This is a genomic window from Myxococcus dinghuensis (assembly GCF_024198235.1).
Taxonomy (GTDB): Bacteria; Myxococcota; Myxococcia; order Myxococcales; family Myxococcaceae; genus Myxococcus; species Myxococcus dinghuensis.
In genome coordinates, this window is sequence record NZ_JAKCFB010000005.1 from 281921 (window position 1) to 338262 (window position 56342).

Annotated in this window: 49 protein-coding genes (1 of these 49 cut by a window edge); 28 read left to right on the plus strand and 21 right to left on the minus strand. The window is 71.7% G+C overall.

The features are described from left to right. Window positions 1-65 precede the first annotated feature (65 nt). From LZ198_RS10170 to LZ198_RS10190, 5 genes are all read left to right on the plus strand, one after another. The gene (locus LZ198_RS10170) at window positions 66-464 is read left to right on the plus strand and encodes a BlaI/MecI/CopY family transcriptional regulator (RefSeq protein ID WP_253971705.1); all 399 of its coding nucleotides are present in this window, start codon (window positions 66-68) and stop codon (window positions 462-464) included. Then, window positions 461-2473: a M56 family metallopeptidase gene (locus tag LZ198_RS10175; RefSeq protein ID WP_253971706.1), complete on the plus strand. Its 2013-nt coding sequence runs from the start codon at window positions 461-463 to the stop codon at window positions 2471-2473. Before LZ198_RS10170 ends, LZ198_RS10175 begins: the two co-directional genes overlap by 4 nt. A 111-nt stretch (window positions 2474-2584) precedes the next feature. After that, window positions 2585-3751 carry a 4-hydroxy-3-methylbut-2-enyl diphosphate reductase gene (locus LZ198_RS10180; RefSeq protein ID WP_253971707.1) on the plus strand — a complete coding sequence of 389 codons (1167 nt, stop codon included), beginning with the start codon at window positions 2585-2587 and terminating at the stop codon, window positions 3749-3751. Between the two features lie 85 nt (window positions 3752-3836). Continuing rightward, window positions 3837-6416: a carbohydrate binding family 9 domain-containing protein gene (locus LZ198_RS10185; protein ID WP_253971708.1), complete on the plus strand. Its 2580-nt coding sequence runs from the start codon at window positions 3837-3839 to the stop codon at window positions 6414-6416. A 219-nt stretch (window positions 6417-6635) separates the two neighbouring features. Continuing rightward, window positions 6636-7088, plus strand: coding sequence for a fibril protein (locus tag LZ198_RS10190; protein ID WP_253971709.1), 453 nt, complete (start codon window positions 6636-6638; stop codon window positions 7086-7088). 21 nt (window positions 7089-7109) lie between these two features. On the opposite strand, the gene LZ198_RS10195 is transcribed toward LZ198_RS10190, so the two are convergent. Next, window positions 7110-8888: a DUF885 domain-containing protein gene (locus LZ198_RS10195; protein ID WP_253971710.1), complete on the minus strand. Its 1779-nt coding sequence runs from the start codon at window positions 8886-8888 to the stop codon at window positions 7110-7112. A gap of 171 nt (window positions 8889-9059) precedes the next feature. On the opposite strand from LZ198_RS10195, the gene LZ198_RS10200 reads away from it, so the two are divergent. The 9 genes from LZ198_RS10200 to LZ198_RS10240 all read left to right on the plus strand — a co-directional run bounded on the left by LZ198_RS10200 (window position 9060) and on the right by LZ198_RS10240 (window position 21320). Next, window positions 9060-10625, plus strand: a complete 1566-nt coding sequence (locus LZ198_RS10200; protein ID WP_253971711.1) for a TolB-like translocation protein — start codon at window positions 9060-9062, stop codon at window positions 10623-10625. A 377-nt stretch (window positions 10626-11002) separates the two neighbouring features. After that, window positions 11003-13711, plus strand: coding sequence for an AsmA family protein (locus LZ198_RS10205; protein ID WP_253971712.1), 2709 nt, complete (start codon window positions 11003-11005; stop codon window positions 13709-13711). 113 nt (window positions 13712-13824) lie between these two features. Beyond that, the gene (locus LZ198_RS10210) at window positions 13825-14418 is read left to right on the plus strand and encodes an imm11 family protein (RefSeq protein WP_253971713.1); all 594 of its coding nucleotides are present in this window, start codon (window positions 13825-13827) and stop codon (window positions 14416-14418) included. A 130-nt stretch (window positions 14419-14548) separates the two neighbouring features. After that, on the plus strand, window positions 14549-15820 hold the full coding sequence (locus tag LZ198_RS10215) for an NAD(P)/FAD-dependent oxidoreductase (RefSeq protein WP_253971714.1): 1272 nt from the start codon (window positions 14549-14551) through the stop codon (window positions 15818-15820). Window positions 15821-15863: 43 nt separating this feature from the next. Then, on the plus strand, window positions 15864-17159 hold the full coding sequence (locus LZ198_RS10220; RefSeq protein ID WP_253971715.1) for a sigma-54 interaction domain-containing protein: 1296 nt from the start codon (window positions 15864-15866) through the stop codon (window positions 17157-17159). Window positions 17160-17321: 162 nt separating this feature from the next. After that, a complete protein-coding gene (locus LZ198_RS10225; protein WP_253971716.1) occupies window positions 17322-18023 on the plus strand; it encodes an MBL fold metallo-hydrolase in 702 nt (233 codons plus the stop codon). 74 nt (window positions 18024-18097) lie between these two features. After that, the gene (locus tag LZ198_RS10230; protein WP_253971717.1) at window positions 18098-18697 is read left to right on the plus strand and encodes a rhodanese-like domain-containing protein; all 600 of its coding nucleotides are present in this window, start codon (window positions 18098-18100) and stop codon (window positions 18695-18697) included. Next, window positions 18694-19584, plus strand: coding sequence for a sulfite exporter TauE/SafE family protein (locus tag LZ198_RS10235; protein ID WP_253971718.1), 891 nt, complete (start codon window positions 18694-18696; stop codon window positions 19582-19584). Before LZ198_RS10230 ends, LZ198_RS10235 begins: the two co-directional genes overlap by 4 nt. Before the next feature lie 80 nt (window positions 19585-19664). Further along, entirely contained in the window at window positions 19665-21320 is a 1656-nt protein-coding gene (locus tag LZ198_RS10240) for a formate--tetrahydrofolate ligase (RefSeq protein ID WP_253971719.1), read from the plus strand. Window positions 21321-21467: 147 nt separating this feature from the next. Here the strand turns inward: LZ198_RS10240 and LZ198_RS10245 are convergent, their stop codons facing one another. From LZ198_RS10245 to LZ198_RS10265, 5 genes are all read right to left on the minus strand, one after another. Beyond that, window positions 21468-22628 (minus strand): methyl-accepting chemotaxis protein, encoded by a 1161-nt coding sequence (locus tag LZ198_RS10245; protein WP_253971720.1) that lies wholly within the window; start codon window positions 22626-22628, stop codon window positions 21468-21470. 180 nt (window positions 22629-22808) lie between these two features. Further along, a complete protein-coding gene (locus LZ198_RS10250; protein ID WP_253971721.1) occupies window positions 22809-23882 on the minus strand; it encodes a saccharopine dehydrogenase family protein in 1074 nt (357 codons plus the stop codon). A gap of 100 nt (window positions 23883-23982) precedes the next feature. After that, window positions 23983-24477: a PTS sugar transporter subunit IIA gene (locus LZ198_RS10255; RefSeq protein WP_253971722.1), complete on the minus strand. Its 495-nt coding sequence runs from the start codon at window positions 24475-24477 to the stop codon at window positions 23983-23985. Window positions 24478-24755: 278 nt separating this feature from the next. Beyond that, entirely contained in the window at window positions 24756-25250 is a 495-nt protein-coding gene (locus LZ198_RS10260) for a PTS sugar transporter subunit IIA (RefSeq protein ID WP_253971723.1), read from the minus strand. A 262-nt stretch (window positions 25251-25512) separates the two neighbouring features. Next, window positions 25513-25854, minus strand: a complete 342-nt coding sequence (locus LZ198_RS10265; RefSeq protein ID WP_253971724.1) for a hypothetical protein — start codon at window positions 25852-25854, stop codon at window positions 25513-25515. A gap of 241 nt (window positions 25855-26095) precedes the next feature. Between LZ198_RS10265 and LZ198_RS10270 the strand changes: the two genes are divergently transcribed. Then, window positions 26096-27004, plus strand: a complete 909-nt coding sequence (locus LZ198_RS10270; RefSeq protein WP_253971725.1) for a YncE family protein — start codon at window positions 26096-26098, stop codon at window positions 27002-27004. Next, complete coding sequence (locus LZ198_RS10275) at window positions 27001-28188, plus strand: hypothetical protein (RefSeq protein WP_253971726.1); 1188 nt, start codon at window positions 27001-27003, stop codon at window positions 28186-28188. Before LZ198_RS10270 ends, LZ198_RS10275 begins: the two co-directional genes overlap by 4 nt. Before the next feature lie 45 nt (window positions 28189-28233). Here LZ198_RS10275 and LZ198_RS10280 read toward each other — a convergent pair whose 3' ends face one another. From LZ198_RS10280 to LZ198_RS10295, 4 genes are all read right to left on the minus strand, one after another. Next, window positions 28234-28788 (minus strand): hypothetical protein, encoded by a 555-nt coding sequence (locus LZ198_RS10280; protein WP_253971727.1) that lies wholly within the window; start codon window positions 28786-28788, stop codon window positions 28234-28236. An 84-nt stretch (window positions 28789-28872) separates the two neighbouring features. Further along, window positions 28873-29979 (minus strand): WD40 repeat domain-containing protein, encoded by a 1107-nt coding sequence (locus LZ198_RS10285; protein ID WP_253971728.1) that lies wholly within the window; start codon window positions 29977-29979, stop codon window positions 28873-28875. Window positions 29980-30022: 43 nt separating this feature from the next. Beyond that, a complete protein-coding gene (locus LZ198_RS10290; RefSeq protein WP_253971729.1) occupies window positions 30023-30370 on the minus strand; it encodes a hypothetical protein in 348 nt (115 codons plus the stop codon). A gap of 144 nt (window positions 30371-30514) precedes the next feature. Continuing rightward, a complete protein-coding gene (locus LZ198_RS10295; protein ID WP_253971730.1) occupies window positions 30515-30901 on the minus strand; it encodes a hypothetical protein in 387 nt (128 codons plus the stop codon). 254 nt (window positions 30902-31155) lie between these two features. On the opposite strand from LZ198_RS10295, the gene LZ198_RS10300 reads away from it, so the two are divergent. Next, a complete protein-coding gene (locus LZ198_RS10300) occupies window positions 31156-32508 on the plus strand; it encodes a sigma-54-dependent transcriptional regulator (RefSeq protein WP_456094072.1) in 1353 nt (450 codons plus the stop codon). 13 nt (window positions 32509-32521) lie between these two features. Here the strand turns inward: LZ198_RS10300 and LZ198_RS10305 are convergent, their stop codons facing one another. Together LZ198_RS10305 and LZ198_RS10310 are read right to left on the minus strand one after the other, a co-directional pair. Next, window positions 32522-33121 (minus strand): hypothetical protein, encoded by a 600-nt coding sequence (locus LZ198_RS10305; RefSeq protein WP_253971732.1) that lies wholly within the window; start codon window positions 33119-33121, stop codon window positions 32522-32524. Between the two features lie 31 nt (window positions 33122-33152). Beyond that, on the minus strand, window positions 33153-34286 hold the full coding sequence (locus tag LZ198_RS10310) for a lactonase family protein (RefSeq protein WP_253971733.1): 1134 nt from the start codon (window positions 34284-34286) through the stop codon (window positions 33153-33155). Between the two features lie 296 nt (window positions 34287-34582). On the opposite strand from LZ198_RS10310, the gene LZ198_RS10315 reads away from it, so the two are divergent. The 3 genes from LZ198_RS10315 (at window position 34583) to LZ198_RS10325 (ending at window position 37106) form a co-directional block, all read left to right on the plus strand. Beyond that, complete coding sequence (locus tag LZ198_RS10315; protein ID WP_407667399.1) at window positions 34583-35902, plus strand: AHH domain-containing protein; 1320 nt, start codon at window positions 34583-34585, stop codon at window positions 35900-35902. Window positions 35903-35920: 18 nt separating this feature from the next. Next, window positions 35921-36496 carry an imm11 family protein gene (locus LZ198_RS10320; protein WP_253971735.1) on the plus strand — a complete coding sequence of 192 codons (576 nt, stop codon included), beginning with the start codon at window positions 35921-35923 and terminating at the stop codon, window positions 36494-36496. A gap of 145 nt (window positions 36497-36641) precedes the next feature. Continuing rightward, window positions 36642-37106 (plus strand): hemerythrin domain-containing protein, encoded by a 465-nt coding sequence (locus LZ198_RS10325; RefSeq protein ID WP_253971736.1) that lies wholly within the window; start codon window positions 36642-36644, stop codon window positions 37104-37106. A 16-nt stretch (window positions 37107-37122) separates the two neighbouring features. Here LZ198_RS10325 and LZ198_RS10330 read toward each other — a convergent pair whose 3' ends face one another. The 3 genes from LZ198_RS10330 to LZ198_RS10340 all read right to left on the minus strand — a co-directional run bounded on the left by LZ198_RS10330 (window position 37123) and on the right by LZ198_RS10340 (window position 41625). Further along, window positions 37123-38967, minus strand: coding sequence for a HAMP domain-containing sensor histidine kinase (locus LZ198_RS10330; protein WP_253971737.1), 1845 nt, complete (start codon window positions 38965-38967; stop codon window positions 37123-37125). Further along, complete coding sequence (locus LZ198_RS10335; protein WP_253971738.1) at window positions 38964-40127, minus strand: sensor protein KdpD; 1164 nt, start codon at window positions 40125-40127, stop codon at window positions 38964-38966. Before LZ198_RS10335 ends, LZ198_RS10330 begins: the two co-directional genes overlap by 4 nt. A 103-nt stretch (window positions 40128-40230) precedes the next feature. Beyond that, on the minus strand, window positions 40231-41625 hold the full coding sequence (locus tag LZ198_RS10340) for a hypothetical protein (RefSeq protein ID WP_253971739.1): 1395 nt from the start codon (window positions 41623-41625) through the stop codon (window positions 40231-40233). Window positions 41626-41780: 155 nt separating this feature from the next. On the opposite strand from LZ198_RS10340, the gene LZ198_RS10345 reads away from it, so the two are divergent. Next, window positions 41781-42662 (plus strand): NAD(P)-dependent oxidoreductase, encoded by an 882-nt coding sequence (locus tag LZ198_RS10345; RefSeq protein WP_253971740.1) that lies wholly within the window; start codon window positions 41781-41783, stop codon window positions 42660-42662. A 160-nt stretch (window positions 42663-42822) separates the two neighbouring features. Beyond that, window positions 42823-43056 carry a hypothetical protein gene (locus LZ198_RS10350; RefSeq protein WP_253971741.1) on the plus strand — a complete coding sequence of 78 codons (234 nt, stop codon included), beginning with the start codon at window positions 42823-42825 and terminating at the stop codon, window positions 43054-43056. Between the two features lie 91 nt (window positions 43057-43147). On the opposite strand, the gene LZ198_RS10355 is transcribed toward LZ198_RS10350, so the two are convergent. Beyond that, window positions 43148-44149 (minus strand): RNA ligase family protein, encoded by a 1002-nt coding sequence (locus LZ198_RS10355; RefSeq protein WP_253971742.1) that lies wholly within the window; start codon window positions 44147-44149, stop codon window positions 43148-43150. A gap of 185 nt (window positions 44150-44334) precedes the next feature. Between LZ198_RS10355 and LZ198_RS10360 the strand changes: the two genes are divergently transcribed. Continuing rightward, on the plus strand, window positions 44335-45594 hold the full coding sequence (locus LZ198_RS10360; protein WP_253971743.1) for an SGNH/GDSL hydrolase family protein: 1260 nt from the start codon (window positions 44335-44337) through the stop codon (window positions 45592-45594). Window positions 45595-45621: 27 nt separating this feature from the next. Here the strand turns inward: LZ198_RS10360 and LZ198_RS10365 are convergent, their stop codons facing one another. Then, entirely contained in the window at window positions 45622-46131 is a 510-nt protein-coding gene (locus LZ198_RS10365; RefSeq protein ID WP_253971744.1) for a hypothetical protein, read from the minus strand. A 35-nt stretch (window positions 46132-46166) separates the two neighbouring features. Beyond that, entirely contained in the window at window positions 46167-46685 is a 519-nt protein-coding gene (locus LZ198_RS10370; RefSeq protein ID WP_253971745.1) for an RNA polymerase sigma factor, read from the minus strand. 166 nt (window positions 46686-46851) lie between these two features. Between LZ198_RS10370 and LZ198_RS10375 the strand changes: the two genes are divergently transcribed. The 5 genes from LZ198_RS10375 to LZ198_RS10395 all read left to right on the plus strand — a co-directional run bounded on the left by LZ198_RS10375 (window position 46852) and on the right by LZ198_RS10395 (window position 52743). Continuing rightward, window positions 46852-47724, plus strand: coding sequence for a nucleoside hydrolase (locus tag LZ198_RS10375; protein WP_253971746.1), 873 nt, complete (start codon window positions 46852-46854; stop codon window positions 47722-47724). Between the two features lie 290 nt (window positions 47725-48014). Further along, a complete protein-coding gene (locus LZ198_RS10380) occupies window positions 48015-49232 on the plus strand; it encodes a hypothetical protein (RefSeq protein ID WP_253971747.1) in 1218 nt (405 codons plus the stop codon). Between the two features lie 158 nt (window positions 49233-49390). Continuing rightward, window positions 49391-49795, plus strand: a complete 405-nt coding sequence (locus LZ198_RS10385; protein ID WP_253971748.1) for a hypothetical protein — start codon at window positions 49391-49393, stop codon at window positions 49793-49795. Between the two features lie 12 nt (window positions 49796-49807). Continuing rightward, window positions 49808-50503, plus strand: coding sequence for a hypothetical protein (locus tag LZ198_RS10390; RefSeq protein ID WP_253971749.1), 696 nt, complete (start codon window positions 49808-49810; stop codon window positions 50501-50503). A gap of 77 nt (window positions 50504-50580) precedes the next feature. Beyond that, window positions 50581-52743: a hypothetical protein gene (locus LZ198_RS10395; protein WP_253971750.1), complete on the plus strand. Its 2163-nt coding sequence runs from the start codon at window positions 50581-50583 to the stop codon at window positions 52741-52743. Here the strand turns inward: LZ198_RS10395 and LZ198_RS10400 are convergent. The 3 genes from LZ198_RS10400 to kdpC all read right to left on the minus strand — a co-directional run. Then, window positions 52721-54553 (minus strand): aspartyl protease family protein, encoded by a 1833-nt coding sequence (locus LZ198_RS10400; RefSeq protein ID WP_253971751.1) that lies wholly within the window; start codon window positions 54551-54553, stop codon window positions 52721-52723. The two genes, LZ198_RS10395 and LZ198_RS10400, sit on opposite strands and share 23 nt — an antisense overlap. After that, on the minus strand, window positions 54550-55383 hold the full coding sequence (locus LZ198_RS10405; protein ID WP_253971752.1) for a TrmB family transcriptional regulator: 834 nt from the start codon (window positions 55381-55383) through the stop codon (window positions 54550-54552). Before LZ198_RS10405 ends, LZ198_RS10400 begins: the two co-directional genes overlap by 4 nt. A 656-nt stretch (window positions 55384-56039) precedes the next feature. Continuing rightward, a protein-coding gene (gene kdpC, locus LZ198_RS10410; protein ID WP_253971753.1) for a potassium-transporting ATPase subunit KdpC crosses the window boundary here: on the minus strand, window positions 56040-56342 show its end. Its footprint extends 342 nt past the window's final position; the window shows 303 of its 645 coding nt (coding positions 343-645); its start codon lies beyond the right edge, outside the window; the stop codon is at window positions 56040-56042.

A 56342-nucleotide genomic window follows, 5' to 3' on the forward strand; every position in this document is an offset into this window, starting at 1 on the left:
GCCCTTCGTTGACATCTACGAACTCATTCGTATGATGAGGACGTGGATAGCGAGCCGAGGGAGTCATGAGCGAATCGAAGCTGCCGCGCCCCACGGACGGGGAGCTGGCCATCCTGCGGGTGCTGTGGGAGCGCGGCACCAGCACCGTCCGAGAGGTCCATGAAGCGCTGAACCGGCGCGAACCGGAGGAGGGCACCGGCTACACCACGGTGCTCAAGCTGATGCAGATCATGACGGAGAAGGGCCTGGTCGAGCGCGACGAGTCCCAGCGGGCGCACGTCTACCGGGCGAAGGCCACGGAGCAGCGCACGCAGCGGCAGTTGGTCAGTGATTTGATGGAGCGCGCGTTCGGCGGGTCCCCGGCGCGGCTGGCGATGCAGGCGCTGTCCTCGCGCAAGACGAGCCCCCAGGAGCTGGCGGAGCTGCGCCAACTGCTCGATTCGCTGGAAGGAGCGGACGAATGAACGGCCTGATGCTGGAGTCGCTGGGCTGGGCGCTGCTGCACTCCCTCTGGCAGGGGACGCTGGTGGCGCTGGGGTTGGGGCTGGCCCTGGCGACGGTGGGTCGCCGCGCCTCCAACGCGCGCTACGCGCTGGCCCTGGGCGCGCTGGTGCTGGCCGTGGCGCTGCCGGTGGCCACCGGCGCGCGGCACTACCTGACGGCGGGCGGGCGCGTGAGCGCGGACGGCCGCGAGGCGCGCATCGAGCGGGGCCTGCGCGTCGCCCGCATGGTGCGCGAGCAGGGCGTGGCGCGCGCCGTCCAGGAGCTGCGCGCCGCCCCCGCCTCCGTGGAGGGCGCGACGGACTCCGCGTGGGGCGTCCTGGGCACGCTCCTCGAGAGGGCCCGCGAGGCGGTGGACCGGAGCCTGCGGTGGCTGGTGCTGGCGTGGGTGGCGGGCGTGGGACTGTGTTCGGGCCGGCTGACGGCGGAGTGGGTGAAGCTGCGCCTGCTGGCGAAGCGCGCCCTGCCGGCGCCCGCCGAGTGGCAGGAGCGGCTGGACGTGCTGTCGCGGCGGCTGGGCCTTGCCCGCGCGGTGCGGCTGCTGCAGACGACGGAGGTGGACGTGCCCGCCGCGGTGGGCTGGCTGTCCCCGGTGGTGCTGCTGCCCATGTCCACGCTGATGGGGCTGCCCGCGAGGCAGCTGGAGATGGTGCTCGCGCACGAGCTGGCGCACATCCGCCGGCACGACTTCGTGGTGAACCTGGCGCAGGTGTTCGTGGAGACGCTCTTCTTCTTCCACCCGGCCGTCCAGTGGATGTCCCAGGTCGTCCGCGTGGAGCGCGAGCACTGCTGCGACGACGTGGCGGTGGGCGCCAGCGGCAACTCGCTCTCCTACGCGCGCGCCCTCACCGCGCTGGAGACCCTGCGCGTGATGCCGGACACCCTGCCGGGCCCGGCCATGTCCGCCCTGGGAGGCTCGCTGCCCGAGCGCGTGCGCCGGCTCGTGGCCACGCCCTCGCCGCGCTGCTCCTCCCGCTGGGTCGCCGGCGCGTCGGTGCTCACCCTGGTCAGCAGCCTCGCGGTGGCCGCGCCCCTGACGGCGCTGGTGCTGGGACAGACGTCCACGTCCGCCCCCGCGGCCACCTCGACCCCCACTCCCACGTCCGCGGTCATCGCGCCTCCCGCGCCTCCCGCGCCCCCGGCCCCCGTGCGCGTCGCCATGGCGGCGCCCGCCCCCGCGCCGGCGCCCCGTCCTGCCCCCGCTCCCGCTCCCGCTCCCGCCGCGCCCCGCCCGGTCCGTGACGACGTGGACGCGAGGACGAAGGTGGGCTCCGGCCAGCCGCTCTCCGTCGACCAGTTGGTGGAGCTGAAGGTGGCGGGCGTCACGCCGGAGAAGGTGGACGCGATGGTGAAGATGGGCTTCGAGCCCACCGTGTCCAACCTGGTGGAGATGGGCCACGCGGGCATCACCCCCGAGTACGTGAAGGAGATGAACGCCCGCTTCGGCCGCCAGCTGGACGTGGACACGCTGGTGGAGCTGCGGCACCTGGGCGTCACGCCCGAGTACATCCAGGCGCTGAAGTCCGCGGGCTTCTCCACCGACGACCCGGACGAGCTGACGCAGGCGCGCGCGGTCGGCGTCGACGCGGCCTACGTGGAGGCCCTGCGCGCCGCGGGCTACTCGAAGCTGACGCTGGAGCAGGTGTCGGAGCTGCGCGCGGTGGGCGTGGACGCCGGCTACGTCCGGGCGCTCGACCAGCGCGGGCTGCGCGGGCTGGCGGCGGACGACCTCCAGCAGTTGCGCGCGGTGGGCGTCACCCCGGACTGGCTGGACTCCATCCGCTCGGCCGGCGTGAAGACGCTGGACCCGGAGCAGTTGACGGAGCTGCGCGCGCTCGGCGTGAGCCTCGACTTCCTCGTGGAGCTGCGCCACGCGGGCCTCGAGAACCTCTCCCCCGACGAGCTGGTCAAGCTTCGCGCCGGTGGCGTGGACGCCGACTTCATCCGGCGCATCCGCGGCACGAAGCCGTAGCACGCAGCACCCCTCCCCTCCCCTCCCACACCTCCCCTCCGGGCGCGTCCTTCCCTCCAGGACGCGACCCGGTCGGGAGGGGTCTGTCCCGAACTCCCAAGGAGCCTCGCCATGCGTCGCCGTCCCTCGTCGTTGCTGTCCCTCATCGCCCTCCTGTGGGCCACGCTCGCCGCCGCCGAGGACTCGGCGGGGACGTGGACCGCCACCCTGTCGCCCAAGCAGGTCGACCACCTCCACCTCCAGCTCTCCCACGCGCGGACCGACCGGGAGGACCGGCGGGGGACGTTCGGCTTCACGCAGCCGCTCTCGTCGCTCCAGGGCGTGTCCCTGAAGGACGGCCCCTCCAGCTTCACGCTGGTGCGCGAGGCGGGCACCTTCGCCTTCACCGGCAGCTTCCAGCAGGGCGACGGCGCGGGCCACTACCGCTTCACGCCCAGCGAGTCCTACGTCAAGGCCATGGCCGGCCTGGGCTACCCGAACCTCACCCAGGAGGAGCACTTCAACCTGGCCGTCGCGGACGTCACCTCGCGGCAGCTCACGGACCTGGCGGCGGTGGGTTACAAGGACATCCCGCGCGACGACCTCATGCAGGTGGGCCTCTTCCGCGTCACCGCCGACTACGTGCGCGAGCTGGCGAAGCTCGGCCACACGAAGCTGAAGCTCGAGCAGTTGGTCCAGGGCCGCATCCACGGCGTCACGGGGCCGCGCATCCAGGAGCTGGCCGACGCGGGCTTCCCCAAGCTCGCCTGGGACGACCTGCTCGCCATGTGCATCCACGGCGTCACCCCGGCCTACATCCGGGAGGTGCGCGGCATGGGCTTCAAGGACCTGGACGCCGAGGGCATCGTGAGCCTGCGCATCCACGGCGTCACCGCCCAGTTCGCCCAGGAGATGAAGGCCATCGGCTTCAAGAGCCTGAGCGGCGAGCAGCTGGTCGCCTTCCGCATCCACGGCGTCACCCCCGCCTTCGTCAAGGAGGTGCGCGGCATGGGCTTCGAGGACCTGGAGCCGGATGACTACGTCGCCTTCCGCATCCACGGCGTGAGTTCGGAATTCGTGAAGGAGATGCGAGACCTGGGCTTCCCCGACATCACCCGGGAGCAGCTCGTCTCCTTCCGCATCCACGGCGTCACGGCCGCCTTCGTGAAGCAGATGCGCGATGCGGGCTACACGAAAATCACCCCGGACGACCTCATCCGGCTGCGCATCCATGGAATCGATGACCGCTTCATGCGTTCCATGTCTCGAGGTGGTCAGGGCGGCAAGGGAACACCGTAGGAATCCCCGGAAGCGCGGTCGTTCCTTCGTCTCCTAATCGCTGATGCGGGAAGCGGCCACGGCCACCGTGGTCGAGGGAGAGGGCATGTCATCGGCAGGCTGGGCGGGCATCGGGCTCGGTGTCGCGCTGTGGAGCGCGGTCGCGGGGGCCGCGGTGGAGGGCCCCGGGGTGGAGCAGTTCCTCCAGGCCGCCCGGGCCTCGGGGTCCATCCAGGTGGATGGGCGGCTGGACGAGGACGACTGGGCGCGAGCGCCCGTGTTCGACGCCTTCGTGGAGCGGTTTCCCACGGCGGGGCGGACGCCCTCGGAGCGCACGGAGCTGCGCATCCTCTACGACGACGACACGCTGTACGTGGGCGTCGTCGCGCGGGACTCGGAGCCGGCGCGCATCGACCGGCGGCTGGGGCGGCGGGACAGCGCGCCCTACTCGGACACCCTCCACGTCCTCGTCGACCCGGCGCACGACCACCGCACCGCGTACAAGTTCTCGCTGTCCGCCGGGGGCGTGCAGAGCGACGGGCTGTACTACGACGACCGCTTCTACACGGAGGACTGGAGCGGCATCTGGGACGGCGCGGCGGGGAGCGTGCCGGACGGCTGGGTGGCGGAGTTCGCCATCCCCCTGTCGCTCCTGCGCTTCCCCACGGCCTCCGTGCAGACCTGGGGCTTCTCCGTGCGGCGGGACATCGCGCGCAAGAACGAGGAGCTGGAGTCGGTGGAGAACCCGCGCACGCACAACGCCAACGTGTCGCGGCTGGGGCACCTGACGGGCATGGAGGGACTCCAACCGCGCGGCCGGTGGGAGCTGCTGCCCTACGTGGCGGCGCGGGGCCTGGCGCACCCGCAGTTCTCGGACGCGACGCGGCCGGCGCCCCGGCTGCTCAGCCCGTCCCTGGACGTGGGGCTGGACGTGCGCGCGGCGCTCACCAGCAACCTGTCGCTGGCGGCGACGTTCAACCCGGACTTCGGCGAGGTGGAGGCGGACCAGCTCCTGTTGAACCTGGGCACCTTCGAGCAGTTCTATCCGGAGCGGCGGCCGTTCTTCACCCAGGGCATGGAGCTGTTCCAGCCGGTGGGCATGAACGTGGGCGACGCGCCGCTGGCCCTCTTCTATTCCCGGCGCATCGGCCTGGAGACGCCCATCCTCGGCGCGGCCAAGGTGACGGGCGCGGTGGGCGGCGTGCAGGTGGGCGTACTGGACGCGGTGGTGATGGGGCCGTGGCAGGCGCGCGACGAGGCGCGGCCGGACCGGGGCCTGCGGCTGGACTGGCGCCGGCCCATGCACGTGGGGCCGGGCGTGGAGCTGCCGGACGCGCCCTCGGCGACGACGCACTTCCTGGTCGCGGTGGCGCGCGGCAAGGTGGGCACGGGCTCGCGCGTGGGGGGCTCGGTGGCCATGGCCAACCCGCTGGAGGGCACGTGCACGCCGGAGGACGCGGCGCTGGAGTCCTCCGAGCGGCCCGCGTCGTGCCGTGGTCGCGGGGGCCTCGCGGGCGCGCTCGACTTCGACCTGAAGACGCCCGACGCGAGCTGGGGCGTGTACGGCATGCTGCTGGCGACACGGGTCGACGGCGGGCTGCCGGAGAGCGTGCTGCCGGACGGCACGCGGCTGGCGCGCGGAGACTCCGGCGTGGGCGGCTACCTGCGCGCGGGGCGCTTCGGCGGCGAGGGGCTGCGGCCGGAGATTGGCGTGGACGTGGCGTCGCCGCGCCTGTCGCTGAGCGCCACGGGCTTCCAGTACATCCAGAACGACCTGTCGCCGCGCGCGGTGCTGCGCTACGCGAAGCCCAACGGCGTGGGCCCGTTCCGCTCGCTCTTCGTCAACGCCATGGGCGGCTCGCGGTGGACGGCGGACTCGCGCGGCGAGCACCGGGTGACGTGGGGCAACCTCAACGGCTCCCTCACGCTGCCCAGCTTCGACGTGGTCGGCTTCGAGTCGGGCGTGGACCTGAACGACTTCGACGTGCGGGAGATGCGGCGCACGGGCGTCCCGCTGGAGCGGGCGGACCGGTGGTTCGCCGCCGCGTGGACGGAGACCAACCCGAACCGCCCGGTGTCCGTCGAGCTGTGGCTGGCCCTGGGGCACCGCTTCCAGAGCGGCGGGCCGCTGCCGCCCGCCTGGGGCTGGTCCGCGGACCTCACCCTGTCGATGCGCCCCCACCCGTCGCTCCAGACGGAGTTCTCCGTGAGCAACGACCGGACGGACCACGGGCCGCGCTACGTGGACACGCTCGACGACGGGCGCTTCCTGCTGGGCGCGCTGGACTCGCGCTACCTGTCCTTCACGCTGCGCCAGCAGTGGGTGCTGTCGCCCCGGCTCACCGTGCAGGGCTACGCGCAGCTCTTCACCGCGTATGGCCAGTACGGCGCCTACTTCACGGCGGCGAGCGACGAGCGCAAGTCCCCGGTGCGGCTGTCCACGCTCCAGCCGTACGCGCCCGAGAGCACGAGCGACTTCTACGACACGGCCCTCAACGTGAACGTGGTGCTGCGCTGGGAGTACCGGCTGGGCTCCACCCTCTTCTGCGTCTACTCGCGCTCGCAGCAGGGGCTGCCGACGCCGGAGGGCGAGCGGGCCTTCGCGTCGCTGTGGCCCAGGCGCCTGCTGTCCGGTCCCGCCAACGACGCGCTGATGCTCAAGTGGAGCTACTACTGGGGCACCTGAGCCGCGCGCCCGTGAGTCCCACCGGGGCCCTCGGCTCCGGACACCCCGCGCGCGGGTGACACCGCTCCCCGGCGCGGGTCCTGGCCCGACGGGGAGGCGAGGGCCCGTCGCCAGGGCGTGGAAGCGTCCGCTCCCCGACGTCCGGGCGCCCGCCTGGCGTGCGTGGCGCGGACCGAGGCCCCACCTTCGCCCCGGACGGTTGGGGACGGAGGGTGCGGAATGAAGTCACTTCGGATGGCCTGTCTGGGGCTGCTGACGCTGGCGGCGTGTGCCTCATCCAACAACGCGGTGGTGCCCGAGCCCACCGCCCGGGCCAGCGCCCGCGGGCGCGAGGCCTCGGACCCGAACGCCTACGGCTACCGGAAGGAGGACCCGGTGCGCGTGGGTTGGGGCAACTCGGGCGTCATGGCCTTCTTCGAGCTGCTGCGCGGACCGGATGGAGAGCGCGTGGCGTGGAGGCGCCTGGGCCCGTGCTGCGACGCCCCGCCCCAGCCGGAGTACGTGGGGCTGGAGGTGTTCGAGGTGAGCTACGAGGGGATGGCGTCGCCGGTGCGGATGTTCATCGACCCGAACCACGGCGGCACCCTGCGCGCGCCCCGGGGCTTCACCATCGAGGGCCTGTCCGCCCGCGAGCCCCGGCCCGCGGCCGACGACGACGTCATCGAGCTGTGAGCGCCGCCCGCGCGCGAGGGCTCACTCCAGCGACGGCGCCGCGTCACCGGGGATGAGCACCTTGCGCGCGAGCTCCACGGGCAGGCCGAGCTGGAGGAAGCGGTCGTGGAAGTCCTTCAGCACGAACTTCTTCCCCTTCGACTCCAGGGAGCGGCGGTAGTCCTCGCGCAGCTTGAGGATCTGCATGCGCCCCATGGCGTAGTAGAGGTAGGTGGCGTTGGAGGTGCCGCGCTCCACCTCGCGCAGCGCGGGGAAGGGCTCGAAGTAGGCGATCTCCGCGTAGCGCTTCGCCACCGCGTCCACGGGCTCGTTGTAGACGTGCAGGGCCAGCGCGGCGTACCAGCGCGCGTGCCGCTGGAGGGCGCGCCGCAGCTGCCCCAGGCGCACCGCCGGGTCGCCGTCGCCCAGCCCCTCGTCCACCATCATCTGCTCGGCGTAGTGGGCCCAGCCCTCGATGACGGAGTTGGGGGTGAAGACCTTGCGCACGTCGGTGGGGACCTTGGCTCCGTAGAGAAGCTGCACGAAGTGGCCCGGCATGGCCTCGTGCACGGTGATGCCCAACAGGCCCGCGCGGTTGAAGTACGTCAGGTGCTGGGACTTCTCGTCCGCGGACCACTCGGGTTCGACGTTGGTGATGTTGTAGTACGCCGCCTGTCCCGTGCGCTCGAAGGGGCCCGGGCTGTCCATGGACGCGAAGCTCAGCCGCTCGTAGGGCGGCGTCTCGCGCACGGAGGGCAGCGCGTCCGAGGGCAGCGTGAGGATGTCCTTCTCGCGCACGAAGCGCTGCAGCTCCACCAACTGGGTGCGCGCCAGGGGGATGAGCTCCTCGGACGCCGGGTGGTCGCTCACCAGCGCGGCCATGATGGCCTCGGGGGGCTGCGTCGGGTCCACCTTCGCGGCCTCGCGCGCCACCCAGGCCTTGTAGTCGCGGATGGCGCGCTCGTTGATGTCGCGCAACTGGTCCGCGTCGAGCGTGACGTACTCCTCCAGCGCCAGCTTCTTCTCGAACAGCGCGCGGCCCATGCGGAAGTCGCCGGTGGCGCGCGGCAGCAGGTCCTTCTCCAGCCACGTGGCGAACTCCGTCATGTGGCGCACGGCCTCCTCGCGGGCGGCGTTGAAGGCCTCGCGCTCCGCGCCGGGCACCTGCTCCAGGCCCTGGGCCTCCAGCGCGCGGGGCAGGTCCACGCGCAGGTAGACGACGGTGCCGCGCGCGTCCCGGATGGCCTGCTCCGCCCACAGCCGGGGCACGTCCTGGAGGTTGGCCTTGGCCGCCTCCACCACGCCGGGGATGCGCGTCATGCGCGCGCGCAGGCTGCGCATGCGCTCGCCCACCGGCGCGAACTCGCGGGAGGAGAGGCTGGACAGGCCCACGGAGACGAGCTCCACGTAGCTGCCGGGCTTGCGCTGCCAGACGTGCTCCTCCTCCAGCTCCAGCAGCTCCGCGCGCAGCGCGTGGTCCAGCACCACCACGTCGATGGCCGCGTCGCCGGACAGCTTGGAGCCGTTCACCTGCTCCAGGCGCGTCATCCAACCGCGCAGCGCCTCCGTCTTGCGCTTCAGCGCCTCGGCGGTGACCTCCTGCAGGTGGCAGTCGTGCTCATGGAAGCCCAGCCGCGTGGCGCGCACGGGGTTGGCCGCGAGGTACCAGTCCATGTACTCGCTGATGAAGTGCGCGTACGCGGCGGTGGCGGCGCGCTCGGGCGTGGGCAGGTCGGACGACGACGGAGCCCCCGACTTCGAGTGCGAGGCGCACGCGGAGAGAGCGACGGACAGCAGACAGGCGACGACACGAAGGCGCATGACGACTCTCTTCAAAATTGACGGAGCCAGTCTCCGCATGGGGGCATGAAAGGGGGAGTCGCCTCACCCTCGGGGTCACCCTCGACGTGCGCCACGCGGCGTTGCTTGCACCTCCATTCCACCGCGCAACGACCGCTTGCCCGCCCTGGGAACATCGCACAGGCTGGCGCGATGTCTCGTCGAGCCCTCGCGTTGCTATGGCTGCTCGGAGCCGCTTGCGCCACCCGCGCGCCGCGCTCGCGCCCGGCCCCCCCCGCCGACGCCGAATACGGCACGCCCCATCCCTTCCAGCTCCAGGCCGCCGCGCCGGATGGCCGGTGGTTCATCGCGTGTCAGGCGCGCGAGGACACCAACCACGATGGCCGCATCGAGGTCGTCTACGACCTGCACGGCGGCTACGGGTCCCCCGCCGAGGGAGGCCCCAGCGACACGATGCGGCCGTATCTCTTCCTGGAGCCGGGCGCTGGTGTCCGCATCGACGAGGCGCTGGCCTGGGACGAGGCGGGGCGCTACCTCGTCCTCACACGGGACGGGACGCTGCGGCTGCTGGATACACGCTCCGGCGACGAGCAGGTGCTCAGCACCGGCCCATTCACCGCCAGCCCGTCTCCCTTTCCCACGAAGCGCGCCAGCTTCTCGCGAGATGGCACCCGACTGCTCTATCTGCGCCCCGAGGGGGGCAGGACGGTGGCGGTCCTGCGCGACGTCACCAGGGGGGTCGAGCACGTGGTCGACGCGGGAGCGGGGTTGCTCGGTCAGGCCAGCCTGGACGCCGAGGGGCGATGGATGACCTTCGACGTGGTTGCCGAGGACACGGACGAGGACGGCATGCTGACGTGGCCCGAGCCGAGGACCACGTTGGCCCCCTCCCTGTGCAGGGGCATGGTCGCGGTCAGCTCCCATGCCGGCTGGCGGGGTGACCGCCCCGTGCGCCGCATGCGCCATGTGGCTGGAGGCCCGCTCCTCGAAGGCGACGAGTTCCTCCAACCCGTGGGAGACCGCATGCTGCGACGCCTGTCGGACGGCGCCATCGTCGCCGAGGATGCGCGCGGCCGGCGTGAGGCGTGGGTCCCCGCGAGCTGCGCGGGCCAGGTGCTCGACGTGGATGCACCGCGGAGCCAGGTCCTCGTCGCCTGCGAGGCCTCGGGAGCGGGCCCCCTGCCGCTCGAGGTGTACGGCCACGGGACGCGGCGGTCCTTGGACTGGTCCGTTCCCGACCTGAGGACGGGACGGGAGAGCATCCGAGGCCAGGGGCGCCTGCGGATGGTGTGGGCCCACCCCTCCGGGAGCAACGCGAAGGTGTCGCCCATCGTCGTGGACCTGGAGCGTCGCGCGGTGGTGCCCACGCCCGTCCCCGGTGGAGAGTCGCAGATGGCCGAGGGGGACCACGTCCTGCTCATCGAGGACACCCACCGGCGGGACCTGGAGAAACACCGGGACTTGCAGCGGGTGTGGCTCTGGAACGTGGCCACCGGCGCGAGGCACGAGGTGGGGATGACGGGCCTCGACACGATGGAGCAGGTGGGCGACCTCGCCCTCTTCATGGGCTGGCTCATCGACATGCGCCAGGGCCAGGTCCTCGGCCAGGTGGAGCAGGACGTCCTCACGCACGACACGCGCGGTCGCGCGCTGCGCCCCACCCAACCGACCTCACCCCAGGCACGACGCAACACCGTCCCCCCCGGGCCCGTGCGCTGGGGCCCGACCGTGACGCCCGTTGCGTCCGACACGCGGTGACGCTCCCCCCACGACCGGGCGTCCGGTGCGACAGCGGGGTCGGACGGCACCTCGGCGGACGGGGTGGCGGACCCCTTCCCTCCCGGCCCGGGCGTGCACACATCCGGAGTCTGTCGAGCGGCAGGGGGCGCCAGAGGGCCGGCGGGTGCCCCCGTTTCCCGCTCCTGGGGTAGCCGGACGCACCCGACGTCCGGTGGACCCGTGCATTTCCACGCGCCAGGGACGTCCCGGAATGGGATGAGTCGTTTCCTGTCCCGACGCCCAGGGTCGCGTCCGTGCGTGCGATGGGGTCCGGGCTGCGCTAAGCGTCTGCACGCCGCCCGGGTCTCACGCCGAGCCGCGACCCGTGGCCCGCTCGCTGGAGGAGGTACCAAGCGATGTCCGACATCGTGAAGAAGAAGCGCCGGTGGCCCTTCATCGTCGGGGGCGTTTTCGCCCTCTTCGTCATCGCCATCATGGTCGTCCTCTCGCGGCTGGACGCCATGCTGCTGAAGACGGCCCAGGCCTACGCGACCGAGTACTCGAAGAAGCTGGGGCGCCCCATCGAGGTGAAGGACATCTCGACGCACCTGTTCCCGCGCGTGGGCGTGGAGGTGGAGCAGGTCTCCATCGGCCCGGCCGAGGGCGAGGAGCTGCCGCTGGCGCACCTGGCCTCGCTGAACGTCAGCGTCGCGGCGGGCCCCCTGATTTCCTCGCGCGGCAAGGACATCCAGGTCCAGAACGCGGAGGTCTCCGGCCTCACCTTCAACGTGGTGCGCTTCGCCGACGGCACCACCAACGTGCAGCGGCTCATGCAGCGGCTCGAGGAGGTCTTCCCCTCGAAGCAGGAGGAGGAGGCGCCGGAGGAGCCTTCGCAGCCCACGGACCTGTCCGGGGTGCACGTGGAGCGCGCGGCCGTCACGGACGGCACCATCCGCTTCGTGGACCGCTCGGGTGGCGCGGCCTCGCGCGAGCTGGCGGTGAAGGACCTGGACGTCGAGGTGAAGGACCTGCGCGCGGGCAAGCCGCTGGTGGTGGACCTGGCCGCGGCGGTGCTGGCGGAGAAGCAGAACCTGCACCTGTCGCTGCACGCCGCGCCGCTGCCGCCCACGCTGATTCCCACGCCGGAGCAGGTGACGCTCGAGGCGGAGCGCATCGACCTGGCCCCGCTGGGGCCGTTCCTCCCGCCGGACCTGGGCTTCCAGGCGGGCACGCTGGACGCGGACTGGAAGGCGGAGCTGGGCGGCGCGGTGCCGGGCGGCAAGGGCCCCACGCGGCTGGTGGGTGTCATCAAGGCGCTGGGTCTGCGCTTCGCGGGCTCGCAGGGCGGCAAGGACCTGGACGTGGTGCTCGACACGGACGTCGCGGGTGACGTCAACGCGGGCGACCTGTCCCTGGACAAGCTGAAGCTGGACCTGGGCCCGGCGAGCATCACCGGCAAGGGGCAGGTGAAGGCCCTGCTGTCGGACAAGCCGTCGGTGCAGGGCTTCGAGCTGGTGGGGCGCAACCTCGACCCCGCGGCGCTGGCCGAGTACTACCCGCCGCTGAAGAAGCAGTTGGACGGGATGATTGCCGGCCCCATCGGGCTGGAGGTGCGCGGCAGCGGCACGCAGGACGCGCAGGCGCTGGACGTGAACGTGGACCTGACGCCGGTGCGGCTGAAGGTGCCCGCGCAGCTCACCAAGGACGCGGGCGGGGTGATGAAGCTCACCGCGAAGGTGACGGGCGCGGCGGCCAGCGGCGGCGCGCTGCGCTTCGACGCGAAGGCGGACCTGGCGGGCGTGGACCTGCGGCCGGGCCTCATCGTGGACAAGGCGCCGGGCCAGCGGATGGAGTTCGCCGCGGCGGGCACGTACGCGCCGGCCAAGAGCGGCGCGGGCATGAAGGTGGACGTGCCGAAGCTGAGCGCGAACATCCTGGAGGACACGGTGACGGGCAGCGCGTCGTTCGCGACGGCGGGCACGGGCAAGAAGGCGACGACGACGTTCTCCGCGGACGTGAAGAGCACCAAGGTGGACGCGGACGCGCTGCTGCTGGACGAGAAGGAGCTGGCCGCGCGGGGCGTCAAGGTGCCGGCGCCGGAGACGGCGGAGGTGCCGCCCGAGGACCCGGCGCGCTTCAACGGCTACCGGGGTGACATCCGCTTCGCGGTGGGCACGCTGCGCTACAGCGCGATGGACATGACCCACGTGACGGGCGTGGTGAAGATGACCGACGACCTCATCACGGTGGAGAAGTTCTCCACGGGCATCTTCGGCGGGAAGGTGGTCGCGGACGGCACGACGGTGCGCCTGGGCCCGGCGGCGGAGAAGCGGCCGTTCGAGGCGAAGGTGAAGATGGAGAACGTGAAGGTGGAGCAGGCGCTGGCGCAGGCCACGCCGCAGAAGGTGATGACGGGCGCGTTCAACGGGAACGTGGACGTCAAGGGCGTGGGCTACACGCCGGACCGGCTGGAGCAGACGCTGCTGGGCGCCATCAACGGCAACATCCTGGGCGGCACGCTGTTGAGCAAGGACCTGCTGGCCTCCGTGTCGGAGCCGCTCGCGAAGGCGCTGCCCTTCGCGTCCAAGGCGATGAAGAACGAGTCGGTGACGTCGCTGAGCGAGAACCTGCCGTTCGGGGTGCAGATCAAGGACGGCGTCGCGCAGTTGGAGAAGCCGCTGGCGTGGAACCGCCCCGAGGCCACGATGAGCTTCAGCGGCGGCGTGCGGCTGGATGGCTCGCTGGCGCTGACGGGCTCGGTGGCGCTGGCGCCGTCCACGGTGAAGACGCTGACGATGGGCAAGGTGACGCCGCCGGAGGCGATTCCGGTGGGCCTCAACCTGACGGGCAAGGCGTGGAAGCCGGAGGTCACGGGCCTGGACGTGAAGCCGGCGGTGACGACCATCGCGAAGCTGGCGGCCTCGTCGCTCGCGGGCGAGCTCATCGGCGGTGAGCGCGGCAAGCAGGTGCAGAGCATCATCGAAGGTGGCCAGGAGCAGGCAGAGGCGAAGCGCAAGGAGCTGGAGGCCCAGGCCGCCGCCGAGCGCGCCCGCCTGGAGGCCGAAGCGAAGAAGCGGGCCGAGGAAGAGGCGAAGAAGCGCCTGCGGGGCATCTTCGGGAAGTAGGACCCGACTGACGAACGCGGACCCACCTCGCCGCGTTCGTCAGCCTCCGGGGGGGGATGTCATGCAGTCATGTCCGGACCTGCGACGATTGATCGTTGCGACCGAGGGAGGACATGACGCACGACTACTTCGCGGTGGAAATCGGGGATGTGCCGCAGTGGAGCCTCGATACGCTCGAGCCCGTGAAGGGCGGTGCCCTCGAAGAGCCGTGGATGTTCGTTGAAGGGAAGCGGGTCGCGGACCCCGGACCGCTGAAGATGAGGCCCCTCCAGACTGGAGCGGAACGCACCTTCTCCGTCGCCCACTCGGACCGGACGCCCATCGCCGATGAGCACGTCGCCCACGTCTTGCTGGAGCTGGCCCCCCACGACGTCCAGCTGTTCCCGGTCGAAATCGAGGGTGCCAGCCGACGACACTTCATCGTGAATGCGACGAAGCGGTTCGATTGCATCGACGAGGCGAACTGTCGAGAGGTCCAGCGGTATCCCTCGGAGGGGGCCGTTCCCGAGCGCGCGGGAGAATACCGCGCGCTCTCCGGCCTGCGCATCGACCCCACGCGGGTCGAAGACGCGCAGGTGTTCAGACCCCTGGGTTGGGAACTCGCACTGATTGTGTCCGCCGAGGTGAAGGCCGCCCTCGAACACATCGGCGATACGGGTGTGTTCTTCAATCCCGTGACAGGCCCGCACCGCCCCCGCTCCCGCTGAAACACGCTGAAACGGTGTGAAACACCGTGGCCGTCAGTCCACAGGGCGCTGCCCCTGGAGGTGATGGTGGCACGCGCCCTGCTAGGGCACCGCTGACGTGTTTCACGAATCCCGAGCGAGCGAGCGCGACATGAACCCGAGCGAGGACTGTGGCTGTCAGGACCCGGTGACCACTCCGATGTCTCCCGTGGCCTCGGCGAACGAGCGCTACCGCGTCCTCATCATCGGCGGTGGCACCGCGGGCATCTGCGTGGCCGCCCGCCTCGCCCGCGCCGGCCAGAAGCACATCGCCATCCTCGAACCCTCCGAGCGCCACTACTACCAACCGCTCTGGACCCTCGTGGGCGCGGGCGAGGCCCGCGTCGAGGACACCGTGCGCGACGAGGCCGACTTCATCCCCCGCGGCATGAAGTGGCTCAAGGACGCCGCCGAGGAGGTCGACCCGCGTCGCCAGGAGGTCCGCACCCGGGGCGGCCTGCGCATCGGCTACGACTTCCTCGTCGTCGCGCCGGGCATCCAGCTCGACTGGGACAAGGTCGCCGGCCTGCGTGACGCCCTGGAGACCGAGCACGTCAGCAGCAACTACGACGTGAAGCTCGCCCCCAAGACGTGGCGCATGATTCAGCGCTTCTCCGGCGGCACCGCCCTCTTCACCCACCCCGCCACGCCCGTGAAGTGCGCCGGCGCGCCGCAGAAAATCATGTACCTGGCCGCCGACCACTTCCGCCGCGGCGGCCTGCTCGAACGCTCCCAGGTCGTGTTCGGCTCCGGCGCCAAGGCCATCTTCGGCGTGCAGCCCTTCGCCCAGGTGCTCGAGGGCGTCGTGAAGCGCTACGGCATCCAGACGCACTTCACCCACGACCTCGTCTCCGTGGACGGCGCCCGCCGCGAGGCCACCTTCGAGACGACGAAGGACGGCCAGAAGATTCGCGTCACCCTGGCCTACGACCTGCTCCACGTCACCCCGCCCCAGAGCGCCCCGGACTTCATCAAGCGCAGCCCGCTCACCTCCAAGGACGGCGCCTGCGTGGGCTGGGTGCGCGCCAACAAGCACACCCTCCAGCACCCGGACTTCCCCACCGTCTTCGCCCTCGGCGACGCGTCCGACCTGCCCACCAGCCGCACCGGCGCCGCCATCCGCAAGCAGGCCCCCGTCCTGGTGGAGAACCTGCGCGCCGCCATGGACGGCCGCACCCCCACCGCGCGCTACGACGGCTACGCGTCCTGCCCCCTCACCACCGGCTACGGCAAGCTGCTGCTCGCCGAGTTCGACTACGACGGGAAGCCCACGCCCAGCCTGCCGCTCATCGACACCCTCCAGGAGCGCCGGGACATGTGGCTGATGAAGAAGTACGGCCTGCCCCAGCTCTACTGGAAGCTCATGCTGCGCGGGCGCGCCTGAGGCAAGGATGCGGCGGCGCGGGCGTCGGGGTATGCAGGAGGCGATGCCCTCCTCCCGCGCCGCGTCCCCCACCCGCCTCGCGCTGTCCGCGCTCGACACGCTCGCGGGCGCCGTGCTGCTCGTGGACACCGGCCGCAAGGTGCTGGCCGCCACGCCCGCGCTGGAGGCCCTCCTCGGCGCCCCCGTGACGGAGGGCACGCCCCTGTCCGAGGTGCTCGTCCCCCAGGCCAGCGGCGAACGCCCGGACACCCTCCTCACCGAGAGTCGCGCATCGCTCGCGCGCTTCCACACCGGCCCGCAGACGTTGCGCGTGCGCGCGGTGGCGCTGTCGCACGCGGGCAAGCCGCAGGGCTGGGCGCTGATCGTCGGCCGTGAGAGCACGCCGGACGCGGAGGGCGCCGAGGTCTTCCACGGCCTGTGGACCCGCGACCCGGAGCTGCGGCGCGTCTTCCGCATCGTCGAGAAGGTCGCGCGCACGGAGTCGAGCGTCCTCGTGCGCGGCGAGTCGGGCACGGGCAAGGAGCACATCGCGCACGCGCTGCACGCGCTGTCCCCCCGGGGCAAGGGCCCCTTCCGCGCCATCAACTGCGCCGCGCTGCCCCCCAACCTCCTGGAGAGCGAGCTGTTCGGCCACGTGCGCGGGGCCTTCACGGGCGCCGTCCGGGACAGCCCCGGCCACTTCCGCCTAGCGCACGGCGGCTCGCTCTTCCTCGACGAGGTGGCGGAGCTGCCGCTGGACCTCCAGGCGAAGATGTTGCGCGTGCTGGAGACGCGCACCGTCATCCCCGTGGGAGGCCGCGCGCCCGTGCCGGTGGACGTGCGCATCATCGCCGCCACGCACCGCGCGCTCCGACGCGAGGTGGAGGCCGGCCGCTTCCGCGCGGACCTCATGTACCGGCTGCGCGTGGTGCCCATCTTCCTGCCCACGCTGCGCGAGCGCCGGGGCGACATCCTCCCGCTCGCCCAGCGCTTCCTCGACGAGCACCACCAGCGCGGCACCCGGCGCGTGGAGCGCTTCTCCCCCGAGGCCCGGCGCCTGCTGGAGGCCCACGCCTGGCCCGGCAACGTGCGCGAGCTGCGCAACGTCATGGAGTACGCCTACGTCATCGGCGAGGGCCCCGTGCTGCGCGAGACGGACCTGCCCCCCGAGTTCTCCGAGGTCCGGCGCCCTCCCGCCTCCCTCGACGCCACCCCCGCGGCCGGCGCGCTCGACGCGCAGAGCGTGCGCGCCGCGCTCACCCGTGCGGGCGGCAACCGCACGGAGGCCGCCCGGCTGCTCGGCGTCAGCCGCGTGACACTCTGGCGCCGCCTGCGCGCCCTGGGCGAGACGACGGACTGAGCCCGGGGTGTTTCACCCCGGTGTTTCACCTGTTTCCTGGGAGAAACAGGCCGCGCCCCCGCGCCACGCGCTCCCCTCTGGGGACACCGACGCCGGAGCCCTGGCACGGGGCTCGCACTGGTGGAGGGCGGGTAGCGACCTCTCACAGGAGACGGGCAGCGCATGCTCTTCCGACAGCTCTTCGATGCCGAATCCTCGACGTACACCTATCTCCTGGCGGACACCGCGACCCGGCAAGCGGTGCTCATCGACCCGGTCCTCGAGCAGGTGGAGCGGGACCTCCAGCTCATCGGCGAGCTGGGACTGAAGCTGACGGTGGTCATGGAGACCCACGTCCACGCCGACCATGTCACCGGCGCGGGCCGGCTGCGCGAGCGCACGGGCGCCCAGGTGATGGCGTCGAGCCGGGGCGCGCCCTGTGTGGATCGCCACCTGGGCGACGGCGACGTGGTGCGCGTGGGCGGGCTGGAGCTGCGCGTCCTGGAGACGCCGGGCCACACGGACGACAGCCTCTCCTTCCTGTGCGACGGCCGGCTCTTCACGGGAGACGCCCTGCTCATCCGCAGCACGGGCCGCACGGACTTCCAGAACGGCAACCCCGGCCAGCTCTACGACTCCATCACCCAGCAGCTCTTCTCGCTGCCGGACGCGACGGAGGTCTATCCGGGGCACGACTACTCCGGCCACATCCAGTCCTCGGTGGGCGAGGAGAAGCAGCACAACCCGCGCCTCGCGGGGAAGACGCGCGAGGACTTCATCACCTTCATGAAGGCCCGCGTCATCCCGCCGCCGCGCAAGCTGGACGTCGCCGTCCCCGCCAACCGCGCGTGTGGCCTGGACACCGACGCGTCCCGCCACCACTGAGCCGGCCCATGCCCACCGGGACGACCTCCCCGTCCTCGCCCGCGCGCACGGCGCGAGCAGAAGGAGCCTTGGAAGTGAGTCACCTCTTCGACAGCGCCGACCCACAGCCCGCGGGCTATCGCGACGTGGACGTGCGACGACTCGCGGCCGAGCGGCCTCCCGCGCTCTCCGTCGTCGACGTGCGCGAGCCCGCGGAGCTGGACGGCCTCCTCGGCCATATCGAGGGCGTGCGGCCGGTGCCCCTGGGCCGCGTGAAGGAGGGCGCCGCGCTGTGGCCCCGCGACATGGAGGTGCTGCTGGTCTGCCGCTCGGGTGTCCGCTCGGGGAAGGCGGCGGCGCAGTTGGTGGAGCTGGGCTTCACGCGGGTGATGAACCTGCGCGGCGGCATGCTCGCGTGGAACACGGCGTCGCTGCCCGTGGTGCGCCTGTCCCCGGCGCCGCTCCCCTCGCTGGAGGACGTCCGGGACCTGCTCGCGCGGGGACTCCAGGGCCTCGTGCCCCCGGGCACCACCGTCCTGCCGGCCGAGCCGTCCCGGGAGGCGCTCGCCCACGTGCTGGACGTGCTCCAGCGCTCGCCGCCACCGGGCGTCACCCACCCGGCGGAGCTGGAGCGGCTGCTGCGCGAGGCGCGGGACCTGCTCGCCGTCGCGAGCCCCGGGGACGCGCGGCGATGATGCTGTACGCGGGCCTGGCGGGGGCACTCGTCGTGGGCGTCATGCTGGGCCTCCTGGGCGGAGGCGGCTCCATCCTCACGGTGCCGCTGCTCGTGTACGTGATGGGCGTGGAGCCGCGCACCGCCATCGCCATGTCGCTGGTGGTGGTGGGCGTCACCAGCACCAGCGGCGCGCTCCTCCACGCGCGGGCGGGCCGGGTGCGCTGGCGCACGGCGTTCACCTTCGGCGCGGGCGGCATGGCGGGCGCGTTCCTGGGCGGCAAGCTCAACCCGCTCCTGTCCCCCACCCTGCTGCTGTTGCTCTTCGCGGGCGTGATGGTCGCCGCGTCGGTGGCGATGCTGCGCCGGACCGACAAGACGAACACCCCGTCATGTCCCGAGGGCGACGCGGCCCCGAGCCCCGCCATGGCGCGCATCCTCGCGCAGGGCGTGGCGGTGGGCGTGCTCTCCGGGCTCGTGGGCGCGGGCGGCGGGTTCCTCATCGTCCCCGCGCTCGCGCTCGTGGGCCTGCCCATGCCCGTGGCCACGGCGACGTCGCTGGTCGTCATCGCCCTCCAGTGCTCGGCGGGGCTGCTCGGGCAGCTGGGGCACGTCACGCTGCCGTGGACGTTGACGGTGGAGGTGCTCGGGGTGGCGCTCGTGGGCAGCATGCTGGGCGGCAAGCTCGCGGGGCGCGTGGCGCCGGGCTCGCTGCGCAAGGGCTTCGCGGTGTTCGTGCTCACCACGGCGTGCTTCCTGCTCCTCGCGCAGCTCCCCGTGGAGCTGCGCGCGAAGGTGGGGCTGATGTTCACGGGCGCGGGCGCGTGGCCCTGGGTGGTGGTGGTGACGGGAGTCGCCCTGCCGCTGGTGTGGTGGCGGCTGCGCATGGGGCGCGACCGCGCGGAGTGAGGGTCCTCGCGCAAACAGGCCCGCGCCCACGGCACTTCCCCGGTTGACCCGTGCGCGGGGCGCGCCGAGAGTTCCCCACCATGACGCTGAGACCCATCGCAGACGTGGGCGCCGAGCTGGGACTGGCACCCGAGGACGTGCTCCCCTGGGGGACGAACCGCGCCAAGGTGTCGCTGGAGGCCCTGGGCAAGCGCGGTGGGCGGCAGGGCCGCCTGGTCCTCGTGTCCGCCATCAACCCCACGCCGCCGGGCGAGGGGAAGACGACCATGTCCGTGGCGCTCGCCATGGGCCTGCGGCGCCGGGGGCGGCGCGTCGTGGCGGCGCTGCGCGAGCCGTCGCTCGGCCCCGTCTTCGGTGTGAAGGGCGGCGGCACGGGCGGAGGACAGGCCAGCCTGGAGCCGGCGGCGGACATCAACCTGCACTTCACCGGCGACCTGCACGCCATCACCAGCGCCAACAACCTGCTCGCCGCGCTGGTGGACAACGCCGTGTACTACGGCCACCCGGTGGCGCTGGACGCCACGCGCGTGCGGTGGCGCCGCGCGCTGGACATGAACGACCGCTTCCTGCGCAACGTCATCGTCGGCCTGGGCGGCAAGGCGAACGGCGTCCCGCGCGAGGGGGCCTTCGACATCACCGCCGCCAGCGAGGTCATGGCCATCCTCGCCCTGGCGGAGGACCTCAAGGACCTGGAGGCGCGGCTGGGCCGCGTCGTCGTGGGCCACACGCGGGACGGGCAGCCGGTGCGCGCGAAGGACGTGGACGCGGCGGCGGCCATGGTGGCGCTGCTCAAGGACGCCCTCATGCCCAACCTCGTGCAGACACGCGAGGGCGGTCCGGCCCTGGTGCACGCGGGGCCCTTCGGCAACATCGCGCACGGGTGCAGCTCCGTGGTGGGCACGCGCATGGGCCTGGCCTACGCGGACGAGGTCGTCACCGAGGCCGGCTTCGGCTTCGACCTGGGCGCGGAGAAGTTCCTCGACATCAAGTGCCGGGGCGCCGGGGTGTGGCCTCGGGGCGTGGTGCTGGTGGTGACGCTGCGCGCGCTGAAGTACCACGGCGGCGCGCCGCTGCCGAAGGTGGCCGAGCCCGACGCCGCCGCGCTGTCCCGGGGCTTCGACCACCTGGACAAGCACCTGGAGACGGTGCGCGCCTTCGGCCTGCCCGCCGTGCTGTGCGTCAACCGCTTCCCCCAGGACACGCAGGAGGAGCTGGACGCGCTGAAGGCGTTCGGCCACCAGCGCGGCGTGGAGACGGCGGTGTGCGAGGGCTTCACCCGCGGCGGCGAGGGCTCGCTCGAGCTGGCGGACAAGGTGCTGGCCATGCTCGACGGCACGGACGCCGCGCCGCCCGCGCCGCGCTTCCTCTACGAGCTGAAGCAGTCGCCGGAGGAGAAGGTGAAGGCCATCGCGCGCACGGTGTACGGCGCGGACGACGTGGTCTTCACCGCCAACGCGCGCAAGGACCTGGAGTCCATCCGCGAGCTGGGCGGCGCGGACCTGCCGGTGTGCATGGCGAAGACGCACCTGTCGCTGTCCGACGACCCGACGAAGCACGGCCGCCCGCGCGGCTTCACGCTCACCGTGCGCGAGGTGCGGCTGTCGGCGGGCGCGGGCTTCATGGTGGCGCTCACCGGCGACCTGCTCACCATGCCCGGCCTGCCCCGCGAGCCCGCGTCGCGGCGCATCGTCGTCCACGACGACGGCCGCATCACCGGGTTGATGCAGGGCGAGTAGCGCTCAGGGTCGGCGGGAGGCGGGGGCCCGCTCCCCGCCCTCCTCCGCCAGGCGCCGCGACGGGCTCCACGGGGCCCGCGCCCCCACGTGGCCAGGGCGGCCCAGGGGCCACGCGCTCCCGGTCACCCGCGCCGGCCGAGCCCTCCCCTACCCGCGGAACGTCGTGGCCAGCGTCTTGAGCCGGCCGAGCGTGGTGTTGATGCGCACCACGGACTCCTCGGAGGTCATGGTGGCGGTCACCACGTCCGCCATCATCGCGGACAGCTGGGTGATGACGTCCGTCATCTGGGTGATGCCGGCGTTCTGCTGGGTGACGGAGGCGACGATCTGCCGGGCGGCCTGGCTGCTCTCCTGCACCACGGTGGTGATTTCCTTCAGCGTCGTCGCGGAGGCCAGCACCTCCTCGATGTTCTGCTCCATCTTCTCGCTGTCGCCCTCGGCGATGGTCGTCGTCGAGCGGATGGCCTGGTTGATCTCCAGGAGGATCTTCCCGATGCGCTGCGTGCTCTGGAGCGACTGACCGCTGAGCGCGCGCATCTCCCGCGCCACCACCGCGAAGCCCCGGCCCTCCTCGCCCGCGCGCGCCGCCTCGATGGCGGCGTTGAGCGCCAGCACGTTGGACTGGTCCGCCAGGTCCTTCACGCTGCTGATGATTTCGCCCGCGTGCACCGCCTGGTCGCTCAGCGTCGCGATGCTGCTCACCAGCGCGCTCACCCGCTGGCGGATCTGCTGGAGCCCCTCCGCGCTCTGCTCGATGGACTGCTGCCCGGACGCGCTGAACTGGTCCGCCTGCGCCGCCACCTTGAGCACCATCTCCGCGCGGCTGGCCGCCATGTTCGACGTCTGGGAGATCTCCGCGATGGTCGTGCTCGCCTCCGTCAGCGTGCGCGACTGGTCCGTGAGGAAGTTCACCTGGTCCTGGCTCGCCTTCGTCAGCCGCTCCGTCGACTCGGCCAGCTCCGCCAGCACCGCGTCCAGCGTCGCGGGGACCTCGCGCACCCGGTCCACCATCACCCGCATGCCCCGCGCCACGTCCCCGATTTCGTCCTGCGAGTTCACGTCGATGGGATGCGACAGGTCGCCGTCCTTCGCGATGCGCTGGGCCACCGCCGCCAGCTTCCCCAGCGGCGACGCCACCTCGCGGTGCAGCCAGTACGCCAGCCCCACCATCAACCCCAGGCACGCGAGGACCAGCACGCCCACCAACCCTGAGGGCCCCCCCGCCAGCACCACCCCGAAGATGGCCACCAGGAACGCCGCCGCCACCGCTGGAGACAGCATCACCTTCTGCTTCAGCTTCAAACGCACCGGGTCCACTCCCTGTCGTGACCGCGGCCCCCCGGCAGACCGAGGCCTGGACGGATGGGGGCTTTCCCACGAATCGCAGGATATCCCACTGAGGAGCGGCGGCTAGGTCTCCCCCCGCACAGCCATCCCACATGGACCTTCATTCACGGGGATGCCCGGGCCACACGGACAGGAGGTGGATCACCCCAGCGAGTCGAGGCGGCGGCACCCTTCGACGCGCAGGACGAAGTCGGCGCCGAAGGCCCCGGCGGGGGTGAGGGCGCCGGTCCGGGGATGGGCCAGCAGCTCCTCGACGGCGCGCACCGAGGCGAGCGCGGTGAACAGGTAGCCCTCCGGTGTCTCCAGCCAGGCCTGGGCCTGGCGGCCATCCGGGGCGCGGGCCTGGGCCCAGACGAAGGAGCGGCCCGACGTCCTCTGCGCCGCGTCGGGGCCCTTCACGCGCGCGTCCACGACCTTCATGAGGGCGTCGCGGACGAGCCCCACCCGCAGGACGCCCTGGAGCACGGGGTAGGTCCAGCGCAGGGCGCGCGCGGAGGAGGACGGGAACGCCGCGTAGGTCGTGATGTTGGGGATGCCCGTGGTGCGCCACGCGGTGGCCAGGTCGCCCCAGGGGATGGGCATCACCGTGCGCTCGCGGTCGGAGAAGCGCTGGCGGCGCGCGCCGTGGCCCATGGGGTACGAGTGGAGCACGCCGTCGCGGCGCACCCGGCCGCCCTCGGGGAGCTGGAGCAGCGCCGTCTTGGCGGTGCCAGCGCTGGCCTGGGAGACGGCGGCGATGGCGATGTCCAGGTGCGTGGCCCCGGGCACCTGGTCCGCGACGTGGCGGGCGAGGCAGTCGGTGGGCACCACGTCGAAGCCCACGCCGGACATCAGCGTCACCCCGCGCGCGCGGGCCTCGGCGTCGTGGGCGAAGGTGTTCTCGAAGACGGGAATCTCACCGGTGATGTCCAGGTAGTGGGCGCCCGCGGCGAGACAGGCCCGAATCATGGGCTCGCTGGTCTGCACGAAGGGGCCGGCGGAGTGCATCACCAGGGGCAGGCCCTCCAGCGCGGCGGCGAGCGCGCGCGGGTCGTCCAGGGCGGCGGGCCGCACCTCCAGGCCCAGCGCGTCCGCCACGGGCGCGAGCTTCTCGCGCGAGCGCCCGGACAACACGGGCTTATGACCTCGGCGCACGGCCTCCTCGGCGATGAGGCGGCCGGTGTAGCCGGAGGCGCCATACAACAACCAACGGGGAGCGGGGCTCTGGGTCGTCACGTGCGGGGAGGCTACCAGTCCCGCCGGGGACACCCATCGCCCCTTCGAGCCCCCGGCGCGCCACACCCCGGGGACTGTCCACTACCCATCCCTCCGGCCCTCAGCGCGTCGCGGTCATCTCCACCCGCTGGGACACGTGCACGTCCTCGACACAGACGAGCAGCGCGCGCAGCGCGGTGGCGGAGGGCGCGGTCCGCAGCGCCTCGCACAGCCGGTTGTTGCGCAGGAGCGCGCCGATGCGCGCCAGGACGTTGAGGTGCAGCCCCGCGGTGTCCGGGGGCGACACCATGCCCACGAAGATGCGGGTCTTCACGCCGCCCGCCTCGCCGAAGTCCACGCCCCGGGTGTGGATGCCCACGCAGGTGACGATGCGGGGCACGCCCTCCAGCCGGCAGTGAGGCACCGCCACCCCACCCTCGGTGGCCGTGGAGCCCAGCTGCTCCCGCGCCTGGAGGTGCATCGCCAGGTCGCGAGGGGAGACCCGCGCGCGCGCCGCCATCACCGCCGCCAGCTCGCGCACCACCCCCATCCGGTCACTGGACTCCAGCGACAGCCGGATGTTCTCCACCTCCAGGAAATCGGTCCACTTCAACATGCCTCACCCCTCCGGACGGCGGGCGCCCGTCCCGGCGCAGAGATGTGGCCTGCGCTCCGTTTCCGCATCCCTCCGATGCGCGGCGCGCGGCCCACCACACACTTCCCCCGCGGCGTCCCCGCGCGAAGGGGGAGGCGGCGCGTTCACGCCCCGACAACCGTCGCGACGACCGCACGGCGCGTCCGTGCCTCGGCGACGTCGGCGCTACGCGGCCTCCACCTCGCGCGCCCCGACGACGACCGCGCCCCGCCGCGCTCCACATTCTTGGAAGGCGTGGCTCATCGCGCGAGGGCGGCCTCGGTCCACGGGGGAGTGATGGCGGACTCGGCCTGGACGAGCAGCGCGCGGAGGGCCCTGGCGGACGGCGCGGCCAGCAGGGCCTCGCGCAGGCGCGGGTCGCGCACCAGGGTCGCGATGCGCGACAGGACGTTGAGGTGCAGGCCCGCGGTGTCCGGCGGCGAGACGAGGCCCACGAAGAGGCGGACCAGGCCGTCCTCCGGCTCGCCGAACGCCAGCCCTCCGCGGTGGATGCCCACGCAGGTGACGATGCGCGGCACGCGGGCGTGGCGACAGTGCGGCACGGCGACGCCGCCCTCCATGGCCGTGCTGCCCAGTTGCTCGCGGGCCAGCAGGTGCACGGCCAGCTCCTGACGCGGCACCAGCGCCTCCGGCGCCATCAGCCCCGCCAGCTCGTACAGCACCTCCGTCCGGTTCCTCGCCTCCAACGAGAGATTGATGGCCTCCAGCTCCAGGAAATCCGTCCACCTCAACATGATGCGTCTCCCCGGGGCGGCGCCTCGCCACCCCCACGGGCGGAGAGCCTGGAGCTCCCGCCGCGGATGTCTCGCCCACCAGGGCCGGGCCCGGAGACGGCGCCGCGCCGCCACCGCCCGACCCAGGTCCCCCACGCGTCCCATCCCGCGTCGGTCGGACCTCACGAAATCTCGCCAGCGCCACGACCGCCGCCCATCCCGGCGGAGCCTCCCGGGCGACGGCAGGTCGCCACCCGGTCGGACGGGCTGCACCGCCCGCGCGTCAGGACGCCGGCGCCACGCGCTCGCGACCGGACAGCACGATGCAGGCGGCCAGCACGCGCGCGGTGAAGCCGTCGCGCTCCCCCTCCTCGAGCGACTGCGCCAGTTGCTCCGGGTCGTCATCCAGGAACAGCGTGGAGCCGACCCGCTCGTAGAGGTGCTCCAGCATGCCGCGGCAGCAGGTGCACCGCCGCGCCCCTGCCAGCGCGTGCGCCGCGGTGACCCGCGCGTCCACCAGCCGCGCCGCCCCCAGCAGCCGCACGGCCTTCGACGGCGACGCGCCCTCCTCGGCGCAGGGAGCACCCGACCAGCGAAGCGACTTCACGAAACGAGGCAGCCACATACGGTCCTCCATGCCGGACACCCACGCCCGGACCCCCCCGCTCCATCGCATCCGCCATGCCCGGGAGCGCCGCGCCAGGTCCGCGGAAACAGGCCCGTTCGCGCCGCGCCACGTTGCACGGTGCAACCCGGGGCCCCCTGGCACCTCGCGGGATGCGGGGGGCGACCCCACCCAGGCACGGGTGCCGGGCCTCGTCCCCCTGGCAGCCTTCCGGACGGCCTTCGTGGCATCCTCCGCGCCCATGAGGCTCCTACCTTCCAGCACCCTCCTCGTCTTCGGTCTGCTGCTCGGCGCTTGCGACGACTCCGAGCCCGGCCCCTCGACCCCCGACTCCGGCGTCCAGGTGGAGCGCGGTCCCCGCGCCATCCCGCTCGACGGAGACCCCAACGGCCTCTTCTGGGACGAGGCGTCGCAGACGCTCTACATCGCGGATGACCAGAACCACCGCCTGCTGAAGTACCGCGACGGCGAGGGGGTCTCGCTGGCCTCCGCGCTCTCGGCCGCGCCCGCCAACAGCCCCAACCTGGGCCAGGTGGTCCGCCTCCAGGACGGGACGCTGGTCACGGTGCGCTTCGGCTTCGGCACCGCCGGCGCGGTGCTCTTCGTCCGTCCGGACGGCACGACGGGCGAGGTGCCCGAGCTGCCCACCAACCGGCGCCGCATCGGCCTGACGGTGGCGCGCGACGGGCGGCTGTTCGACAGCTACTTCGTGCGCAACAGCAACGTGAACGTCGGCTCGGTGGCGGTCGTCTCCCTGAAGGACGGCACGGAGAAGGAGGTCGTGGGCGCGCTGGTGAAGCCCGTGGGCGTGCTCGCGGTGGAGGACTCGCTCTACATCTCCGACCAGATCGCCGGGCGCATCTACCGCTCGCCGCTGTCCAACCCGTCGGAGCTGACCACGCTGGCCACCATCACCGAGCCGGACCTGCTCGCGCTCGGCCCCGGGGGCGCGCTGCTCACCGGCACGCGCACCGGCCAGGTGCTGCGCATCTCCACCACGGACGGCGCCACGTCCGTGCTCGCCAGCGGCTATCAGCAGGTGCACGGCATCGCCTACGACGCCGCCAACCGCCGCCTCTTCGTCGCGGACCATGACGGCGACGAGACGAACGGCACCACCCACTTCCTGCAGATCATCCCGGTCGAATGATGCGAGGACAGGGTTGGGTGTTGCTCTGCGGGCTGGCCGCGACGCCGGCGCTCGCGGAGGAGGGCTGGCTGCGTCCGACCCTCGTGGGCGAGGTGGACTACCGCCAGCACGGCTCGGACGTGGAGGGCTTCGACGGCTTCACGCTCGCGCGCCTGCGCCTGGGCGCCGAGGCCCGGCCGGTGCCGTGGCTGGTGGCGCGCGGCGTGGCGGAGTGGGCGCTGGAGAAGCCCGTGCTCATCGACGCCTTCGTGGCGTTCACGGGCCTGAAGGACTGGCGCATCTCCCTGGGGTACAACAAGACGCCGTTGTTCCCCAGCGCGCACGACGAGCACCTGGAGGCCCGCGCCATCCCGGAGCTGTCCGGCCTGGACCAGGCCTTCTGGCCCCGGCGCGACCTGGGCCTGGAGGTGCGCTGGTCGCCCTCGACGTTGCCGCTGGAGACGTGGGTGCGCGTGGGCAACGGCTCGCGCAGCCCGCTGGGCAACGACAACCAGCTCCCCGCGCTCGACGCCCGCCTGGATGGGCGCTGGGGTCGCTCGGCCGGGGCGCCGCTGTCCTTCTGGGGCGCGCGCGTGGGCGCGGGCGTGCACGTGGAGAGCGCGTTCGACCGCGCGGGCATCGGCGGCACGGGGCCCCAGGGCTTCGTGTACTACCGCCCGCCGCCGGTCAGCGGGGCGCGCACGGTGACGGAGGCGCACGCGCGGCTGGACGCGGGGCGGCTGCGGGTCGCCGCCGAGGCCGCCGCCGCGTGGGAGCACCGCGACCGGGACACGGACGGCAACCCCAGCACGCCGCGCGAGGTCCTGCCCACGATGCAGAGCCAGGGCGCGTCGCTGGAGGTGTCGTACGTGGCGTGGGGACAGCCCCGGGGTGACGGCCCCTTCTGGCCCCAGGCGAGCGCGAGCGACGACGACGCGCTGGAGACGCTGCGCGCGGGGAAGGTCCCCGACGGAGCGCTGGAGCTGGCCGCGCGCGTCGAGCGCCTGTGGCTGGGGCGCGGCGCGCCGGACGTGCAGTCGGGTGGCTCGCTCAACGGCGCGCTCGCGGTGCGCTGGTGGACCACGTCCTTCCTGGGCCTGGGCGTCGCGGGCTACGTGCTGCGCTACGACACCGCGCCGCTCGAGGAGCCCGACCGGCGCACGTCCTGGCTGGTGCTCGCGCGGACGACGGTGAGCTTCCACTGAGCAGGGCGTGGCCCGGGCGCGGTCAGGGCGCCTGGGCCACCCGGCTCACGCCCCGGCTTCGTGGAACGGCGTCACGCCGGTCGCGGTGAGGTCGAAGAGTTCGAAGGTGAGCGGCTTGTCACCCCCGCCATCGACCTGGCGAATCCGGGCGCGCATCTTCGCGCGCGACTTCGCGGTGCCCTTCGGGAAGATGAGGAGCGACTCCCGGTGGGGAATCGACACGAGCAGCTCCGTGTCCGGCAGGGCTCGGGCTGCGATGGTGTGGAGCCGCTGGAGGACGATGCAGGTGGCCACCAACCACGTCCCGGAGAGGACGATGAACGGCGGCAGGCCGGGCTCATCCGAGTACCGCCGCGCGGTGCCCTCCTTCTTGAAGTACGCGTCGAGGTTCTCGTCGGCCGTCTTCCAGGCCTCGTCGATGGACATCGCGCCCGCGTCCTCGAGGTCCTCCTGGCTCAGGCCGCTGACCAGGCCGTCCAGGTTCTTCGACAGGAGCACCCAGAGCCCGTGTCCCAGCTCCCGGGACAGCTCGGGAACTCGCGGGTAGGTGGAGGGCACGACGTAGGGGACGATGCGGTTCGTGAGGTCTTCCGTGGGCACGCGGATTCCCTAGCATGAATCCACGTCCGCCCCACGTCCCTCTCCCGACGATACTTGCAACCCGATGGCGACGACGTGACGCGCTCAGGGGCGCGCTTCGACGGGTGGGAGCGTGACGGCGCGGAGGTTCTTCTCCGAACCTCCGAGGACCAGCGTTCCGCCGTCGGCTGAGAACGCGAGGGTCCGGAACGCGCGGCTGCCCGCCTTGTACGCGCTCCACCGCCCATCCCGCCCGAGCTCGATGACCAGGCCATGGTTGGTGGCGACGACCCCCAGCCCATCCTCCCGGAAGCGGATGGCTTCTCCTCGCAGGGTCGTCGGCCCCGCCACCTTGCCCCGGGAGAGCGCGTCCAGAGAGTGGTGCGCCAGCTCGTCGCCGCTCGCCGCGTCCAGCACGAGCATGTCGTGGGTCACGCCACCGCCCACGGTGACGAGCCGATTCGACGTGGGGTCGAGCGCCAGGTCCGCGACGAAGCCCTCGGTGATGACCCGCGACGGCGGGCGCTGCCACAACAGTCGGGCGTCGGAGAGCCGCACCGCGCTGATGCGGGAGAAGCGCGTGGCCGAGTAGAGGACGTCGCCGTCGGGTGAGAGGACCGCCCTCACCTCCTCGTCGAGCAGCAGGCTCGGCAGCAGCGGCTCACAGGTGAGCGTGCTCCGGGAGACCCGCACCAGGGCCGGCTCCGGAGTGACCAGGGCGGGCACCGCGGTGGCGAGGGACGGCGCCACCCGACGCGTCTCGGCCCTGACCACGCCCTCGTCCGTGAACGCGACCTGCCAGTTCGGGGACTGGGCGATGAAGTGCTCGTCGTCGAGCCAGACGAAGGGCCGCATCACGGGCAGGGTATGGACGACCTGGAAGGCGTGCAGGTCGATCACCAGGCAGCTCGCGGCCTGCCCCTTGACCAGCGCGCCGCCCGCGAGGAGCCAGCGTCCATCGGGCGAGAGGGCGCCGGGACCGAGGACGTCCGGCAGCTCCGCCTCGAGCGCGAGGCGCGGCCCGCTCCACCGGCGCAGTCGACCGCGCTCGTGGATGGTGGCGGGGACCTCGATGGACAGCAGGGAGCCTCGTGGCTCCCAGGCGAGGAACTCCACGAAGGGGAGGGTGCCCTTCGCGACGATGGCGGGCGCGGCGCGGGGGGACGCCGGCGCGAACGTGGGAAACAGCTCCACGCAATCGACCTGTTTCATGAGGGGACGTTATCACGCGGGTGCCCGTCCCCTCCGCGCTCCGTCAGCGCAGGGCGCGGGCCAGCTCACGACAGGTGTCCTGACACTCGGGGAACAGCAGGAGGAAGCGGGCCTCCTCGCGACACCGGGGCACGAGCGCCGGCTCGCGCGTCTTCACGCACAAGCGCTGGAACCCCTCCCACGACTCGCGGAACACGGCCGCGCGCGCGGCGGGCTCCAACGACATGACGGCCCGCCGCTCCGACGCCAGCCACCCCACGACGAGCGCCAACGCGCACCCCAGCGCGACCATGGCCAGCAGGTCCTTCCAATAGGGACGGGCCAGCCCTCCCGGAGCAGCGGGCGGACGGGGACGCGGAGGGACCTCGGGGGGGAGCGGTTCTGGACGCATGCGCGCCCACGTCAGGGCAAGCCACGTGCCGGCCCGGGCGCTCGCGCGCCAGAGGAGACGGGCCCGAGCCCCCCTGCATCCCGCACGAAACGCCCCCTCGGGACCTTGCATCGCGCAAGGTCGGGGCCCGCGCCGGAGGGCGGGCTACCTGACCGAGCTGCGGAGCATGGGGGCGATCTCCTTGTGGCAGGCGTCGTCGCACTCATCGAAGCGCGCGAGGAACTCCGCCTGCTTCTGGCAGCGCTCGATGAAGCGCGTGCCCGCGTCGCCCGTGCACATCAGCCGGAAGCTCTCCCGCGTCTCCATGAAGAGCGCCTCGCGCTGGACGGGGGACATGGCCTTGATGGCCCGGTTCTCTCCGCCCTGGAGGTACATCCACACCACGAGCAGCACCAGCAGCGCGCCGCCAATCACCAGCACCTGGCGCACCCGCTTCTCGCTGGCCGTGGGGCCCCGGTCGCGGGTGAAGATGTTGTCCTCGCCATCACCGCCGGGCGTCGGCCCTCCAGCCATCATCCCGTTCAAGCCCATATCTCCCTGTTCCACCGCAAACCGGTGGGCAACGCCAGTGTTCCGTCGCCCGGAGTGCAGGTCCCCCCCCGGATTCCCCCCGCCGGACGAGCCTCCCGGGTTGCGAAGTGCACGATTCCGAGGGGTGGGGTCGCACGGAAGCCCGCGAGATGACTCGCGTCGTGTGCGAGCCCCCGGCCCGGCGCGAGGGGACCCCTTAAACTTGGGACATGGAAGCACGGATGGAAACCACCCCCGTCTCGGGGGAGCGCCCCATGCGGGTGCTGGTGGTGGATGACGAGCGCAACATCCGCCACACGCTGCGCATCTCCCTGGAGGCCTTCGGCTGCGAGGTGCGCGAGGCGGCCACCGCCGAGGCGGCCCTCGCGGCGCTCGCCCAGGGGCCGGCCGACCTGGCGTTCGTGGACCTGCGCCTGGGGAACAGCAGTGGCCTGGACCTGCTGCCCCGGCTGCTCGCGGAGTCACCCAACCTGGACGTCGTGCTCATCACCGCCTACGCCACCTTCGACACCGCGGTGGAGGCCGTGCGCCGGGGCGCGCGCGACTACCTGCCCAAGCCCTTCACGCCCGCGCAGATTCGGCACGTGCTGGACCGCTCGCGCGAGCACCGCGCGCTGTCCTCGCAGTTGGAGAGCCTGGAGGGCCAGCTCGCGCAGTCCGTGCCCGAGGCGACGCTGGAGACCACGTCGCCCACGATGCACGCGGCCATCGGCCTGGTGTCGCGCGCGGCCACGTCCGACGCGGCGGTGCTGCTGCGCGGGGAGAGCGGCACGGGCAAGGGGGTGCTCGCGCGGGCGCTGCACTCCATGAGCACGCGGCGGCGCCGTCCCTTCGTGACGGTGAACTGCCCCACCCTGTCCGAGCAGCTGCTGGCCAGCGAGCTGTTCGGCCACGTGCGCGGCGCGTTCACGGGCGCGGTGAAGGACCAGCCGGGCCGCGTGGAGCAGGCGGAGGGCGGCACGCTGTTCCTGGACGAAATCGCGGAGATGAGCCCGTCGCTCCAGGCGCAGCTTTTGCGCTTCCTCCAGGAGAAGCAGTTCGAGCGGCTGGGCGAGGGGCGCACGCGCAAGGCGGACGTGCGGGTGGTGGCGGCCACGAACCGAGACCTGGAGAAGGACGTGGCGGAGGGGCGCTTCCGTGAGGACCTCTTCTACCGGCTCAACGTCATCGAGGTGAAGCTGCCGTCCCTGCGCGAGCGCCCCGAGGACCTGCTGTTCCTGGCGCGGCGCTTCGTGACCTTCTTCGCGAAGGCGTCCCAGCGCCCCACGACGCCGGAGCTGTCGCCCGCGACGGAGAAGATGCTCCTGGCCTACCCGTGGCCAGGCAACGTGCGCGAGCTGCGCAACGCGGTGGAGCGGGCCCTCATCGTCTGGCCGGCCGGGGTGCTGGAGCCCCAGGCCTTCCCGGAGCGCATCGCCGCGGCGGCGGGCTCGCTGGTGACGCTGGGCGGGCCGCACACGCTGGAGGACATCGAGCGCGAGCACACGCTGCGCGTCATGGCCTCCTCGCCCACGCTGGACGAGGCGGCGAAGGTGCTCGGCATCGACGCGTCGACGCTGTGGCGCAAGCGCAAGAAGTACGAGTCCGGCGGCAAGGGCGAGGGCTGACCGCGCGTGCCCCTCAGTACCGCGCGCGCCAGACGGGGGTGAACACGCGGTTCACCCCGTGCGCCTCCAGCGAGCGCGCCAGGTCCACCTCCACGACGACGTGCCCCCGGGCCCGCATGGACGCGGGTCGCACCAGCACGTCGATGGAGGTCCGCGCGCTCGCCACGAGGCCGTGCTCCGTCGCCGTGCGGTAGCTGCCCGGCCCGTCGAACGTCACCCGGACCTTCATCACCTCTTGTTCCTGGGGTGGCTGGAACAGGCCCACCAGGAAGGCCTGCTCCGGCTCGGTCAGCTCGAAGGGCGCGACCGTCGGGCGACGCACGGGCACGGGCTGGCCGTCCTGTCGGAACACCTCGATGTCGCGCACGCGCAGGGAGAGCGACGCGTAGTCCGCCGGGTTCACCGCCAGCAGGCGCACCTCCAGCTCACCGGGCGCGTGGCGCGTGGGCGGCTTCCCTGTGTCCGACGGAGCTGGCGGCGCGGGCACCTCCGGAGAGGAGGGCACGACGGGGTCCACCAGGACGGGCACGCTCGGAGCCTCATCTCCCGTCCCCTCACACGCGACCAGCGACAGGCAGGCCGCCGCGACCATCCACCGTTGGAGTCTCTTCATGACCGGGCCTCTCTTCGTGGGGTGACGGGCGTCACGGGAAGCAGGACGCGCCATCCACGGGCAGCGAGGCCACGCGGGTCTGGAGCACGCGGGTGAAGGCGCTCGTGGTCAGGTCCACGGCGTAGAGCCAGGACTGCTCGCGGGACGTGGACTCGAGGTCGCTGCCGAAGAGGTAGAAGCGCCCCGACGCGTCGAACATCGCCGCGTCGCTGACGAACGCGGGGTTCACCTCGCCGTCCGAGGCCACCGGGACCTCGGGGCCGAAGTCCTCGTACACGCCGGTCCGCGCGTCGATGCGGGTGAGGCGATGCGAGGCCTGGTTGTACGCGTAGAGGAGCCGGTCCAGGGGATTGAAGGCCAGGTCCCCCACCTGGAAACCCTCGGGTGCCTGGATGGCCACCTGAGACAGCACACCGCCGAAGTCCGTGAGCAGCCGGAAGAGGTGTCCTCCGGAGATGCCGACGTAGATGTCGTCGTCGGTCATCGTCGCGGCATGGAAGGGCTCGGGGGTGGGGACGTAGCCCACGGGGAGCGCGGCGCCGTCTCCCGCCACCCGCATCAGCTCACCTTCGGGCGTGAAGCCATACATCAAGTGGTTGCCGCGGCTGTAGGCGAGTCCATCGAGCGGAGGAGAGAAGGCCTCGCTCGCGGGGTGGAGCGCGCCGGAGAAGAGGTCGAGGGCCTGCACGCGCGTCGCGGCGCCCTCGCTGAGGAAGAAGGTGTTCCAGCAGGTATAGGGCGCGGGGTCGGCGCAGCTGAACTGGACCTCGCTGCCGGCGGCGCCCTCGCCGAAGGTGGCGTGCACGCCGCTGCGGACCAGGGAGGGGACGGTGCCGCGCCCTGTCGCCAAGAGGGCCTCGCAGGCATCGCGGTCCGGGATGAAGAGGTCCTGGACGTAGGTGACGGCGCCGCCCACGGGGACGGTCAACGGAGGTGGCGGGTCGAAGCGGAAACCCTGGGCCTCCATCAGCGGGGCGGAGAGGGTGTCGAGCACGGACGGCAGGGTCGGGTGCACGTTGGACACCGTCACCTCGAGGCGGAGGACGGTGGGGTACTGGGTGATGACGTGGAACCTCTCGCCGTTCACCGTCGAGTCCACGACAAGGTCGTGCGCCATCACCGGTCCGGTGGCGAGTCCCATCGCCAGGACAACCCATCCGCGCATGTGTCTCTCTCCCCGCGTACCCACTTCGAGCAGGGGCGACCCCAAGCAAGTCCCTGGCCCGGCCCACGCCACGCGGTCACCGCGCTGTAGCCTCACCCTCGCGTCGGGATTCCGGGGCAGCGTCCTACCCAGCGTGGGCAAAACAGTGCCCACACAGGGAAGACGCGGGGCCACGACGCCATCCGTCACGCATGTCACGTGAGGGAGCCATCCCTCATCATGACAGCCGGCCTCGGTATCTTCTGGCGGTGTCGGACCCTGCCCGCTCCCCAGCGGGACTCGGAAGGGGGCGGACCCTGATGCTTCGCTGGGCAGCACCATTGTTCCTGCTGACAACCCTCACCGGCTGCGGGACGACCCGAATCGTACGGCTCGAGACGAACCACGAGACCTTCGTCGTCGTCCCCCGTGGAGAATCCACCCTGGAGGGGCCTCCCGAACTCGAGGGTGGCGAATACACGGAGGCGCTCGCGGAGCTGGCCAGGGAGGTGCGCGTGTCCGGCAACCCCATGCACGAGGCCCGCGGGCTCTTCGGCGTTCCGGTCAGGGGTGGGGTGTACCGCTACGAGGGTCGTCCCCCTCGGCTCATCCCCCAGGAGGGTCCGCATCGATTGGAGTCCTTCGCGGACGACGACCTGACACGAGGGTACGGTCATTGGTGTCGTCGGAAGGGCCTGTCCGGGGACTGCTTGAGTCTGTTGGCGGAGGGTCCGCTCCTGGCCAGCGATGGCAAGTACACGTTGGCATTCGCCATCGCCATGGACTCCGTGTGGGACGAGACGGCCGAAGCGTTGGCGGACATGGCGGAGCCTGCGCAGGTCATGGCCGCCATCACCGCCTCCGCGACCATGTATCTCCTGTTGTGGGCGCTCCCCGAGCCCCTCTCCAAGGGCGTTGCCGCGACGTTGACGGCCATCGCCATCGCCTACCTGGGTGTCGACACCGTGTGGCGCCTGCTCGACGGTTGGCTGACGCTGGTGCGCCAGGTGGACCAGTCCACGACCTTCGCGCAACTCCGCGCCGCCGGGGAGGACTACGGAGCGGTCCTGGGAGAGAACGCGGCGCGCATCTTCGTGCTGCTCGCAACGGCCGCGCTCGGAAACACGGCGGGGCTGGCATCGAAGGCAGCGAGACTCCCAGGCTCCGCGCAGGCCGCGCTCGCGGTGGAGTCACAAGCGGGCTTCCAGTACGCTGCGGTGGGTAGCGTGCAGTCAGTCGCCATGACGGCGGAGGGCTTCACCGTCGTGCTCGTCCCCAATGCCCTGGCCATGGCGAGCCAGGAGATGGGCGGGCCCCGGAAGCACCACATCGCCACGAACAAGAATGAAGTGTCCACGGCGCGTGGTGGACCCTGGACGCCCTTGTTCAGGCGACTCTTCAAGAAGGCGGGAATGGAGCTGAAGGACCCCGAGAACATCGTTCCGGTCGCGGGTCACCAGGGCCCGCATCCGCAGCGTTATCATGAGCTGATCTTCGAGAGGCTCAGGCAGGCAGTGGCGGAGTGCAGGAAGGTCGTGGACTGCAGGAAGGCCCTCACGACGGAACTCCAAGCCCTGGCCAAGGAAGTCTCGACGCGGGGAACCGAGCTTCACAGACTCGTGACCCATGGCAGGTAACGCAGCAAGGGGTCCCTGATGCCGGCGCAGCGTCGATACTTCAGACTCAAGCAGGAGATGAAGGCCGGGAACTGGTCCCTGGGAGACCCGTTGGATGAACGGGGACAGGAAGTCGAGAACCTCTGGGCCTTCTCGGCGGGACAACGGCTCCCACAGGGCCGCCGGCTGTCGCTCCCCATCGACGAGCCCGGAAGGCGGTTGGACTTCAGCCTGGCGGGCATCAGCCTGGCGCCCATCCTCCACGTCCGAGTGGCCACGCTCTTCTCGCAGCTTGCCCCAGAGGACGTGCAACTCCTCCCGGTGGACATTCCGGGCCATCCGGACCAATACCTCATGCTCGTCGCCACGAAGCTCGTGCGATGCATCGACGACGCAGCCTCGAAAGAGGTGAGGTACTGGACGCCGGAGGATGGGCGACCCGAGAAGCTGGGAACCTATCGCAGCGTGGTCGACCTTCGGATCGACCCTTCGAGGGTCGGCGACGCCAAGGTGTTTCGCACCTGGGGCTGGAGCATCGCCCTCATCGTCTCCGAGGAGCTCAAGACATCCATCGAGCGCGCCGAGGTCACGGGCGCGACCTTCGAGGAGGCTTGACCCTCCCCCACTCTGTCGGCGGCCCGTCGCTCACCCCACCCGCGAGGGCAGGACGAGAGACCTCGCGCGAAGCCGCGGGTGATTGCCGGGGACGGGGGGCGTGTGGACCGTGTCGGGGCACATCCACCGTCACCAGGAGTCAGCCATGGACGTCGTCGACCTGTTGATTCAGCAGCACCGCGAGGTCGAAGCCCTCTTCACCGCCTTCCGCAGCGCCTCGGACGACCTGAGCCGCAAGGAGCTGTGCGTGCAGATCGCGGAGGCGCTGATGCTGCACACCACCATCGAGGAGCGCTGGGTCTATCCCGCGGCGACGCGCGTGGTGGGTGACGACACGATTCAACACGCCGAGGGCGAGCACCAGGAGATGAAGCGCATCCTGGGCGAGCTGGTCCGCCGCCGCGACGACATGAAGGCGATGCGCATGAACGTCGACGCGCTCGAGAAGGTCGTGAAGCGCCACGTCGCCGACGAGGAGAAGAACATCCTCCCCCAGGTGGCGAAGAACGTCACCGAGAAGGACCTCGGCATGTCCTGCAAGGACATCGTCCGCGAGGCCTCCAAGGTCCGCCGCGACGAGATGAAGGAGTGGGGCGAGATGACGCGGTAGCGCCCCCTCCCGCCCCTCACGTCGTCTCCACCGCCGCGGCCCGCTGGGGCAGGGTGAACCAGAACGTGCTCCCCTGCCCCGGCGCGCTCACCACGCCCATCTCCCCACCGTGCGCCTGGACGATGTCCCGCGCGATGGAGAGCCCCAGCCCCGCGCCCCCCGCCGGCGCGCCCGGCGCCCGGTAGAACTTCTCGAAGATGCGCGCCTGCTGCTCCGGGGCGATGCCCTCGCCCGTGTCGCGCACCTCGAAGCGCACCCGCGTGCCGTCGCGCGACACGTGCACCTCCACCTCGCCCCCCGCCGGCGTGTGCTTCACCCCGTTGCCCACCAGGTTGCCCAACACCAGCTCCAGCCGGTCCGGGTCCACGTCCACCGACTCCACCTCCAACCCCACGCGCTTCGACAGCCGCACGCCCCGCTCGTCCGCCGCGGCCCGCTGCGCATCCAACGCCGCGTCCACCAGCTCGTCCGCCGGGACGGCGCGCACCTGCAACTGCAACTGCCCCGCCTGGATGCGCGACAAATCCAACAGGTCGTCCACGATGCCCTGGAGCCGCTCGCAGTCCTCGCGCGCCGCGAAGAGCAGGTCCGCCTGCTTCTCCGTCACCGGCCCCACCACCCCCTCCACCACCAGGTGCACCGCCATGCGCAGGGACGTGAGCGGCGTGCGGAACTCGTGCGCCACCGTGGCCACCAGGTCGTTCTTCAGCTCGTCGAAGCGACGCAGCCGCGTCACGTCCTGGAGGATGACCGTGGCCCCCACCACCTCGCCCGTCTCCCCGTACACGGGGCTGCCCCGAGGCAACAGCCACCGGTCGCCGTCCGTGAGCGCCACGCGCACCGCCTCCTCGTACCCCCGGGGCTGATAGGCCCCCTTGCCCCCGAGCACGTGGCCGCGCACCCGCTCCAGCACCTCGCGCGCCTCCGGCACCACCCGGCCCAGCACGTCGCCGCCCGACTCCAGGGACAGCTTCAGCACGTCCTCGGCGGAGCGGTTCGCGTTGATCAGCGCCCCGTCCGAACCGAACACCACCACCGGGTCCGGCAGGCTGTCGATGGCCGCCTGGGACGCGGCCTGCGCCTGGAGCAGCTCTCCCAGGCTGCTGCGCCGGTACTGCTGGAGCGCCTCCGCCATGGAGTTGAAGTCCTGGCCGAGCTGCGCGATTTCATCCGCCCCCTCCACCACCGCGCGCACCTCGTAGTCGCCGCGCCCCAGCCGCCGCACGGCCTGGGACAACACGGACACGGGCCGCAGCGCGCGGTGCGTGAGGGACGTGGAGGAGACCAGGCCCACCGCGAAGGCCGCCAGCACCGTGAGCACCATCAGCGTGTTCACCCGGTCGCTCTGCCGGCGCAGCTCCTCGCTCTTGTGCACCATGGCGTCCTGGTTCAACGCCAGGATGGCGGACGCCGCCTCCTTCACGTCGCGGAAGGCGGGCTCCACGCTCAGGAAGTACGCCGTGCGCTGGTCGTCGGACGACGTCGCTCCGAGGAAGCCGTCGTACACCGACTCGTAGCGCCGCCACGCCGCGCGCAGGTTGCGCGTGGCCTCGGCCTCGCCGGGCTCGGTGACGTTGCCCTCCTGCACCTTCAGCTCGGACTCCAGCACCTGCCGCTGCGCGGCCTGCTGGGCCATGCCGCGCTCGCGCTCGCCCGCGACGATGAAGAGCGCGGCGCTGTCCATCCGCTCCAGCTGCTCCGTCATGCGCTGCGTGGCCAGCACGCTGCGGTAGTTGTCCTGGAGGATGCGCTGCCCGGAGCGCCCCAGCCGGTTCAGCGTGAACACGGCCATCACCCCCACCAGCACCAACGCGAGCGCCAGCGGGGCCTGCGCCAGCCACAGCCGCCATCGCAGCGTCATGGGCGCTTCTCCTCGTGCGGCGAGTCGAAGGCCACGACGTGGATGTCGAAGCCCTCCCCTTCGCGCAGCATGCGCACGTCCGCCGCGCGCCCCAAGAGCCGCTTCCACCAGGGCTGGTGCGAGCGGCCAATCATGATGTGCCCCACGCCGTGGGAGCGCGCGAAGTCGAGGATGGCCTCCACCGGGTCCTTCGCGCGCAGCCGCACCACCTCCGCGCCCAGCTCCTTCGCCTTCTCGATGTTGGCCAGCAGGTGCCGCTGCGCCTCCGCGTCGATGAGGTGGGGCGCCTCCTTCGGCGTCTCCACGTAGACGACGAACCAGTCCGTGTTGAGCCGGCCCGCCATGCGCGAGCCCCGGCGCAGCAGCGTGGCCGCGCGCGGCGGATAGCTGGACATGGCCACCAGCACCCGCCCCCAGGCCGCGCCCTTCAGCAGGGGGTCCTCCCCCACGCGCGGGGACTGTCCCGCCGTGGCCCGGTCCAGGCTCTCCGCCACCTCGCGCAGCGCCAGCTCGCGCAGCGTGGACAGGTTCTCGCCCTTGAAGAAGCTCTCCAGCGCGCGGGGCACCTTGTCCTCCGCGTAGATCTTCCCCGCCTTCAACCGGTCGTGCAGGTCCTCCACCGCCAGGTCCAGGTTCACCACCTGGTCCGCGCTCTTGAGGAAGCTGTCCGGGAGCGTCTCGCGCACCACCACGCCCGTGGTGCGCTCCACCAGGTCGTTGAGCGACTCCAGGTGCTGCACGTTGAAGGCGCCAATCACGTTGATGCCCGCGTCCAGCAGCTCCAGCACGTCCTGGTAGCGCTTGCGGTGTCGGCACACCGGGAGGTTGGTGTGGGCCAGCTCGTCCACCACCACCACCTGGGGCTTGCGGGCCAGCACCGCGTCCAGGTCCATCTCCTCCACGGTGACGTCGCGGTACGTGTACGCCTTGCGCGGCACCACCTCCAGGCCCTCCACCAGCGCCTGCGTCTCCTTGCGGTCGTGCGGCTCGATGAAGCCGAGCACCACGTCCACCCCGCGCCGCTTCAGCGCGTGCGCCTCCTCCAGCATGCGGTACGTCTTCCCCACCCCCGCCGCGAAGCCGATGTAGAGCTTGAGCCGCCCGCGACGGCCCCGCTCCACCAGCTCCAGGAAGTCTTCCGCGCGCGAACGCCGCGTCATCGCCACCCTCGAACCTCCAGGCAGAAGGGAGACCGGCGCGAGGATGCCCCCGCTCGTGCCGGATTGCATGAGCAGAATGGACGCGGCCCGCCCCGGGCCTGGACTACAGGCGCACCTGGAGCATCACCGTCCCGCCGAAGGAGTCCGGGTCCACATGGACGGGGACCGCGACCCCATTGTCGTCGGACATGAACTCCGTCCGGTTCGGGTTGCGCAGGTAGGTGAACTCCGCCAGGACACCCGCCACGTCGAGGAGGTCCCACCGCAGGGTGGCCTTCACCGTCGTCATCAACGACCGGTCCGCCCCCGAGGGCAGGGCGAAGAGCCGGCCCGGCTCGAGGATGACGAGGGGGCGGTTCCCGCTGTACGGGTCCGAGAGCCTGGCGAACGCGGGCAGGGAGCCGCGGACCAGGAGCCCCGGCGTCAGGCCCGTCCGGGCGAAGTGATAGTCGACACCGATGGAGCCGGTCAGCTCCGCGCGGGGCTCATCCTCGGCGGGCGTCGAGTAGAAGGGTGACAACCCGGGCGTCTCCAGCCGGACGAACGCGAAGGACCGGTAGGTCCCCAACACGTTGAGGCGAAGGCGCCCCACTCGCAGTCGGGCATCCAGGGCCGCGGCGTGCGCCGTCTCCGTCACGGACTTCGGGGCCAGGGAGTGCGGGTCCTGGAGGTCCTGCGACTGGAGGCTGCCTTCCAGGGAGACGGACGCGGCGAAGTCCGTCGCGGCGACGTCGGGGGTGAAGAACCGCTCGTAGAAGGTCGGGTCTCCCGCGTAGAGCGACAGGTCGACGGTGTTCCCGACCGGCGCGCCCCGGTGCCAGAACAACCGCGCCGAGGCCCCTCGCGAGGGAATCTCCCGGTCGTCGTTGAAGGGAAGCGACAGCACGCCTCGCTTCCCGAGGGTGCCCTTCGCCTCGACACGCAGCTCGGGAGTCGCATCGAACGCGCCTCCGACGAACCCGAGGTATCGTCGCTGCCAGCGGAGGTCCAGGTTGCTCTCGAAGGAGAGCTCCGCGGACTTGACCGCGGCGAAGGCGCTCCACCGCGAGCGCTTGAGGCGCAGCTCCACGCCGGGCTCCCCGTCCACGGGAGACAGGAACGACTTGCGCGACCAGCTCACCGGGTACGCGTAGCCCATGTGGATGCGCGAGGCACTCAGCGGGAAGACGCTCAACGTCAGCCCCTCACCGGCGCCCCAGGAGGACGGCTGGTAGCGCAGCCGGAGGGCGCTCGCGTTGTCCACGATGCGGACGGCGCTCGTGCCGCCCTCGGTGTCCACGAAGAACGACAGCGCGGCCTCCGCGCGCAGGCCCGTGGTCAGCTCCGGGGAGCGCGCCTCCAGGGCGGCGTGCCACTGCGTGAAGGAGTCCTGGGTGCCGACCTCCGGGTCCCGGGCGAGGAAGGAGAGGCGGGCCTGCACCCGAGGGTCGTCCTTCGGAAGTTCGGGGGCCTGCCCCAGGCTGAGCAGCAGGGGCAACGTCGCGAGTTGGAGAGACATGAGGACGCGGCCTCTAGCACGACTCCCCGCCCCTTGCGCTCCGCCAGGCCGCCCGTCTTCGCCAGCCACCCGGCGTCCACCTCTTCCGACCTGTGCTCTCATCCCCGCGCACCGACTCGAGAGCAGTCCTGTCTCGACACACAGGGAGAGGGAAGATGGCATCCAGCCGTTCGACGAAGCTCGCGGTGGTGGGGACCGGCCTCATGGGAAGCGCGCTGGCGAGAGCCTTCGCGGCAGCGGGGCACGAGGTCGCGGTCTGGAACAGGACGCACGGCAAGGCCAGGGCCGTGGGCGGAGGCACCGTCGCGTTCGAGGACCTGCGCGAGGCGGTCGCCGGTCGCGAGCTGGTGGTCGTGTCGCTGTCCAACTACGCCGCCAGCATCGAGCTGTTCTCGTCGGGCGGCGTCGCGTCGGCGCTCGCCGGGAAGACGCTCGTCCAGCTCACCAGCGGCTCACCCGCGGATGCACGCGGAGGACTGGAGTGGGCGAGGGCGCACGGCGTGGACTACCTGGACGCGGCCATCCTCGCCTATCCCGCCTTCGTGGCCACCGACTACGCCACGGTCTTCTATGCCGGGTCGCGAGCCGTCTTCGACCGGCACGTCGACACCCTCCAGGCCATCGCCAGGAACGCCGTCTACGTCGACGAGAAGATCGGCTCCGCCGCGACGCTCGACTGCGCCATCCTCGAGGCCTACTACGGAGGCTCCCTCGCCGTCCTCCACGCCGCGGCGATGTGCAAGGCCGAGGGGCTCGACCCGAAGGCCTTCTTCGCGCAGAAGAATTCGTTCCTCGGGTTGATCTCCGTCACGGCGGACGCGGCCCAGGACATGATCGCGCGCGACCAGTTCTCCGGCGACCAGTGCAGCCTCGACACCCACGTCGCGGCCATCGAGCACATCGTCCGGCTGAGCGCGGACGCCCGCCTCAGCACCCGCTTCCCCCGGGAGTTGCTCGAGAACTACCGGCGAGCCGTCGGCGCGGGGCTCGGAGGACAGGAGCTGCCCGCCGTGTTCCGGACCCTGGGTCAGGACTGAGCCTGCTCCTCCGCGGCCCATCCTCCGGGCACTTGGACTGTCCATTGGCCCACAGTCACCGGGAGTGACGCTGCGGGGCAAGGAAGGCGACGGGGACATCATCGGGACGTCACCCACCCAGGAGCTCACCCCGATGATGTCGAAGACCCTCTCAGGATTCGTGCTGACCTTGGCTGTCATGGCGGGAGTGGCCGTGGCCCCGTCCTCGCGCGACGCCTCCGCCGACCTCGCCAGCAGCGGCAGCGCCACCGAGGTCCAGCCCGTGCTCTTCTCGCAGGAGCCGCAGGGCCTGTTGGGCTACTGCACCGTCGACTGTTCGCGCTGCTCCTCCAACCAGGAGTGTCTCTCGCGCGGCGCGGGCGCCTGCACCAACATCCCGGCCTGCAGGCAGTAGGCCCCCGGAGGGACCGGCCCGGTGGACTCCGCCGCGCCGGTCCTTCGCGGTGAAGCACCGGCGTGCACCCGTGGTGGCGTGCACGCCGGCGTCATGAGGGGCCGTGAGGCGCGAGCGCCGCCTGGATGAGCGGCGAGGCGCGCTCCCGAATCCGGGCCGAGAGGAAGTCCTCCGCCGCGCCCTCGAGCGACCGGCAGGCCAGCGGGAACGCCAGCTCCAGGTCCACGCGCACGTCGAGGACCACCTCGTCGAGGAGGGCTTCGACCCGGTCCCTCCCGCACTTGGAGAGGGCGCTGGCGACGCGGGCGGGATTGACCAACCGCGCGGACCAGCCCGCGAGCTCCTCCACGGAGAGGGATTGGAGCGGGTTCCAGGCCTCGCTCTCGTCGAAGCGCCCCTCGTTGAACTCCGCGATCTTCCGTTTGACGGAGGCCCGCGCGCCAGGAGGTCCGCGCTGCTCGCTCTTGATGACGAGCCCCTCGGCCACGTTGCCGACGATGAGCGGCAGCCCGAGCAGCCCCGGGACCCGGGTGGCGCCACGCGTGGGGACGGTGTCCATGTCGGAGCGGGTCCCCCGGCGGAGGACGGGCGGGGTCAGGAGTCCCGCGTCGTGGGCCACGGCCTCCAGCTCGTGATGCGCGAGCAGGATGCCTTCGTCCTCGTCATCCTCGACGACCAGGGCGTCGAAGGGAGACCAGTGCAGGTCCGGCGCGTACCAGATGCCCGTCTGCACGGCGGACAGCCCTGGCGCGGCGGGCACCGCGGGGTGCGGATAGTGACCGCCGAACAGCTCTCCGTAGAAGAACACGGTGCGGTGCTCGGGCTTCAGCGCTTGCGCCATCCGCTGGGCCGCGGAGCGCAGGTGCGCGCGCAGGAGCTGCCATCCGAAGAAGGACTCCTCTTCGGCCAGCCACGTCTTCCGCTTCCCGAACCACACCTGCCCCGCACGCACCGCGATGACGAGCTGCGCGCCGTGAAGCTTCTCGAGCGCGATCCACGGCCCTCCCGGGCTCGGTTGTGACTTGAGGTCCCCGGCGCCGGGCATCTTGGCGTAGGGCCGGAATCGAGGAGGCGCGTCCAGGGATGGGTGCATGGCCGGAGTCGACGGGACGTCCGTCGTCGATTCTGACATTCCCCCGCCACGCGCCCGGCCCCGGTGCTCGGGGAAGCGTTCGACGCGGACAACCCGCCTGCCCTCCGGGTGATGGCCACCCCGGAGTCGGGCTGGTGGACTGCGCCCTCGGGCCACAGCGGTGGATGGGACGCCCGGGAGGCTTCATGCAGCGCCAGGACATGTCGCGCCTCGTCCAGCGGACGCGAGGGGTCTTCTTCCAGGTGCTCGCCGTGGCGGGCCTGCTCCTCGCGTCGTATTGCGAGGGACAGTCGATTCTCGGGGCGAATCCACCCCACTGGCTCCCCGCCTTCACCGCACCGCTGCACCCGTCGGCCAGCAGCGCGAGCCCCGACACGCTGGCGGGGCCGAGCTTCCGGAACCAGACGGTGCGCATGTTCGTGCGCCCCACGCTCGTGGGTCCCCGGGTGAGGCTCGTGCTGAGCAACCAGTACGGGACCCAACCCCTGCGGCTGGAGTCGGTCCGCGTGGCGTTGCGCGTCAGCGGCGCGACCATCGACCCCACCACGGACCGCGAGGTGCGCTTCGGCGGAGGGACCTCCGTCAGCATCCCTCCGGGCCGCACCGCCACCAGCGACGCCGTCGAGCTGGCCGTCGACGGCCAGCGGGACGTGGCCGTCTCGCTCTACTTCCTCGAACGCTCGGGCGCCGTGTCGTGGCACCTCCAGGGTGCGCATCCGACGTATCTCTCGACGGCTGGCAATCACGCGGCGGAGGCGACCTTCGAGCCCGCGCTCATCACCCGCAGCCTCTACTTCCTCGCCGCGCTGCACGTCGACGCGGCGACCAACGCGGCGCTGGTCGTCACGTTCGGAGACTCCATCACCGACGGGGCGGGCACGACGGAGGATACGGAGCGCTCATGGCCCGCGCGCCTGGCCCAGCGACTCGCGGCGCGAGGCGGCAGGCCCGTGGGGGTGCTCAACGCGGGGCTTGCGGGCAACCGGCTGTTGACCGACGGCTACGGGCCCAAGGGGCTGCACCGCTTCGAGCGGGACGTGCTGGCCCAAAGGGGCGTCGCGGCCGTCATCCTCCTCGAGGGCATCAACGACATCGGCCAGTCGGGGCCAGGGGCCGCGCAGGTCGATGCCGCGCGAATCATCAGCGCCTACGAGCAGCTCATCCAACGCGCGAGGGCCCAGGGCCTGAAGGTGTATGGCGGGACGCTCACGCCCATGAAACACCACGCCTACTTCACGCCGGAGCACGAGGCGAAGCGCGAGGCCGTGAACCAGTGGATTCGCGGCGCCGGCGCCTTCGATGCGGTCATCGACTTCGAGGCCGCGGTGAGGGACCCGGACGACCCCGAGGCGATGCGTCCGGAGCTGACGGCGGACGGCCTGCATCCCAACGACGCGGGCGCGGCGCGCATGGCCGACGCGGTCGACCTCCGCCTGCTGGAGTGAACGGCGGGCTCCGCCCCCGGTGGCGCGTCACGCCTGGAGATGCGGACGGGCCTGCGTCCGGGCGCGCAGCCGCACCACCTGGTACGTGGCACCGCAGAGGAACAGCCCCAGCAGCGCCGCGAGGGCCGCCTGCACGAGCGGGGACTGCGGGCCATCCGCCAGGGGCTGACTCGCGGGCAGCCGGGTCAGCGTCTCGTTGATGCCCGGGACCAGCAACACCATGAAGCTGGCGGAGTACGTCAGCGTCCGCACGTACTCCGTGGCCCGGCCGAACACGCCCAGGCTCGGGGCGGCGGCGCCCACGGCCATGAGCAGCAGCGCGAGCAGGCCCAGCCCGTGTCCCGGGTTGAAGCCGCCGGTGCTGGACAGGCCGAAGGACGTCACCACCGACAGCACCATGCTCGCGACGTAGGCCTTGCCGACGCGAGTCCCCGGGTCGATGCGGCCGTCGCGCGCGAAGGCCCAGAGGCCGAGGACGATGGGGGGAACACTCACGAGGGTATGGACGATGCCGAGGGTGGACAGGGGGTTCGCCATGACGGGACTCCGGTAACAGGGTTTCGGATGGAGAATCAGGCCAGCAGGTATTCGCGAATCATCACGCGGGCGCGATGCAGGCGGCTCTTCACCGCGGCGGGCTCCAGCGACAGGCGCTCGCTCATCTCGCGGATGGACAACTGCTCGAAGTCGCGCAGGAGCACGACCTCCAGGTAGGTCGGCGGCAACGACTCCAGCGCGGACGCCATGTCCAGGCGCAGCGAGTCCGGAGTGTGCGCGGACATCCACCGGTCCACGAGCGCCTCCTCGTAGGGGTCCTCCTTCAGCGTCACCCGGGCCAGCCGGCGGCACTCGCGCTGGACGACCTTGAACAGCCAGCCGGAGAACGACGCCAGCTTGCGCACCGCGCCCAGGTGGCGGGCGATGACGAGCAGGGCCTCCTGGACCGCGTCCTCCACATCGCTGATGAGGCAGCGCTGCTGGGCGTAGCGCCGCAGGTCCGGCTGCCAGACCTGGAGCAGGCGGACCATCGCGTCGCGATCACCAGCGTGGGCGGCGAGCAGCATCGCGTCGGGAGTGGCGGGCGAACCCATGCGACCTCTTGCGGGGGGAGGAAAATCCCCGGTCACACGATAAGAGGCGGGGACCGGGTGAATCGATTCTCGGCCCTGCTGATTTTCTCCGGGGCCCCGCCAACCCCTGGAAACCCCAGGGGAGACGGGCTACGCCCTCCCCATGGCCCAGGACTTCATCTTCGACATGGAAACGAGCGACCCGGACGATGCGCTCACCCTCTGTCTGCTGGCCACCCACCCCGACGTCACGCTGCGCGCGGTGACGGTGACGCCGGGCACCCGGCTCCAGGTGGGGGTGGTGCGACACCTGCTCGCGCGCGCGGGGAGGAGCGACGTGCCCGTGGGAGCGCGCAACCCGGCGGCGGAGCGCGAGAGCCTCTCACCCTTCCACACGAAGTGGCTCGGCCCCGTGCCCCCTTCGGAGCCGGACGCCCTGGCGCACGAGGTGCTGGCGCTCACGCTCGGCCGGTTCCCGGAGGCGACCCTGCTGACGGGCGCGCCGCTCCAGAACCTGCGGCTGCTGCTGGACGGACACCCCGAGGTGACCCTGCGCCGCTGGGTGGCCCAGGGCGGCTTCGCGGGGGACAACGTCGTCCCGCCGGAGCACCGGCTGCCCAAGTTCGAGGGCCTGCGCACCTGCCCCACGTTCAACTTCAACGGCGACCCCAAGGGCGCGCTGTTGGCGCTGTCCTCGGACCGCATCGGTCGGCGCGAGCTGGTGTCGAAGAACGTCACGCATGGCGTGGCCTACGACGGCGCCTTCCACGAGCGCATGCGGCCCTACCGCGCGACGACGCCCGGGCTGGCCCTCATCTTCGAGGCCATGGAGCGCTACCTGCGTGACCGCCCCGAGGGGAAGCTCCTGCACGACCCCATCGCGGCGTGCGCGGCCATCGACCCGGGGATCGCCACCTGGACCGAGGTGAAGATGGTCCGCGAGCGCGGCGAATGGGGCTCCGAGCCCGCGAGCGGAACACACACCTTCATCACCGTCGCCGTGGACCGGGAGCGCTTCTTCGCGACCTTCGTGGGGCTGAAGCCGGACCGCCCCACCTGACCAGGGACACGGGCCGCCGTGGCGAAGAGAGCGTGGGGGCGCGCCATCGAATACCCGCCGCGCTACGACGAGGACCTCGTGTTCGAGGCCGCGCCGCCCTGGGCAGGGTAGTTCCGTGGAAGCCCCGATAGACATCAGCGTCCGTCACCACGGCCCCCCAGGCAGCGGTCGCGAGCGTGTTCCGGATGAGATGTCTTTGTATATTCCACGGCGGACGCCAGCCTCGTCGGCCCGGCATTCGCGATGCCCTTCCCCGAGGTGACCCGAGGGTGGGCACGGAAAGAGGCGCGATGCGCGGAGTCGACATCCCCTGGAGCCTCGCGGCCTCGCTGCTCCTGTCCTTCCTCGCACCGGGCTGTTCGTCGAGGCCGCCACCGTATGCGCTGGATTGCGCGTTGTCCGGCGGGGAAACGGAGTCCACCTGTCTCCACGTCACCGAGCACCAGGAGGTGACGCGGCTGGAGCTGACCGGCGCCCGGGAGCTGGTCCTCACCGCCCTGTCCGCCACGCGGACCGCAACACACGTGGTGGTGGAGGCCACCCTGCAAGGCGGCTTCCGCAACGCGGTGGACCAGAACCTCTATCTCTTCCTGGGCGAGCCCACGGACGGCGCGCCGTCGGTGTATTCGCTCACCGCCGATCCCCAATACGCGGCGGACGTGGGCTATCCCCTCCGCACGTCGCTGGAGCTGCCCCACCGGCCGGACGTCCGCGTGGGGCTGATGTCGCCCCACGTCCAGGGCTACACGCCCCAGGTCTACGTGAGGGACTCCGTGAAGGCGGACGCCGTCGGCGCGGACACCGGGGTCGTGATTCGGGTGGACGGGGCCCGCGTCCACGTGGAGGTGCCCCTGGAGCGTTACTACCGCCTCGAGGGCGCCCCCGTGCCCGGCGCGCTCTCCGTCACGCTGGCCACCGCGCGCGACTACGTGGGCTTCGTGGACCACCTCTCCGTGCCCGCACTCGCCCCAGGCGACACCCGCACCGCGACGGCCCGCACCACCGAGCCCCAGCTCTACCCTTCATTGAACGCGCGCTCCCACCGCTTCGAGCGCGTGGCGCTGCGCCGGGACGCGACCACCACCTCCGTCTCGCTGGAGATGGCCGCCCCCATCACCGACTGGGCCCAGACCAACCTCCAGTTCTTCTTCGTCCCCCTGCCCCCCACCGCGCCGCTGCACGTGCTCCAGGACGCCGCGCACGCCGTGGACCTGCCGTACGCGTGGTCCTGGTACTGCGCCGTGTACTCACCCCACCGCGTGTTCTGCCGCGCCTCCGGTGGCAATGACTTCCGCTACGACACCGCCTACGCCGAGCGCACCGAGCTGACCGCCCTCCCCGGCGTCCACTTCAAGCAGGAGGCTCCGGGTCGATACGTCCTGGAGTGTCCGTCCGCCGCCCTCGGCGCCGGCCCCGAGGGCTTCGCGCTCATGCTCGCCGCGGGTCGGGATGGCTTCGCGCCCACGACCTTCTACGGCAGGCCGCCAGACGCCAACCGCCCCCGGTAGCCCGTTTCGACTCCCGCGCTGAATCACAGGCAACGGGTCATCACCAACCCCAACCCCGCAATTCAAGCCCGAACGGATTTACAGACAATAACTGCAATGCGCCTTGTGCTCCCAATCGAACGGCACGACAATGACGGACTCCTCCAGGAGGCGCATCCATGCTCGGTAGACTGTCTCGTGCACTCACCGTGGTATCGGCGTTGTCCGTGGTGACGCTCGCCTCACCGGCTCGAGCGGACCTGCTGTACCAGTGCCAGCTCAACCAGACGCTCTGGGACAACTACGACAGTTGTGTGAGCCACTGTGTCGACCAGCAGTGGGTTCCCAACGCCTCGTATCCCAATGGCGGCTACTGGAACACGCTCTGGTACGGGTGCATGGATGTCTACGTGACGCCGGGCTCCTCGGGTGGAGGCGGCGGCGGTGGTGGTGGGGGCGGCGGCGGTGGCCCCAACTGGAACGACCCGTTCTACCAGGGGCAGTGCGACTACAACGTGCTGTGCCCGGGCGCCAACAGCTGTCTCTGCCACGGCGGCGGCGGCGGCGAGCAGCAATCCACCTAGCGAGGAGACCTCATGAGGACGCGACTCGACACGCTGTCCCGGGTGTGGCTCGTGGGCTGTCTGGGCCTGGGGCTCGCCGTCCTGCTCCCTGGCTGTATCGACGGGGACGCGGCGCCACAGGAGTCATGGACCCAGCAGGGCGACCCGTTCGGCGAACTCAACTTCGGCACCGCCACGTATACGCTCAACAACTGCATGCCCGGAGATGAGTGGGACGCCTCCTCGGGGACCTGTCAGCCCACGTATTGCTACAAGACCCGTGGACCAGGGTGGGGAGGCACCGAGCCTTATTGCTCCAAGCTTTCGGATCCGCCTTCCGGACCGCAGGTGCCGCCTCCTGGCCCCAACCAGGCATGCTCGATCAGCCGAAACCCGAGCTGGTGTGGCACCGAGCCCAATTGCTATCCGTGCGTCTATGCCTGCGCCGATACCCGGGGACAGGGATGGTGTGGCTACGAGCCCGACTGCTACGTGTGCCCGGCCTGCTCCGTGAGCCGGAACAACGCGAACTGGTGCGGCACCGAGCCCAATTGCTACGCGTGCGGACCGAGCTGCGAGTCGACGCGCGGCGCGTACTGGTGCGGCAACGAACCCAGTTGCTACGCGTGTGGACCCAGTTGCCCGTCGACGCGCGGCGCGAACTGGTGTGGCACCGAGCCAAGCTGCTACTTCTGCGGCAACGGCGGCGGGACCTCCGAAGGGGGCTGAGCCCCGACGACGCCGGGGGAGCGGCACCCGTGCCCTCCCTCGCGTCCTGACGCCGCGCCCACCTCGCGCCTTCCTCCATGAAGCGGCTGTCCCTCCGCGTCCTCGCCCACCCCCTCGCGCCTTGCGCGTTCCTCGGCGTCGCGGCGCTCTACGGAGCGGCGCTCATCGCGACGCGGCTGGATGTCTTCAGCATCGACGTGGCGGGCCACCTCGCGAGCGGCATGGCGCTGCACCGCGGGTACTTCCACCAGTTCAACGACAGCGCGTTCCTGGGCTACGTCCAGAACCTGTTCTACCCGCCCCTGGAGGACCTCCTGCTGGGGGCGCTGCTCTGGCTGCCGCTGGAGCCGCTCACCACCTTCTCGGTGTTCCTCTCGCTGCTGGTGGTCGGCTACTTCGCGGGCGCCGGCGCGTTGGCCCTGCGCTTCGAGCGGACGTGGGCGCGCTGGCTCTTCGTCCTCGGCTCGGTGGCGCTCTTCTACACCCACAAGGGCGAGGGCTTCGCGCAGGGCTTGTGCTTCCTCGACCTCATCCGGGTCGGCATCACCAGCCAGTTCCTCGGCGCGGCGTTCTTCTTCGTGGTGGTGGCCGAGCTGTACGGCACGCCGCGCCCCCTCCCCCTGGCCCTGGCCCTGGCCGGGGTCGTGCTGTCGCACCTCATCATGGGACTGGCCGCGGGCGTGCTCGTGCTGCTCGCCCTGCCCCGACTGCTCCGGAGCCCCCGGCTCGTGGGCGCGCTGGTGCTCGGCGCCGGACTGAGCGCCTTCTTCTGGCTGCCGTTCCTCGCCTACCGCGGGCTGATGGTCCGCAACCTCGTCACGGTCGAGCAGACCGGCGGGAGCATCGCGCTCGCGTGCCTGGGGGTGGTGGTGCTCGGGTGGACGCGCGAGATGCGCTGGCTCGCGGCGGGTGTGGTGGCCCTGCTCGTCCCCTCGCTGTTCGCCCGCGCCTTCGAGGGCGCACCCTGGTTGCCCGCGCTGCACTACTACCGCTTCGACATCTGCGGCCTCGTGCTGGTGCCCGCGGTGGTGGCGGCGGTGCTCGACGCGGTCCCCTCGGTGGGACGCGCCCGGGCACACCTGACGCGGGGCGCGGCCCTGGTGGCCCTGGTGCTCGTCGCGGTGTTCTTCCCGCTGCGCTCCGGCTTCACCCACCCCGGGAGGCTCGTGGCCGGGAGCCGGTTCGCGTGGGAGGTCGAGCCTCCGCGTGACGCGAGCTTCGGGCGCCATTTCGTCCTCGAGTTCCGGCGCCCCTTCGACTTCGCGGTGGAGAGCTACCTGGGCGCGATGGACGAATCGTTCCGGGGCCCCAAGGGACTCTTCTGGGAGAGCAACACCGCCAACCACCTGGTCAGCTCGTACATGGCCACGCTGGTGGGACGCCCCGTCATCCTCGACCACTTCTTCTTCGGCGCCTTCGCGTGTCCCTTCCAGCAGTGCGTGCTGGACCACTTCCTCGCGGACTTCAACATCACCCGCTTCTCCGTGGACGCGCGCGTGCTGACGGCCCGGCCACAAGACGCGGGCACACCGCTGGAGGCCCTCACCTCCCGCGCCGCGTGCCACGCGCGGACGCTGGAGCAGGGAGGCACCTCCCGCTTCCGCCTCGTCGCCGAGCCGTCGTTCTCGGTGAACGGGGTGCCCTTCCGCACGTTCCGCGCCGAGCCTCGCGAGGACCTCCCCGGAGGCCCCGCGCTCAACGCCGCGGTGGAGCTGTTCCCGCCCTCGGAGCTGATGCCCTACGAGCGCGCGGCCCCGAACTTCTACAACGCCTATTTCCACCCCATGGGCCCCGCGTGCGAGGCGCGAATCCACCTGCGGCAGACGCTCGTGGAGGACGCGGACTGGCAGCCGCTGCACGAGGCGCTCGACCGCGCGGGCCCCACCGTGCACCGGCCCCCCGAACCCGCCGGGCTCCGCAAGGAGGGCCGAGGGACCTATGTCCTGGAGCTGCCCGACGACGGGCCCCGCCTCTTCAAGGTCAAGCTGTCGTGGTTCCCGGGCATGCGGCTCGTGGACGCGCGCGGCGTGGAGCAGCCGCTGTTCCGCGCCTATCCCCACCTGCTCGGCATCGGCCAGGGGACGCTGCGGCTGGAATACCGGCGTCCATCCATCATGTGGGCCGGCGATGCCGTCAGCCTCGTGTCCCTCGCCGTGCTCCTCCTCGCGATGGGGCTGTCGTGGAGGAAGCGGATTCCCCCCGACCAGCGCCCACCCCTCAGTAGTAGTCGCGCAGGGTGAGCCGGCGCTTGCCGCCGTCCTTCAGGGTGAGGACCACGGTCTGCCCGGCGGGGCGATACCGCCAGTTCGCGAGCTCCGAGCGCGAGTAGTCCGCGCCGATGGCCTTCCCGTCGATGGCGACGACCTCCTCGTCCGGCTTCCAACCCGCCACGGCGGCCGGGCTCCCCGGAGCCACCAGCTTCACCACCAGCCGCCCCTCCGAAGGGAGCGCAATCAGTCCGGACCGGTCCTTGCGGAACGGCTGCCGCAACGCGCGGGCATCGGGGACCAGCATCAACGTGTCGGTCGCGTAGTCCGTCACCATCCGGAAGCGGGCGAGGATGGCGAGCCCCAGGTTGCCGAGGAGCCGGTCCGAGGTGGAGATGCTGTTGCCCGCGTCGTCGAACACGGTGGGCACGTTCCTCAAGGTGACGCCCGCGAGCTCGACGGACTTCAGCGTCGCCACATCCCGCTCCCGCAGCCCACCCACGGCGCCCGACAACGTCTTGGAGCTGCGCCGCCCCGCGAGCAACCCCTCCTTCTGCCAGTACGCGGGGAAGAGTGAGAGCGCGCCCCCATTGCCCACGTCGAACAGCACCGGGATGGCGGGCCGTCCCTCGACGGAGAGCAGGACCTCGCGCTGCCCGCCCGCGGACTCGACGAGCGGCAGGCGCACCGCGCCGCGCGGAGCCTTGAAGCCCGAGGCCTCGTGGAAGGCGACGCGCCGGTTCGGGAAGTCCACGTCCACGACGAGCGGGTTGAAGGCCTCCTTGCCCAGGATGACGGGCAGCGGGTGCCCCAACTGCCGCGAGACCTCGGACAGGTCGATGACGACGACCGTCAGCCCCTTCAGGCGCAGGTCGCCCAGGGTGATGTCCACGCCTCCGGCGAACTGGGCCTGGGCCTGTCCCCCGCTGCCGACCGCCGCGACCTGCCCCTCGGTCTTCAAGCCCAGCTCGCGCGCATAGGCCGTGTCGACCACCGTCATCTCCGCGCCGCTGTCCAACAGCACCGACGTCGCGTGGCCGTTCACCTGCGCGGGGATGAAGACGCGGTTCTCGTTGAAGAACTCGAAGGGCATGAAGCCCGTGCCGTGGCGGCCGTTCGCGAAGGTCGCCGTGAGCGCCTGCGGGGGTCGCTCGAGGACGGCGGGCGGGATGGGCACGTTCACCTCCAGCGCCTCCACCACGGTCCGTCCGTTCGACTCGGGGTTCTCGTCGAACTCCTCCTCCAGGAAGGGCATGCGCACGCCCTGCACCTCACGCCAGTCTCCCAGCCGCACGAAGCGCGTGACGTTGTCCTCGCGGATGCGCAGGCCGTGGAGGGCCCCGTTGGACTCCTCGAGGAACAGGTCATAGAGGTCCTCGTCGCCGAAGGTGACGCGCACCACCTTCCACGTGTGGCCATCCCGCTGCTCGTCCGGCCGAGCGGTGAGCGTCGCGCCCGCGCCGCCCCTCAACGCGGTCCCGAAGTCGAGCGCCACCCGGTGTCGTGCGTCGCGCGCGTCGGTGGCCGGTGCGTCCTCGACCTGGCCGCTGGCGTTCCGCTTCCAACCGTCCTCGGCGGTGAAGGCCCTCGACTCCCGCACCACGCCATAGTCCTCGTCCTGGCGGACCCGGCCGTCCCGGTGGCGCCAGGACTCCATCGTCCCCTGGAGTCCGCCCGTCGCCGTCTTCCCCTTCGCGTGGAGGCTCTCCAGGCGCGCGAACGCGTCTCCGCCCCGCCACGCGAGGTGCCGCGCGATGAGCGCCTGGACCGCGTCCGCCGCCCTGGACGAGGCGGGGACGAGGATGAGCGTCAGGGCCATCCAGATGGGAACGAGGACTCTCATGTCGTGGCTCCGCGATTGGAAGAGGAGGAAGGTCGTCCCACCAGTCGACGCAGCCCGGGCGGACTGGAGCCGATGAGGGAGAAGGACCGGGACAGACGTGCGCGCGCGGACTGGGGCGCGCTCAGCCGCACCTCCGCGGACAGCCCGCTGTGCTGGAGACAGGCGAGGTAGCCGCTGTCGCTCCAGATGGCCTGCTTGACGCCGGTGCCATCCGGGGTGAGGAGCGCCACCAGGAACTCGCGGGCATCGACCACGAGCGTGAGCTGCGCGCCCGGCCAGCGCTCCCGGACGAAGTCCGCGTCGGAGGAGCGCACGCAGTCGAAGGGCAGCTTGGGCGTCTCGTCGTAGACCATCCCCGCGATGGCCACGTCCCGCTCGCTCGCTTCGGTGAGGACCGGAGCGAGGGCCGCGAAGGGCGGTGGGAAGAGGTCGAAGAGCAAGACCTCCTTGGCGCCGGAAATCATCGCCCGCGCGCGCTCCATCACCTGCGCGGTGCTCTTGAGGTGGTAGATGCGGTCGTCCTGCGCCGGGGAGTGGAGCTTCTTCAGCGCGCTCGAGGCCTCGCGCTTGCGTGTCTCGAAGCCACGCTGCAACGCCGCGAGCACCTCGTCCGGAGGCACCGGTCGGAAGGAGCGGGGCTCCCCCTCCTCCACCAGCACCGCCCCCTTCAGCTCCAGGGAGGCGAGCGCCTGGTAGATGCTCGGAGGCGCCTTCCCCAGCGCCTGCGCCAGCCGGTACCCGGTCGCGGGCGCGCCCTTCAGCAACTCGCAGTACACCCGCGCCTCGACCTCGGTGAACCCGAGGGACACGAGCCCTTCGTCCGCGTTCATGCGGAGACTGTTATTACCGCGCAGTAATCATAGTCAAGCGAGACGGGCTCACGGGCTCCGTGAGTGACTCGGCGTCCCGTGGGAAGCAGGCCGCCCGTGAAGGTCCGCCGCGCGGGAAGCGGTGCGTGGGCGCCTGCGCCCCCCAGGTCGCCTGCCCGCGCGGAGTGGCGGATGCACGACACTTCGCGCGCCGCGACGGAAGACGACGCTCCGAGTGCGCTACGACGTCCGCCCCCTCACACCCCAGGGAGGTTCCAACATGCGCAGTCGGATGACGTTGGTGGCGATGATTGGTGCGGTGCTCTTCATGGCAGGCTGCGGTCCTGAAATGTCTGGGAGCCTCGAGGAGGAGGCCGCTCCGGTCGAAGCGACCTCCGCGTGCACGGACGCCTGCGATAGGGCGTACACGAAGTGCGCCAATGCCTGTCCGAGCAGCGGTGAGGCGCAGATCGGGTGTCTCGTGGCCTGCTCGACCAAGAAGATCAGTTGCACGGCGAACTGCAGCTCGGCCGCGCCTGACCTGGCCCAGGAGTAGCGATTCGCCGCTTCCGCTGGACGCGGTGGCGGCGGTGCAGGTGCCCGCGGGCTGCGACGGCTTCATCCAGAATCTGGTGAAGCCGACCTCCAGCCCGCGGGCGGGTTTCTTCACATCCCCTTCACGGCAGCCCGATACCGCCCGCGGCGGGCGCGATGGCGCCCATCGGCGGAGACGGCGGACGCGAGGGCCGGCCGAACTGCCGATCCATCGCGAGGTTCAGGAGCAGCACGTTGACGCGCGGCTCCCCCAGCACGCCCAGGGTGCGGCCCTCGACGTACGTGTCCACCAGCGCGAGCACGCGCTCGGCCGCCACGCCGCGCGCGCGCGCCACGCGGACCGCCTGCCAGCGCACGGCCTCCGGCGACAGGTGCGGGTCCAGGCCTGACGCGGAGGTGGTGACCAGGTCGGCCGGCATGGGCCC

Bases quoted from the DNA above. Each gene is read 5' to 3' on its own strand.
- LZ198_RS10190 (WP_253971709.1), top strand. From the start codon at position 6,636: ATGAAGTCACTTCGGATGGCCTGTCTGGGGCTGCTGACGCTGGCGGCG.
- LZ198_RS10330 (WP_253971737.1), bottom strand. From the start codon at position 38,967: ATGACGCTGCGATGGCGGCTGTGGCTGGCGCAGGCCCCGCTGGCGCTC.
- LZ198_RS10340 (WP_253971739.1), bottom strand. From the start codon at position 41,625: ATGTCTCTCCAACTCGCGACGTTGCCCCTGCTGCTCAGCCTGGGGCAG.
- LZ198_RS10365 (WP_253971744.1), bottom strand. From the start codon at position 46,131: ATGGCGAACCCCCTGTCCACCCTCGGCATCGTCCATACCCTCGTGAGT.
- LZ198_RS10395 (WP_253971750.1), top strand. From the start codon at position 50,581: ATGAAGCGGCTGTCCCTCCGCGTCCTCGCCCACCCCCTCGCGCCTTGC.
- LZ198_RS10310 (WP_253971733.1), bottom strand. From the start codon at position 34,286: ATGCGCGGATGGGTTGTCCTGGCGATGGGACTCGCCACCGGACCGGTG.
- LZ198_RS10235 (WP_253971718.1), top strand. From the start codon at position 18,694: ATGATGCTGTACGCGGGCCTGGCGGGGGCACTCGTCGTGGGCGTCATG.
- LZ198_RS10375 (WP_253971746.1), top strand. From the start codon at position 46,852: ATGGAAACGAGCGACCCGGACGATGCGCTCACCCTCTGTCTGCTGGCC.
- LZ198_RS10225 (WP_253971716.1), top strand. From the start codon at position 17,322: ATGCTCTTCCGACAGCTCTTCGATGCCGAATCCTCGACGTACACCTAT.
- LZ198_RS10195 (WP_253971710.1), bottom strand. From the start codon at position 8,888: ATGCGCCTTCGTGTCGTCGCCTGTCTGCTGTCCGTCGCTCTCTCCGCG.
- LZ198_RS10370 (WP_253971745.1), bottom strand. From the start codon at position 46,685: ATGGGTTCGCCCGCCACTCCCGACGCGATGCTGCTCGCCGCCCACGCT.
- LZ198_RS10200 (WP_253971711.1), top strand. From the start codon at position 9,060: ATGTCTCGTCGAGCCCTCGCGTTGCTATGGCTGCTCGGAGCCGCTTGC.
- LZ198_RS10240 (WP_253971719.1), top strand. From the start codon at position 19,665: ATGACGCTGAGACCCATCGCAGACGTGGGCGCCGAGCTGGGACTGGCA.
- LZ198_RS10345 (WP_253971740.1), top strand. From the start codon at position 41,781: ATGGCATCCAGCCGTTCGACGAAGCTCGCGGTGGTGGGGACCGGCCTC.
- LZ198_RS10260 (WP_253971723.1), bottom strand. From the start codon at position 25,250: ATGTTGAGGTGGACGGATTTCCTGGAGCTGGAGGCCATCAATCTCTCG.
- LZ198_RS10285 (WP_253971728.1), bottom strand. From the start codon at position 29,979: ATGAAACAGGTCGATTGCGTGGAGCTGTTTCCCACGTTCGCGCCGGCG.
- LZ198_RS10335 (WP_253971738.1), bottom strand. From the start codon at position 40,127: ATGACGCGGCGTTCGCGCGCGGAAGACTTCCTGGAGCTGGTGGAGCGG.
- LZ198_RS10360 (WP_253971743.1), top strand. From the start codon at position 44,335: ATGCAGCGCCAGGACATGTCGCGCCTCGTCCAGCGGACGCGAGGGGTC.
- LZ198_RS10215 (WP_253971714.1), top strand. From the start codon at position 14,549: ATGAACCCGAGCGAGGACTGTGGCTGTCAGGACCCGGTGACCACTCCG.
- LZ198_RS10270 (WP_253971725.1), top strand. From the start codon at position 26,096: ATGAGGCTCCTACCTTCCAGCACCCTCCTCGTCTTCGGTCTGCTGCTC.
- LZ198_RS10355 (WP_253971742.1), bottom strand. From the start codon at position 44,149: ATGCACCCATCCCTGGACGCGCCTCCTCGATTCCGGCCCTACGCCAAG.
- LZ198_RS10205 (WP_253971712.1), top strand. From the start codon at position 11,003: ATGTCCGACATCGTGAAGAAGAAGCGCCGGTGGCCCTTCATCGTCGGG.
- LZ198_RS10210 (WP_253971713.1), top strand. From the start codon at position 13,825: ATGACGCACGACTACTTCGCGGTGGAAATCGGGGATGTGCCGCAGTGG.
- LZ198_RS10390 (WP_253971749.1), top strand. From the start codon at position 49,808: ATGAGGACGCGACTCGACACGCTGTCCCGGGTGTGGCTCGTGGGCTGT.
- LZ198_RS10275 (WP_253971726.1), top strand. From the start codon at position 27,001: ATGATGCGAGGACAGGGTTGGGTGTTGCTCTGCGGGCTGGCCGCGACG.
- LZ198_RS10400 (WP_253971751.1), bottom strand. From the start codon at position 54,553: ATGAGAGTCCTCGTTCCCATCTGGATGGCCCTGACGCTCATCCTCGTC.
- LZ198_RS10380 (WP_253971747.1), top strand. From the start codon at position 48,015: ATGCGCGGAGTCGACATCCCCTGGAGCCTCGCGGCCTCGCTGCTCCTG.
- LZ198_RS10385 (WP_253971748.1), top strand. From the start codon at position 49,391: ATGCTCGGTAGACTGTCTCGTGCACTCACCGTGGTATCGGCGTTGTCC.
- LZ198_RS10295 (WP_253971730.1), bottom strand. From the start codon at position 30,901: ATGGGCTTGAACGGGATGATGGCTGGAGGGCCGACGCCCGGCGGTGAT.
- LZ198_RS10265 (WP_253971724.1), bottom strand. From the start codon at position 25,854: ATGTGGCTGCCTCGTTTCGTGAAGTCGCTTCGCTGGTCGGGTGCTCCC.
- LZ198_RS10405 (WP_253971752.1), bottom strand. From the start codon at position 55,383: ATGAACGCGGACGAAGGGCTCGTGTCCCTCGGGTTCACCGAGGTCGAG.
- LZ198_RS10290 (WP_253971729.1), bottom strand. From the start codon at position 30,370: ATGCGTCCAGAACCGCTCCCCCCCGAGGTCCCTCCGCGTCCCCGTCCG.
- LZ198_RS10305 (WP_253971732.1), bottom strand. From the start codon at position 33,121: ATGAAGAGACTCCAACGGTGGATGGTCGCGGCGGCCTGCCTGTCGCTG.
- LZ198_RS10255 (WP_253971722.1), bottom strand. From the start codon at position 24,477: ATGTTGAAGTGGACCGATTTCCTGGAGGTGGAGAACATCCGGCTGTCG.
- LZ198_RS10300 (WP_456094072.1), top strand. From the start codon at position 31,156: ATGCGGGTGCTGGTGGTGGATGACGAGCGCAACATCCGCCACACGCTG.
- LZ198_RS10185 (WP_253971708.1), top strand. From the start codon at position 3,837: ATGTCATCGGCAGGCTGGGCGGGCATCGGGCTCGGTGTCGCGCTGTGG.
- LZ198_RS10180 (WP_253971707.1), top strand. From the start codon at position 2,585: ATGCGTCGCCGTCCCTCGTCGTTGCTGTCCCTCATCGCCCTCCTGTGG.
- LZ198_RS10175 (WP_253971706.1), top strand. From the start codon at position 461: ATGAACGGCCTGATGCTGGAGTCGCTGGGCTGGGCGCTGCTGCACTCC.
- LZ198_RS10170 (WP_253971705.1), top strand. From the start codon at position 66: ATGAGCGAATCGAAGCTGCCGCGCCCCACGGACGGGGAGCTGGCCATC.
- LZ198_RS10325 (WP_253971736.1), top strand. From the start codon at position 36,642: ATGGACGTCGTCGACCTGTTGATTCAGCAGCACCGCGAGGTCGAAGCC.
- LZ198_RS10320 (WP_253971735.1), top strand. From the start codon at position 35,921: ATGCCGGCGCAGCGTCGATACTTCAGACTCAAGCAGGAGATGAAGGCC.
- LZ198_RS10220 (WP_253971715.1), top strand. From the start codon at position 15,864: ATGCCCTCCTCCCGCGCCGCGTCCCCCACCCGCCTCGCGCTGTCCGCG.